Consider the following 55,500-nt stretch of genomic DNA (forward strand, 5'->3'; position numbering starts at 1 on the left):
CCAAGGGGTTTCTGAGCGGCAAGTACCGCAGCGAGGCCGACCTCGGCAAAAGCCCGCGCGGTGGCGGTGTGAAAGGCTATCTCAACACCCGCGGCATGCGCATTCTCTCAGCGCTCGATGCCGTTTCAGCCAGACATTCGGCCAAGCCAGCGGAAGTGGCGCTTGCCTGGGTCATGGCGCGGCCCGGCGTCACCGCCCCGATCGCCAGCGCGACGACGCTCGACCAGCTCGACAGCCTGGTGCGTGCCGCGTCGTTGCAGCTCAGCCCGGACGATATCGCCGAGCTCGACAAGGCCAGCGCATAGCCGCGCACGATCGTTCAAGACCGGCGCCGCTGCCTTGCCCTACCGTCCCTGCATCGTCGCAGGATGCAGGGACGCCGCATGACCGGACAGGGTCTTCTCGATCAGCAGCTATGGCAGCAATTGCTGGCGCTTGTGCTGGCATCGGCCATCGTTATGGGCAGCCCGGGGCCGGCGACGATAAGCGTCACCGCGATCGGCGCCGCGTTCGGCCTGCGCGATTCGCTCCGTTATGCCTCGGGAATCGTTGTCGGGACGGTCCTCGTGCTTTTGGTGGTGGCGACGGGCATCATGGCCGTTCTCACCGCGCTGCCGAAGCTCGCCGCGCTGTTGGCGGTCGCGTCAGCAGCCTACATCCTCTATCTGGCGTTCAAGATAGCGACGGCGCCGCCGCTGGCGGCACGCATTGGTGGGGCGGCGCTTCCCACTTTCCTGGGTGGGTTCCTTCTGGCCGTTGCCAATCCGAAAGCCTATGTGGCGATTGCCGCCGTGTTTGCCGGCGCGTCTTCCGGCGCCGGCGGTCTTGCTATTTCAGCCAAGCTGGCGGTCCTCGCCTTGATGATTGTTGCCATTCATCTCTTGTGGCTTCTCGCCGGCACGGCCTTTGCACGTTTGTTGCGCAAACCGCTGGCGTCGCGGATCATCAATCTGGTGTTTGCCGTGACGCTGGTTGCAACAGCTGCCTTGGCTGCCTTGCCGTGAGCCTTTCTGGCATCCGCGGCGGGTGTCTCAGCCTTTCAATTCAGGTTTCGCGTCCAGCTCGCCAAGCCGTTTCACCGCCGTCGGCGGCATCGGCGGCGGGTTCGGCGTCTGCGCCGCCTCGACGAGGAGCTGGTCGCAGGCGGCCTCCGTCTCGCCGATCAGCCGTTGCATGAATTCGTCCTTGCCGAGACCGGGCGGGATCGGTGGCAGGAAGCGCGCCTTGATCGTGCCGGGATAGCGCAGGAATTTGCGGCGCGGCCAATAGAGACCGGCGACGTGAGCGACCGGCACCACCGGAATGCCAAGTTGCGCGTAGAGTTCGACGATGCCGTATTTGTAGACCGGTTCGTCGCCCGGCGCGCGGCGGGTGCCCTCGGGATAGATGATCAGCTGGCGGGGATTGCGCGCCAATTCCTGTTTGGTCGCGGCGATCACCATTTTCAATGCCTTCGAGCGGCTGCCGCGGTCGACCGGAATCATCCGCATCTTCAAGATGTACCAGCCGAAGAACGGGATCCAGGTCAACTCCCGCTTCAATATGTAAACGGGATCGTCGAGATAAGGCAGGAAAGCGATCGTGTCCCAGAAGGACTGGTGCTTCGGCGCCAGGATGAAGGAGCCTTCAGGCAGGTTCTCCTGGCCGGTGATCTCGCTTCTGGTGCCGGCGATCTTGTCGTAGAGCCACATGCTGGTGCGCGACCAGAATTTCGGCACGAACCAGGCGCGATGGCGTGGCGACAGGAAATAATACGGGGTCCAGAGGATCATCTGGACGATCAAATTGAGGTAGAAGGCGAGATTGAACGCCAGCGAGCGGAAATACAGCATACAGCAAGTGCCCGGTGAGGAGGTGTGCGTTGGTTACACCAAGCGCCGGCAAAAAGGAAACGCTGCGAGGCGGGCGATCGGCCCGGCCTTGCGATGGGCCGTCTTCGTCACGTTTGCCACGCCGCCTGCAGCAGGCGCTGTCTCAGGCGCGGGGCGGCGAAGTCGAGGAACGCGCGCAGCTTCACCGGCAGCAGCCCCTGGCCGGCATGGACGAGGCTCACCGGCCATGGGTCTGGCTCGAACTCTTGCAGCACCGGGCGCAGCGTACCCGACCGAACCGCGGCGGCGATCTGGTAGGAAAGCAGCCTCGTCACGCCGACGCCGGCAATCGCCGCATCGATTGCTGCCTCAGCGGTGTTGACCCGTAGCCTGGAGCGGACCGGCACGGCGAATTCGGCCTTGCCGGTGGCGAAGGTCCAACTGGCAGCGGTGAGCCCTTCAAAGGTGATGGCACTGTGCGCCGCAAGCTCTTGCGGCGTTTTCGGCGTGCCGTGCTCGGCGAGATAGGCCGGGCTCGCGCAAACGACGCGGCGGATTGAACCCAGGCGGGTGGCGATCAGGCTCGAATCGGCAAGCTCGCCGATGCGGATGGCGAGGTCGATGTGCTCTTCGACCAACTGGGTTATCCGGTCGGCGAGTGTCAGCCGCACACCTACCTCAGGATAGACGGAGAGGAAGCTGGTGACGACCGGCAGCACATGCAGGCGGCCGAAGACGATCGGCGCAGTGATGATCAGTTCGCCGGTCGGGGCATTGTATTCGCCGGCGGCTATTCGCTCGGCCTCGCCGACCTCATCGAGAATGCGACGACAGGCGGCGAGATAGGCGTGGCCTGCATCGGTCAGCGACAGCTGCCGCGCCGAGCGGTTCAACAGCCGTGTCTTCAGGTGCTTTTCCAGGTCCGAAACCTTGCGGCTGACCGTCGTCAGCGGAATGCCGAAGCGGCGCCCGGCAGCCGAGAGGCTGCCTGTCTCTGCCGCGGCAACGAAAAGCGACATGGACTGGAGGCGATCCATAGCTCTCCCGAAAAGTTGCCCTCCCGAAAAACGGAAGGATAGATTGCAGATATGGCATCTGCATCTCGAAGATGGAAGGACCTATTTCCTGACTAGCAATGCAGCGCAGCTCGGCGCTTGAGGAGGCTTCCATGAACGCTCACACCAGCGATGTTGCTTTCACCCCGACGGTGAAGGCGATTCAGGCGCGCAAGGGCTCGCGCCAGGCCTATGCCCGTGTCGAGGAGCGTGGCGGCTGGCAGGCGGCAATCACGCCCGATCTCGCCGCCTTCATCGAGGCGCAGACCAGCGTCTTTCTGTCGACCGCCAATGCGGACGGGCAGCCTTACATCCAGCATCGCGGCGGGCCTGCCGGTTTCCTCAAGGTGCTCGACGAACGGACGATCGGCTTTGCCGATTTTTCCGGCAACAGGCAGTTCATCACCCAGGGCAACCTCAGCGACAACCCACAGGCTTTCCTATTCCTGATCGATTATGCGCACCGGCAGCGCATCAAGATCTGGGGCAAAGCGCAAGTCGTCGAGGGCGATGCCGAGCTGACGGCAAAGCTGATGCCGCAAGACTATAAGGCGCGACCCGAGCAGGTCATCCTGTTTACGGTTTCGGCTTGGGATTCAAATTGCTCGCAGCACATCCCGCAGCGTTTCGAAGCGGCCGACGTGGCGGCGGCGCTGGGCGAACGCGACAAGCGCATCGAACGGCTCGAACAGGAGATCGCACGCTTGCGATCAGATGCAGCAGCCAGGGAATAAGAGCTAGGGAATAAAAGTGCCGGTGCCGTTCAGTTTCCGCCCGCGGCGTCGGCCAGCGTGACGCCGTTGGGCGATTGCTTCACCGGCATGATGCCGCGCGCCAGCGCCAGCAGGTATTTGTTATATTCGGTGAACAGCACGCGCAGCGCTTCTGGCTTGGTCAGCCAGCCGCCATTCTCGAGGTTGGTGTTGACCACCGGATAGGGTTCGAGCCTGGCGCCGTGCAGCAGCCGGCCCATTTCCAGCAGGCTGCGCGGCATGTGATAATTGTTGGTGACGAGAATGACCGTGCCGTAGGCATGGTCCTCGACCCATTTGGCACTTTCCTCGGCATTGCCGATCGTGTCGAGCGCGGCGCGGTCGATGTCGACGCAGCAGGAAAACAGCCTCTTGTCGCCGCCGGTCGCGGCCTGAAGCTGGCGGCGGCTGGCGGAGGGATGGACGCCGCTGATCAGCAGCCGCTCGCCCTTGCCTAACGCAAGCAGGCCCATCGCAGCGTCGAGGCGCGACTGGCCGCCGGTCAGCACGATGATAGCGTCGGCCCTTGCCGGATTGGCGGGCGTAGTCAGGCGGCTGACGGTATTGGCGAACCAGCCGAAGCCGGCGACAAACAGCGCCATAAAGGCGAGCAGAAGGAGAGCCGAGATGCGCAAGGAGCGGGCTGCCAGCAGCCGCCCATGTTTGGCGAACTGATCCGGCTTGGCAAATTCATCAGGCTCGGCGAATACAGGCGGGCGCGCAACCAGCACTGGCATGCATCCAGCGGTATCGGTCGAGTCCCGAACGTCCATCATGAAATGGTTAATCCCGAAATACGGCCTTTGGTAGGAAAAAAATGCAATTTTCGTGACGATGCGTTTTCATCCGTGATCGATCTTTCCTTTAGCCGGCGTCCGGCTGGCGAATGTCGATGTCGCTGAGATAGGTAACCACGGTGAAATGGGAGGTTGCCGCCGTCAGCGCGCCGATCACCAGCACCATGACAGCGACCCCGAGATAACCCGCCGAGCCGATGGCGAAATTGCCGAACAGGGCGGTCGCCTGGTCGGCCTGCGGCGTTGCCATGTTGCGTGACGACCACCAGGAGAAGACGATGAAGACCAGGATCGCCGCGGCGCCGCCTGCCGCGGCGCCCTTCATGCCGGTGACCAGAAAATGCCGGCGGAATTCGCGCGCGATGAAGCGCGCCTCGGCGCCGACAAAATGCAGCACCTCGATGATGTGACCATTGCCGGCCATGGCGCCGCGCGTCGCGAATACCACGGTCAGCACCGTCGCCGACAGCATCAGCGCCAGCACTGCAATACCGATCGTTACCGTGGTGCGGGCCATGGCAACCAGCCGGTCGACCCAGGTGCGATGATCGTCGAGCGAGGCACTCGGCAGCTTCGGCGTGATCGCCGCGCGCAGTGCGGTGAAATCGGGCGGGCTGTTCTCGTCGATGGTGATGATGATCAGGCGCGGCACCGGCAGCTCATCGATGTTCAGGCCCGAGCCCAGCCAAGGCTCGAGCAGCCGGGCCGTCGCTTCGCGGTCGACGATCCGGGCGCTTTTCACGCCAGGGAATTCGCCGGCGATCTGCGAGGCCAGCGCAAGTGCGGCCTCCATGTCGAGGCCGTCGACCGGCTTGATCTGGATTGTCGCTTCGCGCGAGATCTGGTTCTCCCAGACGGAGGCGGTGTCACGCACCAGCGTGACTGCGCCAAACGTCAGGCAGGACAGAAACGTCATGATGGCGATGACCAGCACCAGCGCCCGGCCGGCGATGTTCTGCGCCGGCACGATCGGCGCCATTTTGCGCTGGACGCGGGGCTTTGCCGCCGCGGCGTCCTGACCCTCGAAATATTCGACGGAGAGCTCAGTCATAGATGTCCAGCCTTCCGCCGGCCAGGATCATTCGCCGTGCGTCGACCTGTTCCATCAGGCCGAGGTCGTGTGTGGCGATCACCACGGCGGTGCCCAGCCGGTTGAGCTCGATGAACAACCGCAGCAAGCGTCGTGCCAGCGGCGGGTCGACATTGCCGGTCGGCTCGTCGGCGAGCAGGATCTCGGGCTGCTCGATCAACGCCCGGGCGATGGCGGCGCGCTGCTTCTCGCCGCCAGACAGCACCGGCGGCAGCACATGCATGCGCTCGCCGAGGCCGACCCATTTCAGCAGCTCGGTGACGTCGGTGCGATAGGTCGCCTCCTCGCGGCCGCGCACGCGCAGCGGCAACGCCACGTTCTCGTAGGTGGTCATATGGTCGAGCAGGCGAAAATCCTGGAACACCACGCCGATGCGACGTCTCAGATGCGGCAATTCGGTACGCGAGATGCGCGAGCGATCCTTGCCGAAAATGGTGATCAGGCCGCGCGTCGGCTTCAGCGACATGAACAAAAGCCGCAGCAACGTCGTCTTGCCGGCGCCTGAAGGTCCGCTCAGGAACTGAAAGGAGCGCTCCGGAATGTGCAAGGAGATGTCGCGGAGAATCTCCGGACCCATGCCATAGCGGAGGCCGACATTTTCGAAGCGGATCACTTTCGACGACCTGAAATTCTCGGCGGCAAGATGCCAGCCCTTTCTGTGGAAAGACCATCGGCCGGCATGGTTAACCGACGGTTAATTTGGGGGCTTTTCGAGCGAGTCACAGGGGTTCCGGTGGGGAAGCGTTAACCATTTCCGTTTACCCAAAAGAAACGAACAGCGAACAGGTGCGGTAGTGTTGGGCCATGATGGCTGAGGATCGAACCGCGCGCCCGGTTTCCGGCGAAATCATGACCGATCCGGCCGCCGAGCCGGAACGCATCATGCGCGACGTGACCGCCGAGGTCATCGATGCCGATTATGAGGTGCTGCCCCGCCATTTTACACGTCCAGACTTTGCGCCGCCGCCTGCGCGCATGATGTCCATGCCTTCGATCGAAGGCATGGACATGTTGCGCAAGCCCGAAGCCGCCGTCGAACGCCCATTGTGGGTGCATGGTGGGCCGATCTTCTGGATTGTTGGCGTCGGTGCCGCCTTTGCCGCCTTCTGGATTTCGGGCGGCCATGCGCTGGTTCGTTAGAGCGGCGCCAGAAAATCAACAGGTCACCAGATAAACGATCAGCGACGCGCTGCGGACACCCGACCGTTCGCGGGCGTCCTGCCAAAGATTTGCCCTTGCCAGCCGGCTCGACATGCCTAGAAACAGGTTGAAGACCGTTTTCGGTCGGCTTCGCCTACAAGGCGATCATTTCTGGAAGGGCAGCCAATGCCAGTTGTGCGCGGCAAGGACATCGAAGTCCTGTTTTCGGCGTCCGCCATCGCGCGGCGGAACCTGGAACTTGCCAAGGAGATCGCCGGGCACGACTACCACGACCTTCTGGTAATCTCGGTGCTGAAGGGATCGTTCATCTTCGCCGCCGATCTTATCCGTGCCATGCACGATGTCGGCCTGTCGCCGGAGGTCGAGTTCATCTTCATCTCCAGCTATGGCGCCGGCACGACCAGCGGTGAGGTGAGGGTGCTGCGCGACATCGACAACGAGGTCGCCGGTCGCGATGTGCTTTTGATCGATGACATTCTGGAATCCGGCAAGACGCTGAGTTTCACCCGCGACCTCATGCTGTCGCGCGGCGCGAGGAGCTGTGCCATCGCCGTGCTGCTCGACAAGCGCATGCGCCGCCAGACCACGCTCAACGCCGACTATGTCGGCTTCGACTGCCCCGATTATTTCGTCGTCGGTTATGGCATGGACGTCGCCCACGCGTTTCGCGAATTGCCCTTCGTCGGCGTCGTCAAGGGCGACGCTTGAGGCCTTTTGATAATTCTACTCCGGCGGCCACCTGACGCAGTTTTCTGCGCTTCCGGTGCTCTCGGACTCGAACGTCCGCTCCGCTCCGGTTCTCGAAAACCACGCTATCTGACTTGGCGGAGCGAATTCTGAAAAGGCCTCATCGACCCTTGGCGCCTTCAGGAAACATCAACTTTTCCCCGCCAAATATCCTGCCCATGGCAAAGCTCCTGATCGTCGAGGACGATGAATCCGTCCGCACTCTCGCCGCTCGCGCGCTCGAACGCGCCGGGCATAATGTCACTGTTGCCGCCGACGGCGCACATGGCCTTTCTCTGATCCGGGCGGCGCAAGGGAGCTATGACCTTGTGCTGTCCGACATCCGCATGCCGGAAATAGACGGCATCGAGATGGCCAAGGCGGCAGCAGCGCTGTTCCCGGCGATGAAGATCATGCTGATGACCGGCTATGCCGACCAGCGCGAGCGCGCCGAGGAATTGGACGGCATTATTCTCGACGTCGTGCAAAAGCCGTTCACGCTGGCTGAAATCCGCGCCCGCGTCGAACAGGCGCTCGCCTGCTTCGCCTAAAGCCCAAGGCCGACCGCCTTCAGGCAGGGTCGCAGGTCGCCGTAATGGCTGGCGCGCCGCTCAGGCGCCGGCTGGCATTGAGCGCAAACAGGCCGGCGCCGATGATGAGGGCTGCGCCCGCCGCCGTCGCTGGTCGCGGCACTTCGGCAAAGAACAGAAAACCCCATAGCGGCGACCAGATGATACCGGTGTATTCGAAGGTGGCGACGCTGTTGGCGGGCGCCAGCCGGTAGGCCTGCGACAACAGGATCATGCCGGCCGAGGCAACGAAGCCGCATGCCCCCATCTTGAGGAGATCCGGCGTCGCCGGCCAGACCCATGGCCGGACGAGGAATTCGAGACTCGGATGCACGGCGTGGTCAATGCCTGCCAGCCAAAACAATGCCGCCGCCAAGGCGGCGCCGACCAGATAGGCGCCGTTCTGATAGAAAGCCATGACAGTCGAGGATTCGGTGTCGCCGATCTTGCGTGCCATCAGCTGCGAGAAACCGTAGAGCAGAGCCGAACCTAGCGACAGCAGCGCTGCCCAGTCGAACAAGCCGGCGCCCGGGCGCACCATCACCAGCACGCCGAGCATGCCGACCAGGACGGTGGCGAGCGCCTGCCAGGACACGCGTTCGCCGAGATAGGGGCCGGCCAACGCCATGATGAACAGCGGCGCCATGAAATAGAGCGCCACCGCGTCAGCCAGCGGCAGGGCGGCGATTGCCAGGTAGTAGGCCGTATAGGAGGTGAACTGGATGAAGGCACGCATCGTCAGCATGCCGAACCGCTTCGACAGGATCGCCTGCAACCCGACATCGGCGTGGACAAGGAAAACCAGGATCGGCAGGGCGACGATCGAGCGGATCGCCATCACCTCGGTGACGGGATAGTGGCTCGACACCGCCTTGACCAGCGGGTCCTGCAGCGAAAAGACCAGCACGCCGAGACAGAGGCTGAGGATGCCGAGCACAAGCCGATTTTGCATAGGCGCTCCTGTCTCCCGCGTGCGCGGCCGAAAGCAGGCCTGCATCCGGGTAAAAAGAACCCGCCACCGTTTCGGGCAGCGGGTACGAGTGAGGACTTTTGATTGGTCCGCAGCCGATTTCGCGGCCGCATATCCAATGGGTAAGGCGACTATCGTCCGCCGTTTGACATGTTGCAAACGAATTGGAATGATGCCAGCAATCAGATTTTCTTATGGTGGGCACATGCGACCCAATCTCGACAGCGACCTGTTGCGCACCTTCGTGGCGGTCGCCGACACCGGCAATTTCACCAAAGCGGCGGAGCGGGCCGGCCGCACCCAGTCGGCGGTCTCGATGCAGATGAAGAGGCTCGAAGGGATGATCGGCGACAGCCTGTTCGAGCGCGGGTCGCGCGGTGTAGCGTTGACGCAGCGCGGCGGCGAACTCATCGCCAACGCCAGGCGCATCGTTTCACTGCTCGACGAGACGGCGGCATCGATGGTCGCGGCGCCGCTTGGCGGGCCGGTGCGCATCGGTATCCCGGAGGAATATGGCCACGCGATCCTGTCGCGGGCACTCGGCGCCTTTGCCAAGCGCCATCCTCAGGTCGACATCACCGTCCGCTACGCGCATTCCGGTGCGCAGATCGCGGCGCTCGCCGCCGGCGAGCTCGATCTGGCGGTGGTGTTCGAATGGCAGGATCTGTCAGGCGGTGAGGTGCTGATGCATGACCCGACCGTATGGGTGACGTCGGAGCTGCATCACATGCATGAGGAGCGGCCGGTGCCGATCGCGCTCTACAACCGTGCCGGTTGGTGCAAGGATTTCGCTATAAAGTCGCTGGAACAGCGCGGTCTCGCCTATCGTGTCGCCTACACCAGCGATACCAATGGCGGCCTGCGGCTCGCCGTCACCTCCGGGTTGGCGATTGCGCCGATCTCGCGCAGCAACATCCCGGCCGGCTGCCGCGAGCTTACGGCCGCCGACGGGTTCGGCGACATCGATTCCTCGAACGTGGTGCTGCGGCGCAATCCGAACGCTTCCGGCGAGGCCATCGACGGCATGGAAGAGGCGATCCGCGAGGCGTTCACCAACCGTTAAAACGTGCCGCTCAGTCCGGCGGTGGCGGCCTCCACGGACCGCACGGCGATCTTCCGAATATTGGGGGCAGCCTTACTTCAGCTCCAGCAACCGCTCCAGATAGCTGCGCTCGATATCGGGGCTGAGTGCGTTGCCGAGCCGCTTGCGGATCGCTTCGAGGATCTGGCGGGCACGCTGCACATCGATCTCGTCAGGCACTCTCACCGAACTTCCGTCATCGGGACCCTCGCTGGTGCGGGGCCGCCCGAGCGGGTCACGGTCGGCATTCTGCTGGCGTCCGCCCTGCCCGTTGCCGCCCTGGTCGCCTTGCATCGCCTGCAGTTGCTTCATCATGTCCTTGGCGCCCCTGCGCAAGGCTTCCAATGCGCGGCCCTGGTGACCGACGGCCTGATCGCCTTCGCCCTCGCCGAGCGCCTGTTCGGCATTGCCCATGGATTTGCCGGCCTCGCCAAACCCCTCATTGGGGTCGAGACCCATGCCTTCGAGGCTCTTCCTCAATTGATCGAGCTCGCCCTGCAGCTTGCCCTGGCCTTCCTGCAATTGCTTCAGCGCATCAGCAAATTCCTGCGGCGTCATCGGCTTCGGCCGGCCGAGCGGATCGCGGTCGTCACCCGGGCCGGGTTTGCCCTCTTCGCCCATCGGGCCTGGCTCACCGTTCTCGCCGAGCTGCTCGTCGCGGTTCTGCCCGCGCTGTTGCTGGCCGCGCTGCATCTGGTCCATACGGAAAGTGTCGTTCATCATCTCCTGCTGGCGCCGCATGATCTCGCCCAGCTTGTCCATCTGCTGGCGCATCTCGCTGTCTTGCTGGCCGCCTTGCTGCTGGCGGCCTGCCTGCAGATTGTTCATCATGTCCTGCAACTCGGACAGCAATTGCTGCGCCTGGTCGCGATTGCCGGATTTCGCCAGGTTCTCGATCTGGTCCATCATGCGGTCGATGTCGCTCTGGCGCAGTTCCTGACCGTTCTGCTGCATCTGTGGCGCATTCGGATTCTGCTGCGCCCGCGCCGCGAATTCCTGCAGGAACTGGTTCATCGCCTCGCGCAGTTCCTTCATCGCCTTCTCGATCTCTTGGTCGCTGGCGCCGTTCTTGATCGCATCCTGCAGCGCCTGCTGCGCCTGGCGCAGCCGCTTCTCGGCCGCCGACAGATTGCCTTCCTCGATGCCGAGCGCGATCTCCCAGAGGTAAGCGACCTCGTCGCGCAACTGGTCGTCGCTGTCGGCCATCTTCAGCCGGGTGCGGGCGCTCATGATGGCGAGGTAGTGCGCCATGTTGTCGAACGTGTCTTCCGGCCTGAGCGTGATTGCATCCATCAGGTCGAGCACGCGGTCCTTGGCATAGGCGTCGAGCGCCAGTATGCGGCGCTGCTCGACCACAGCCCGCGTCAACGGGTTGGAGAATGGCCGCTCCGGCATCACCAGCGTCTTGGTTTCGCTGGTCGCCGTGTGTCCGGCACCGTCGGTGGCGACAAGCGACAGCTTGACGTTGCCACCTGCCCAGACATGGTCGGTCAGATCCTTCGTCGTCTTAGCGGCATTGGCCTTGCTGCCGCGGCGCGGCAACGTCAGCGGCATTTCCGGCGGGCCATAGAGCGGATGCGCGTTGGGCACCTGCGGATCGGCCAATGCGAAAACCGCCTTGGCGGAGGCCGCGCCATAGTCGTCGTCGATCTGGTAGTTGAGTTCGAAGGCGCCGTTGACGGCGCGCTTCGGCTCGCCGACAAAGCGGATCTGCGGCGGCTTGTCGGGAATTATGGCGAAGGCCCAGCGGCCGAGCTCGCCGTCGCTGGACTGCAGCGTCAGCGTGCCGTCGGCCGTTAACTTGCCGCTGAACTGGCGCACGGTGGAAGGCGTTGCCGGACTTGCCTCAGTCTTGGCGGCTTGCGGCCCTGTCGGATCGATGGCGCGGGTGTTGCCGCCGGTGTCGGCGTAGCTCAGCGTTTCCTCGCCCGAACCGCCGGTGACGCGCAGCGACACATCGCTGCCCTCCGGAACCGTGAAGGTCGGCGGCGCTTGAGTGGCGTTGTTGGCCAGGACCGGGGCGTTCAGGAATACCGGCGGCCTGCCGGTATAGGCCGGCGGCGTCNGTGTCGTTGTGGGCCAGGACCGGGGCGTTCAGAAATCCCGGCGGCCTGCCGGTATAGGCCGGCGGCGTCACCCAGGCATCAATGCGCGGCGGCACGACGTCGCGGGCGGCACGGGCAACAAAACCGTCGCTCAGCCTGCCGCCCGATGGCCCGAATGAGAAGGCAAAGGCAGTGACCAACAAAAGCGCGGCAACGGCGCGCAGCGCCCACGGGTCGCGTTCCGGCACGCGTGTGCGCGGCACGTCGCCGCCAAGCTCGCCCAGCCGGTCCGCCATGCGCCGCTGATGCTCGCGCCACAGGGCTTGCGAAAAAATGCTTTCCTTGCCGCTCGGGCGATCGGTCTGGACCTGCACCGGGCTGTGCAGCAATCGGTTGGCCGCCTCGATGCGGCGGTCGACCTCGGCACTGGATGGCGTGCGGAAGAAACGCAGTGGATAGAGTGCGGCAAGCGCTGCGACGCCGAATGCCGTGATAAGACCGATCCGCGCCAGATCGGGCAAAAATGGGAACAGGCCGAGCCACGAAATGCTGAGGAACAGGCTGGCGACGATGACCAGTGGCAGCAGCAATGGCCAGCCGCGTTCGACGATTATCGAGACCTGCGTCCCCAGCCGGCTCAAGGCAAGGCGCCTGGCCAGACTGCGATCGCTGGTGAAAATGGGTCGTTGTGTCATCGGCCCTTCCTGGCCGGGCGGGATAGCCCAGGCCTTACGAGTCTATCGCATGGGCCCGAAAAGTCGATTTTCGGGAAGCACGATGCGAAGACCTAAAATCTTGGCGCGTACTTCGTGCGTCCAAGCGGATGCACATCGCCCTAAGGATACCAACAAACACGGCGAAGGCGAGGCGGTTCCCCAAAACGTGAACAATAATGCCCCGGATATTGTCAGAATTTCGCCGGATTGGCGTTTGCGCCGCAGACCAGTACGGCAACGCGCTCGCCTGCAGCCGGTGCGTAGCGGCCGGACAGGAGCGCCGCGAAGGCGGCCGCACCGCCCGGCTCGGAGATGATTCGCACGCGGTCCCACAGCGCCGCCTGGGCGGCGATAATGTCGTCGTCGCCGACCAGGATCGAGCGCTCGACGAATGCCTCGGCGATAGGAAACATCATTTCGCCGACACGCTTTGGCGCGAGCGAATCGGCGGCGATGCCCTCAGCCGGCGCGTCGACGGGTCGGCCCGCCTCGAAGGCGCGATGAAGCGTCGGCGCACCCTCCGGCTCGACCGCGATTATCCTGATGCGGCCGGAAAACCAGGCAGCGATGCCGCCGATCAGCCCGCCGCCGCCGACGGCGACCAGCAGGGTGTCGAGCTTCGGCAGGTCAGCCTCGATCTCGAGGCCGAGCGTGCCTTGCCCGACCAGCGTCTCCTCCTGGTTGAAGGCGTGGATCTGCAGCGCGCCGGATTTTTCGGCGAAGCTCTCGCTGGCGGCCAGCGCCTCGGCATAACGGGCGCCGCCGACGATCAGCTCGGCGCCGTAGCCGCGGATGCGGTCCAGCTTGGCCTGCGGGCTCACTTCGGGAACAAAGATGGTCGCCTTGTGGCCGAGTCGCATGGCGGCGTAGGCGACGGCGGCGCCGTGATTGCCGCCCGACGCGGCGACGACGCCGACCGCAGGAACCGGCCGTTCGAGGAGATTGGTGAACGCACCACGCGCCTTGAACGAGCCGGAATGCTGCAAGCACTCAAGCTTCAGGTCGACAGGCAGAGCCGGGCGGCCGAAATCGGCCATGTCGACGCGCAGCACCGGCGTGTGGCGCACGAAGGGCCGGATGCGGGGTTCTATCGCCGCAATGCGCTCGCGTGTGATCGTGTGGCCGTGCAGCATGATTTCACTCCCAGAGTTGACATTCAGAGTTGACATTACTTAGTAACTTGGCAAAGTGCCTAAATGCAAGAGGTCGATGTCTTCAAAGCAATCGCCAACGAGCGCAGGCTCCAGATCCTCGATTGGCTGAAGGACCCGCGCGCGCATTTTCCGCCGCAGACGGACGGCGATCTGGTCGAGGACGGCGTCTGCGCGCTGCTGATCGCGGAAAAGCTGGGGATCACCCAGGCAACGCTCAGCGAGCATATGCGCGTGCTCACCCAGGCAGGGCTTTTGCGCAGCAAGCGCATCAAGCAGTGGATATTCTATCGCCGGAATGAGGACAGAATCGCTGAGACCAGGGCGCTCATTCAGCACCGGCTGTAGCTGCAGAGTTCTACTCCAACCAGTCCGGCACCGAGTCCAGTCCGATCAGCTCGTCATAGGTCTGGCGCGGGCGCACAACGTGGAAGCGGTCGCCGTCGACCAGCACTTCCGGTACCAGCAGCCTGGTATTGTAGGTGCCGGCCTGAACGGCGCCATAGGCGCCGGCGGTGGAGACAGCGATCAGGTCGCCGGATTTCAGCCGGGGCAGGTCACGGTCGAGCCCGAGATAGTCGCCGGTCTCACAAACCGGGCCAACGACGTCGACCTTCATGCGTGGTGCAGCGGCCGGCTGCTGCGCCACCGGCCTGATGTCGTGGAAAGCGTCGTAAAGCGTCGGCCGGATCAGGTCGTTCATCGCGGCGTCTACGACGAGGAAGTTCTTGGCGTCGCCCTCCTTCACGAAGATCACCTGCGAGACCAGGATGCCGGCATTGCCGACGATCAGCCGGCCTGGCTCGAACATCACTTTCAGCCCAAGTTTGGCAACATGCTTCCTGACGATCTGGGCATAGGCATCGGGCAAAGGCGGCGGGTTGTTGTCGAGGCGGTAGGGAATGCCAAGGCCGCCGCCGACATCGATGTGCTCGATGGCATGACCGTCGGAGCGCAAGGCGCCGACCAACTCCACCAGCAGCGCAAAGGCGTCGTCGAAGGGCTGCAATTCGGTGATCTGGCTGCCGATATGGGTGTCTATGCCGGTGACCTTGATGCCCGGCAGCTCAGCCGCGCGCGCATAGACCTTCCGCGCATGCTGCCACGGAATGCCGAACTTGTTCTCGGCCTTCCCAGTCGAAATCTTCTTGTGCGTCCTGGCGTCGACATCCGGATTGATGCGCAGCGAGATCGGCGCGATCTTGCCCAGCGCGGTGGCGCGGGCCGACAGCAGCTCCAGCTCCGGTTCGGATTCGACGTTGAAACAGAGAATGCCGGCCGAGAGCGCAAAATCCATTTCGCGCGCGGTCTTGCCGACACCCGAAAACAGGATCTTGCTTGCCGGGATGCCGGCCGCCAAAGCGCGGCGCAATTCGCCCTCCGAGACCACGTCGGCGCCGGCGCCGAGCCCTGCCAGCACCCTCAGCACGGCCTGGTTGGAATTCGCCTTCATGGCATAGCAGACGAGAGCATCGAGCCCGGCAAAGGCCTCGGTGAAGACGCGAAAATGCCTGGTCAGCGTCGCCGTCGAATAACAGTAGAACGGCGTGCCGACGCTGGCGGCGATGTCTGATATCGCCACGTCCTCGGCATGCAGCGCGCCGTCGCGGTAGTCGAAATGGTTCACGAGATTGGTCCGAAATCAGAGCAGCGGGTCGAGGATGAATTTCTTGTCCTCGACAGGTTTTTCCGGCTCCGGCGGCAAAGGTTGCTTGGCCTTCTCGGCGTCCTTGCGGGCCTGCACGGCTGCCGCGTACGGCGTGTCGAGCGCAGCCTTCCTGCCGCAGGCCGCAACGGTGGCCATTGCCGCCAGCAGCGTCAGCGTCACCAAAATCCTGCTTCCGGTCATCGTGCCATCCGTCCAAAACTGTTGCCCGCAGCCGCTTCTAGCCGAGTTTTGCGGCCATTGCACCCCGCGTCTTACGCCTTGGCGAGCCGCTTTTTCCAGTAGCGGATCTGCTTGCGCACCTCGGACGGCGCGGTGCCGCCGAAGCTCGTGCGGCTCTTTACAGAATTCTGCACGGCAAGAACCGAAAACACGTCGGCGCTGATACCGGGGTGAATGGACTGCAGATCCTCCAGCGAAAGCCTGTCGAGCCCGATCTTCCTGTCCTCGGCCAGCGCCACCGCCCGGCCAGTGATATGGTGCGCCTCGCGGAACGGCAGCCCGAGCGTGCGCACCAGCCAGTCGGCGAGGTCGGTCGCAGTCGAATAGCCGGCGCCGGCCGCCTTTTTCATCGCGGCAGTGTTCACCGTCATGTCGCGCACCATGCCGGTCATTGCCGCCAGCATCAGGTCGAGCGTCTCGGCCGCGTCGAAGACGGATTCCTTGTCTTCCTGCATGTCCTTGCCATAGGTCAGCGGCATGCCCTTCATCACCGTCAGCAGGCCGACGAGGTGCCCGGTGACGCGGCCGGTCTTGCCGCGCACCAGTTCGGCAGCGTCCGGGTTCTTCTTCTGCGGCATGATCGACGAACCCGTCGAGAAACTATCCGACAGCCTGACGAAGCCGAATTGCGGCGTCGACCAGATGATGATCTCTTCGGCCAGCCGCGACAGATGCGTCGCGCAGATCGCCGCCAAGCCCAGGAACTCGAGCGCGAAATCGCGGTCCGAAACACTGTCGAGCGAATTGCGCATCGGCTCGCGGAAGCCAAGCGCCTTCGCCGTCTGGTGCCGGTCGATGGAAAAGCTGGTGCCGGCAAGGGCGGCGGCGCCGAGCGGGCTTTCATCCATCCGCTCGATGGCGTCGCGGACACGCGACAGGTCGCGTGCAAACATCTCGACATAAGCCATGCAGTGGTGGCCGAAGGTCACCGGCTGCGCCGCCTGCATGTGGGTGAAGCCCGGCATCACCGTTGCCGCATGCTCCTCGGCCCGATCCAGGAACGCCGTGATCAGGCCCTTCAGCGCCTCGGCGACACGAAAGCATTCGTCCTTGACCCACAGCCTGAGGTCGACCGCCACCTGGTCGTTGCGCGAGCGGGCGGTATGCAGGCGGCCGGCGGCGGGGCCGATCAAATCGGCCAGACGGGCCTCGACATTCATGTGGATGTCTTCCAGCCTGGTCGAGAACTCGAATGTGCCGGCCTCGATCTCTGCGAGGATCGTGTTCAGCCCGTGAGCGATTTTTTCTTGATCGGCCGCCGAAATAATGCCCGTTTGCGCCAGCATCTGGCTATGGGCGATCGAGCCGCGAATATCCTGCGCATAGAGTTTGCGGTCGAACGAGATCGACGCGTTGATCGCTTCCATGATTGCGGCCGGACCCGAGGCAAAACGTCCGCCCCACATCTGGTTGCTGGCCTTCTTGTCGTTCATCGCTATAACCCGTGCTCCGGAGCAGTTTTTCAAAAATGGCAGACGGCAATAGATTTTTCCCGGCTTTGCGTCTCATCCTCGCCGCTTTGGTTGCGGGCGTGCTGGCCGGCGCGGTCGCGGTATATGTCAGGGAAAGCAGTTCTGGCAACAAGGCGCCCGCGCAAGTGGCCGCCGGCGGCGGCAAGGACGACGTCGCCTGCGCCGCCAAGACCGACCGTGCCAAGAAGATCGCCGCCGCTGCCACCGGCCAGGTTGCCGCGCTTTTGCCGGCGGATCCGCCGCAATCGCTGAAAAGCCTTGCCTTCAACGGCCCCGACGGCAAGCCGACGACGATCGCCGATCATGCCGGCAAGACGGTGCTGCTCAATCTGTGGGCGACATGGTGCGCACCTTGCCGCGCCGAAATGCCGGCGCTCGATGCGCTGCAGAAGGAGATGGGCAGCGATGCGTTTCAGGTTGTTGCCGTCAACGTCGATGCCGGCGACGATGCCAAACCGAAGAAGTTCCTGGAGGACACCGGCGTCAAGTCGCTCGGCTACTATCGCGATGCCACGATGGCGCTGTTCAACGACGTCAAGACGCGCGGCCTGGCGCTCGGTCTGCCGGTCACCATGCTGATCGATGGGCAAGGCTGCCTGATCGCCCATATGAATGGCCCGGCCGAATGGTCGGGGCCGGATGCCAAGCGTCTGGTCGAGGCGGCGCTTCAGCCGGGATAGGCTCAGACCGTGCGCAGGCGCGGCTTGAGCACGGCAATGCTTGCGCCGCGTCGGCTGGCGGTGCGGATTGCCGGAGCGGCCACGCCCGTCAGTTCCCCGAATGTCTCGATCGGAGCCGGTTTGCCGAGGTAGTAGCCTTGCCCGATCTCGCAAGCCTCGGCGTCCAGGAACTGCAATTCACCCGGCGTCTCGATGCCTTCTGCCAGAACCGGTAGGCCGAGACCGCGTCCAAGCCCCAGCACGGCGCGAACGATCGCCGCGAACTGGGCGTTCTTGTCGACCGATTTGATGAACGACCCGTCGATCTTGATCTTGTCGAAGGGAAAGGCGCTGAGGTTGGACAGCGAAGAATAGCCGGTGCCAAAATCGTCCATCGCCACATGCACGCCAAGCGCCTTGACCTGCCTCAAGGTTGCCAGCGCGCGCGGCATGTCCTTCACCAGGGCCGTTTCGGTGATCTCCAGTTCGAGCCTGCCGGGGGCCAGGCCGGATCTCGTCAATGCGTCGTGCACCTTGCGGCTGAAGTTCGGATTGTGAAGTTGCACGGCGGAGACGTTGACGGCGACCATCAGCGGGTTTGTCCAGCGAACAGCATCGTTACAAGCCGTCGTCAGCACCCAGTCGCCTATCTGCGCGATAGCGCCACTGTCCTCGGCCACGGGGATGAAAACGGCCGGAGAAATGTCACCCCGCTCAGGGTGCTGCCAACGGACCAGGGCTTCGAAGCCGATCATCCTGCCGCCGCGGATCTCCTTCTGCGGCTGATAGACGAGGTGGAACTCCTTGCGGGCGATCGCCTGGCGCAATTCATGCTCCATCACGCGCTTGTCGCGGGCCGCGGTGCCCATGGCTATCTCGAAAAACCGATAAGTGTCCCTGCCTTCGGTTTTGGCGCGATGGAGTGCCGTGTCGGCATGGCTGATCAGGCCGGCCTGGTCTTCGGCATCCAGCGGAAAGAAGGCGATGCCGATGCTGGCCGAGACGAGGCCGGAGCCGACCGAAACCCTGTTTTCCTCCCGGATCGCCGCCAGCAAGTCCTCGGCTATCCGGCCTGCGGCCAGGGGGTCGGGGAGGTTCGGAGCTATGATGGCAAATTCATCGCCGCCGAGACGCGCGAGCATCTGTCCGTGGCGCGGGATGCCGGAAATGCAGTGCGCCAGCTTCTGCAGCATAGCATCGCCGGCCCCGTGGCCATAGAGGTCGTTGACTTGCTTGAACCGGTCAAGGTCAAGCAGCAGGAGCGCCAGATGTCCATCCTTGCCGCCACGATCCATCGAGGCGAATTCTGCTTCCAGCCGGGAAGAAAAGCTCCGCCGATTGGCAAGCCCGGTAAGCGGATCGAAATGCGCGAGGCGGAGGATCTCTTGTTCTGCCTTCTTGCGCTCACGGATGTCGCGAACGGCAAGCACCGTATGAGGCCTGCCGCAGTAGGTGATTTTCCTGGCGATCAGCTCGACAGGAATTCTCGCCCCGTCGCTGCCCCTTAACTTCGCTTCCTGCGCCTGTTCGCCGAAGCCGGACATATCGGCTGCGCTCTGTCCGTCGAAAAGCTCGCCGAATTGCATCGTGTTCAGGGTGGCTGTCGCTGTTCCGGTCAGCTTCGCCATACTGTCATTGGCGCTGACAATGCGGGTGCCATCGCAAACGATCAGACCTTCCACCGCCGCATTGGCGAGATCGTGCATGCGATCGGCCTCGAGCTTCTGGCGGCGAAAGCGCAGGTCGATCCACAGCGCGGCACCCGATAGCACAAGGATTATCAGGCTGGCGACCGCTGCGGCAAAGGCCTGGGAAATGGGCTCGATGGAATGTTCGGATATTTCAATCGAGGAATCCGGAATGATCGACACCGCAGCCATCGCGATGAAATGCAAGCTGCAAATCGCCAGCGTTAAAAGCGCGGCGCCGCCGAAAGTCGCGAGCGCTGACGGACGGCGCAAGACGACAAGGAGCGCCAGTGCCGCGAGGGTCACGCCGGCCAGAAGCGATATCGCGACAAGGAGCAGGTTCCATACGACCCGGCCTTCGACCTCGAAAGCTGCCATGCCGATGTAGTGCATCGTCGCGATGGCGCCGCCCAGAATGGCGCCACCGGCGAGGAAATGGTCGATGCCGCGGCGCAAGGTGGCGACCCACATCCCAAGCGCGGTCATGATAACGGCGGCGGCAAGCGAAAAGGCGGATAATCCCGGATTGTATGCGTTCGGTATTCCCGGCGTAAACGCGGTCATGGCGATGAAATGCGTCGCCCATATGCCGAACCCGGTCGAGGCTGCGGCGATCATCAGCCAGACAAGCCGGTTTCGCTCGGTCGATCGGCCGACATGCTTAAGGAGATTAACCGCTGAGAAGCAAGAAATTCCACAGACGAGTGCGGCAAGCGCAACCAGTCTCGGATCGTGCTGACTTACAATACAATTATAGACCGTCAGCATCCTGGTTCACTCGGTCTGCCAAAACTAACAGGGGAGGTGTGACTGATTAGTTCTTGGAGATTTTAACGAATGGTTAACCCGCGGGCCATGAGGCGGGTCTTTTCGGGGGAAAACCGACGCCGCTGCGCCGAAAAGACGGTGATGTGATTTCTTGCACCCGGTTCGGTAGCGAGTGCACTTTAGGAAGGAATGATGTTCATTGATCCGCAATAAAACCGTTGTCCGATTGTCATCAGCGCCACATATTGGCTTTGCGGAAGTGCCCCTTTCGCCAATGACAAACGGGAGATGAAACATGAAGTTCTTCGGCTTTGCGGCCGGTATCGCCGCCACCGTGACCCTGCTTTCCACCACCTCCGCCTTCGCCGTCACGCAGATCAGCTGGTGGCACGCCATGACCGGCGCCAACGCCGAGGTCGTCGCCAAGATCTCCAAGGATTTCAACGCCAGCCAGAGCGACTATGAGCTCGTTCCGGTGTTCAAGGGCACCTATCCGGAGACGCTGAATGCCGGCATCGCTGCCTTTCGTGCCGGGCAAGCGCCCGATATCCTCCAGGTGTTCGACGTCGGCACCGGCGTGATGATGGCGGCCGAGGGTGCGATAAAGCCGGTGGCCGATGTGATGACCGGCGCCGGGATGACTTTCGACAAGAGCCAGTATCTGCCCGGCATCGTCGGCTATTATTCGAAGCCGGACGGCACCATGCTATCGTTCCCCTACAACTCTTCCTCGCCGATCCTCTACTACAACAAGGACATCTTCCAGAAGGCAGGCCTCGACGTGAACAATCCGCCCAAGACGTGGAACGAGGTGTGGGAAGCTGCCAAGAAGATCAAGACGAGCGGCGCCGCCCCTTGCGGCTATACCTCGACCTGGCTGACCTGGATCCACCTGGAGAATTTCGCGGCGTGGAATGACGTGCCTTGGGCCACCCAGCAGAATGGCCTGGCCGGCGGTGATGTCGAACTCAAGATCAATGCGCCGATTTTCGTCGACCACTTCCAGGCGCTCGCTGACCTGGCCAAGGACGGCACATTCAAATATGGCGGGCGCACCTCCGAAGCCAAGCAGATATTCCTCGCCGGCGAATGCGGCATCTTCACCGAATCGTCGGGCGGCCTCGGCGATATCGTCAAGTCCGGCATGAACTATGGCATCGGCCAGCTTCCTTACGACAGTGACGCCAAGGGTGCCCCGCAGAACACGACGCCGGGCGGTGCCAGCCTGTGGGTGTTCGGCAACAAGTCGGACGAGGAATACAAGGGTGTCGCCGCCTTCTTTGCCTATCTGTCCAAGACCGATGTGCAGGAATATCTGCACCAGAAGTCGGGATACCTGCCTGTGACGCTCGCCGCGTATGAGGCGACGAAGAAATCAGGCTTCTATGACAAGAACCCCGGCCGCGAGACACCCATCCTGCAGATGATCGGCAAGTCGCCGACCGACAATTCGAAGGGCGTGCGCCTGCCGAATCTGCCGCAGGTGCGCGATATCCAGAACGAGGAGCTGGAGAAGATGCTGGCCGGCCAGCAAACCGCCCAGCAGGCACTCGACAATGCGGTTGCGCGCGGCAACGCGGCGATCAAGGAAGCGCTGGAGAACTGACGGGATTATCTCGGTTAGTCGGTCGGAATATCGCCCACGCGAGCCGGCGTGGGCGATACCTGGATAGCGAGGGAAATCAGCCTGTCTCCACGCGTCGTCTTTCCCAACAAGATCCTGCCCTACCTGCTGGTGGCGCCACAACTCGCCATCACCCTGGTTTTCTTCTACTGGCCGGCCGGTCAGGCGCTTTACCAGTCGATGCTCAGGCAAGACCCGTTCGGGCTGAAGAGCAGGTTCGTCTGGTTTGCCAATTTCCGGAAGGTGCTGGCCGATCCGGCCTACCTCAACTCGATCAAGGTCACCGTAGTGTTCTCTCTTGCGACCGCGATCGTTGCCATGGTTGTGGCCCTGCTGCTCGCGGTCATGGCCGAGAAGGCCGTGCGCGGCAAAGGCCTCTACCGCACACTGTTGATATGGCCTTACGCCGTGGCGCCGGCGATTGCCGGCATGCTTTGGCTTTTCCTGTTCAATCCCTCGATCGGCTCGTTGGCCTATTTGCTGAGAAGCCTCGGCATCGTATGGGACCCGCTGCTCAACGGCACCCACGCCATGATCCTGCTGGTGTCGGCTGCTGCCTGGAAGCAGATCAGCTACAACTTCCTGTTCTTCGTCGCCGGCCTGCAGGCGGTGCCGAAAACGCTGATCGAAGCGGCGGCCATGGACGGCGCCGGCGAAACCAAGCGCTTCTGGACCATCGTCTTCCCGCTGCTTGCGCCGACAACCTTTTTCCTGCTGGTCGTCAACACCGTCTATGCCCTGTTCGACACGTTCGGCATCGTTCATGCCGTCACCGGCGGCGGGCCGGGCAAGACGACCGAGACGCTGGTCTACAAGGTCTACAATGACGGCTTCGTCAATCTGATCCTGGGCGATTCGGCGGCGCAGTCGGTCATCCTGATGGCCATCGTCATTGCGCTCACAGCGATCCAGTTCCGCTATGTGGAACGCAAAGTCCATTACGGCTGAGGGCAGCGATGATCGGCCAGTCCCCGCTCCGCACCTTCATCGCCCATGCCGTGCTCATCCTCGGCATATTGATCGTGGCTTTTCCGATCTACTACACCTTCGTTGCCTCGACGCACACGCTGCAAACGATCCTCAGGCCGCCCCTGCCGCTCTTGCCCGGCGACCAGCTATGGAACAATTACAGCGAGGCGCTGTTCGGCGGCATCGGTCGTATCGGCGGGGTCAGCGTCGGCAGGCTGCTCCTCAACACCACGATCATGGCGCTCGGCGTTGCGGTGGGAAAGATCTTCATCTCGATCCTGTCGGCCTACGCGATTGTGTTCTTTCGCTTTCCGCTGCGCATGACCTTCTTCTGGCTGATCTTCATCACCTTGATGCTTCCAGTCGAGGTGCGCATCCTGCCGACCTACAAGGTGATGGTCGATCTCGGCATGATCGACACCTATGCCGGCCTGATCGTCCCGCTGATCGCCTCGGCCACCGCAACGCTGCTGTTTCGCCAGTTCTTCATGACCATACCGGGCGAATTGGTCGAGGCGGCGCGTGTCGACGGTGCCGGGCCATGGCGCTTCTTTTTCGATATTCTGGTGCCGCTGTCGCGGACAAACATCGCCGCGCTGTTCGTGATCCTCTTCATCTATGGCTGGACGCAGTATCTTTGGCCGCTGCTCGTCACCAACAGCAACGACATGAACACCATCGTCATCGCGCTGAGAAAGATGGTTTCCTTCGCCGATGCCGACACCCAATGGCACCTGGTGATGGTCACGGCAATGCTGGCCATCGTGCCGCCGATCCTGGTGGTCGTGCTGATGCAACGCTGGTTCGTGCGCGGTCTGGTCGAATCCGAAAAGTGAGAAGCCGATGGCGACCGTGGATCTGAAGGATGTCAGGAAAATCTATCCCAGCGGTGTCGAGGCCGTGAAGGGCGTTTCCATCGCCATTCCCGACAAGGAGCTTTGCGTGCTGGTCGGCCCCTCCGGCTGCGGCAAGTCTACGCTGCTGAGGATGATCGCCGGGCTGGAGACGATTTCTGCCGGTACTGTCGCCATCGACGGCAAGGTGGTCAACGCCATTGGCCCGACCGAGCGCGACATCGCCATGGTGTTCCAGAACTACGCGCTCTACCCACATATGAAGGTCTATGACAACATGGCCTATGGCCTGCGCAACCGCGGCACGCCGAATGACGAGATCGACAGCAGGGTACGCTCGACTGCCAAGGTGCTGGAGCTTTCGGCGCTGCTCGACCGGCGCCCGCGCGAGCTTTCCGGCGGTCAGCGCCAGCGCGTCGCCATGGGTCGCGCCATCGTACGCAACCCGAAGGTCTTCCTGTTCGACGAACCGCTGTCCAACCTCGATGCGAAATTGCGCGGGCAGATGCGCATCGAGATCAAGAATCTGCAGCGCTCGCTTGGCGTCACCTCGGTTTATGTCACGCACGACCAGCTTGAGGCGATGACGCTGGCCGACATCCTCGTCGTCATGAACGCCGGCCTGGTCGAGCAGACCGGCGCGCCGCTTGATGTGTACGAGAAACCGGCCTCGACCTTCGTCGCTTCGTTCATAGGCGCACCGCCGATGAATCTGCTGGCGCTCACAGGGGCCTCCCCAAGCTCGGTATTGGCGGACGGTACTGTGATTGGCTTGGCGCCTCGACAGGGCAAGGCAGTGACACTAGGCTTTCGTCCGGAGGACGCCGACATCACCTTCGCGACAGAGGCGCCGGCCGGCGCGCTCGCGCTGCCGGCAACAGTGGAAGCGGTCGAACCGGTCGGTGCCGAAAGCTTTCTCCATTGCGTGGCAGCCGGCAGCCGCATCGTGGTGCGCGTCTCAGGCCGCGCTAGCGCCAAGCCAGGCGACCAATTGCGCGTCGTGGCTAGGTCCGAAAAGCTGCATTGGTTCGATCAGGCGGGCAAACGGGTCGATTGAAGTCGGCCTTGCGCAAAACCGTTCAGGCAAACACATGCGCCTTGCCCGACACGGTCAGCCGGACGATCTCGCCGATCGCCGGCGCGTCCATGCCCGGCTTGCGCAGGATCAACGGCGTATTGCCGATGGCGGCGGCGTCGGGCGGATCGGGGCTGTTCAACAGACGCACCGCGATGGTGCACATCGAGCCGGCGAACTCCGATTCCGTCACCTCGCCGAACAGCATGTCCGGCGTGCCGGACATGCCTTCACGCGATGTGCGTTTCAGCAACACCTGCTCCGGCCGCAGCATGATGCGAGCGACGTCGCGCCGCTCCGAGCTGTCGACAGCGATGCGGCCGAGCGGCGAGATTGCGAAGCCATCGGCGATCCTTGCCGGCAGGACGATGGCGTCGCCAAGGAACTCGGCGACCATCCTGTCCTTCGGCTTGAAATAGAGCTCGCGCGGCGTGCCGACCTGCGAGAATTTGCCGTCGCGCATCACCGCGACCTGGCTGGCGAATGACAGCGCCTCGGCCTGGTCGTGGGTGACCAGGATGGTGGTGATGCCGGCGGTTTCAAGGAGCTCGGCCACGGCCTTGCGCATCGAGGCGCGCAGGCCGGTGTCGAGCGCCGAGAACGGCTCGTCGAGCAGCATCAGCCGCGGCTTCATGGCCATGGCGCGGGCGAGCGCGACGCGCTGCTGCTGGCCACCGGAGAGTTCGTGCGGACGGCGCTTCAGGATACCTTTGTCCAGCCCGACGACATAGGCGAGCTCGGCGATGCGCTCACTGCGCTTTTCCTCGTGACGCCCCATGCCGAAGCCGATATTGGCGGCGATGCTCAGATGCGGGAATAGAGCGCCGTCCTGCGCCACCAGCCCGATGCCGCGGCGATGCGCCGGCACGGCCGTGTCGCCATCGGCCAGCACCTCGCCATCAAGCACGATGCGGCCCTGGTCCGGCGCCTCGAAGCCGGCGATCAGCCGCAGCAAGGTGGTCTTGCCGCAACCGGACGGCCCGACGATTGCCGTACGGCTGCCGCTGGCCACGCTGAGGTCGACGCCGGCAAGTGCTGCGACGGGCCCGTAGTGCTTGTGGATGCCGCTCAGCTCGAGAAAGCTCATCGCCCGGCCATCCGCTTCGACTGGACGTAGAGCAACCAGGTCAAAGGCAGCGACATCGCCACCATGATCAGGGCATAAGGCGCCGCCGACGCATAGTCGATCTCGCCGCTATAGGACCAGAACGCCATGGCCAGCGTGCGGGTGCCGTTGGGCGCCAGCATCTGGGTTGCGGTCAATTCGTTCATGATACCCAGCGCGACCAACGCCATGCCGGCTGCGGCGCCCGGCGCCGACAGGCGGATGGTCGTCGACCACAGCGCCTTGAGCGGCGACCGGCCGAGGCTGGAGGCGGCGCGTTCGAGCTCGACCGGCGCCTGTGCGATCGACGCCCTGAGGCTAATCAGGGCGCGCGGCAGGAACATCAGCGCATAGGCGACCAGGATGGTGAACAGGGTCTGGTAGAGCGGCATGGCGATACGCACGGCGATGGTGACCAGCGCCAGGGCGATGACAACGCCGGGCAACGCGCCGACGATATAGTTGCAGCCCTCCAGGACGCGTTGCAGCCGCCCCGGCGCGCGGATCGAAATCCACGCCATCGGCATTGCCGCGACGGTGGCGAGCAGCGCGCCGGCAATTGCTAGGAACAGCGTTTGGCCAAGCGCCAGGCCGATCTCGTCGAGCCGCCAGACATCGGCGCCGCCGGCCATGAGCCAGCGGCCGATAGTGGCGAACGGCACGCCGAGCGCCAGCAGCGTGGTAATGGCAGGCAGCAGCAGGCAAGGAATGGTGGCGCGCCCAAGGCCCGTGCGCTGCTGCTGGCGCGCAGCACCCGAACCGACGCGGGCATAGCGCTCCTCGCCGCGCACCAGCACCTCCAGCCCGAGCAGCACAAGGCAGCAGGTCACCAGCACGCCGGCCAGCATGTTGGCGGCGGGACCGTTGAAGGTCGACTGAAACTGGTCGACGATCGCGGTGGTGAAGGTGTCGAAGCGGATGAAGACATAGAGCCCGTATTCGGCCAGGAGATGCAGGCCGACCAGCAGGGAGCCGCCGCAAATGGCGAGCCGGAGCTGCGGCAGCACGACACGCCTGAACACACGCCACGGGCCGAGACCAAGGGCTGCCGCTGCATCCTCGAGAGCGGGATCGAGCCGGCGCAATGCCGCCGCCACCGGCAGATAAAGGAAGGGGAAATAGGCGATGACCGACACAAGCACGCCGGCCCACAGGCCGTGCAGTCTGGGCACCATGGTGACCCAGGCGTAACTGTGGACGAAGGCCGGAATGGCGAGCGGCGCCACCGACAGCCAGGCCCATAGGCGGGCACCCGGCAGATCGCTGCGCTCGGTGAGCCAGGCCAGCGCCACCGACAGCACGATCGAGATCGGCACCGCCAACACCACCAGCAGGCTGGTGTTGACCAGAAGTTCGCCGACGCGCGGCCTGAACACCAGCGCCGCCACCGTTTCCCAGCCGGTCTGCACCGCCACCCAGACGATGAAGGCAAGCGGCAGCAGCGCGAAAAGCGAGACAAAGACGGCAGTCAACGCAATCCATGAGACCGACCAACGACGTGCCCGCACGGCCGTGGCGTCGGCCGGCAAGCCTGGGCGTGCGAGATCGATCGCGGATTGCATCAGATCAGACGTTGCGCCAGCTCCGCCCGGAGGCGGAAACGATCGGCGGCGGATAATCTCGCGGGTAGCTTGTGGTCATAGGCAAATGCCATCTTGAAAACAGAGCGCTCCTGTGGAAAGCGAATTCCCACAGGAGCGCAGTCGGTTGCCCTTTTAGGACGAACGCCGGCTAAAGCAAGCCGGCCGCCGTCATCAGGTCGGTCACCTTTTTCGAGTTCAGCGTCGTCGGGTCGACTTTCGGCGCCTGCAGATCGGCCAGCGGCGCCAGCTTCGGATTGGACTCGGCGCCCTTGCCGACTGCGTATTCGAACGAATCGCCTGTTTTCAGCACGTCCTGGCCACGATTGCCGGTGACCCATTTCAGGAAAGCCTGCGCTTCCTTCGGGTGCTTGCTCGAGGCCAGCACGCCGCCGCCGGAAATCGACACGAAAGCACCGGGATCCTGATGCTTGAAATAGTGCAACTCGACGTTCTTGCTGTTCTCGCCGGTCTTGGCCTGATCGCCGTAGTAGTAATAGTGATAGATCACGCCGCCTTCGACCTCGCCGGCATTGACCGCCTTCATCACCGTGCTGTTGCCCTTATAGGCGGTAAAATTCTCCTTCATCGCCTTCAGCCATTCGGCCGTCGCCGCCTCACCCTTGAGCTGCAGAAGCGCGCTGACGATCGCCTGGAAATCGGCGCCGGAGGGCGAAGCGGCCCAGCGGCCCTTCCAGCTCGGATCGGCGAGATCGAGCAGCGATTTGGGCAGCTGGTCGGCGCTCAGCTTGGTCTTGTTGTAGGCAAAGACGGTGCTGCGCGCGGCAACGCCGACCCATTTGCCGCTCGCCGGCTGGTACTCCTGCGGAACCTGGGCCAGCGTCTCGGTGTCGACCGGTGCGAACAGGCCGGCCGCCTCGACCAATGCCATGGCCGGCGAATTCTCCGTCAGGAATACATCGGCGGGCGAAGCGGTGCCTTCCGCAACGATCTGATTGGAGAAATCGCTGTCGCCGCCATTGCGGACGGTAACCTTGATGCCGGTTTCCTTGGTAAATCCCTCCGCCCAGGCCTTGGTCAGGTTTTCGTGCTGGGCGTTGTAAACGACGATGCCCTCGTCCTCTGCTATTGCCGGGCCGGCGATCAGGCTGATTGCAAGTGCTGTCGCACCGGCAAGGGCGGAAAGAACATATTTCATGGCGTCGTCCTCGATTTCGATGGTCTTTGGCTTGGCACGCTGCACCTACCAATACCTGACTGGTGCAGTCAACATTGCTGACCCACTCAATCGCTCAAAAGGAGCAAACTTTCGTGATGCTCAGCTAATTTGCCTTGGACATTATTTCGCCGGCCCCGTAACAAATCAGCGCCGAGAAGCGAATATCGGGGAGTGAACTCTTGTGAGCGGCAAGGACGAAGCCGAGCTTTCACGGCTGCTGCGGGCCGCGATCGCCGGAGACGAAAGGGCCTATGCCGACTTTCTGCACCGGATCGCCGCGCTCGTTCGTGGCTTTGCCCGGCGCAAGATCGTGCAGGGCGGGGTGGATCCCGAGGATGTCGTGCAGGAAACCTTGCTGGCCATTCATGTGAAACGACACACCTGGCGCCATGATGCGCCGGTGCTGCCTTGGGTCTATGCAATAGCCCGCTTCAAGCTGATCGATGCGTTCCGGCGGCGCGGTCGGCGGATCGAGATCGAGATCGACGAAATCGCCGAGACCTTTGCCGAGCCGGAATCGGAGACGGTGAGCGAGCGCGACGTCAACCGGGCGCTCGACAGCCTGCCGCCGGCACAGCGTTCCGTCGTCTCGGCCGTATCGGTCGAAGGCCGGTCAATCGGTGAGACCGCGGCCAAATTCGGCATCAGCGAGACGGCTGTGCGGGTGTCACTGCACCGCGGGCTTGCCGCCATTGCCAAACGGTTCAGGGCGGGGCGGGAATAACATGAGGACCGAAGATTTCATCAAGGCGCTCGACGCCGATGCCCGCAGCAAGGCGCTGCCGCTAGGCACCGCCTGGTGGCTTGCCGCCGGCGCGGCCATCGTGATCGCGGCCGCGGTTTTCTGGCTGACGATCGGCCCGCGCCCCGACATTGCGATCGCCATGCACACGATGCGGTTCCTGTCCAAATTCGTCTTCACGATTGCTCTTGCCGCCAGCGCCTTTGTCCTGGTGCGTGGGCTGTCGACGCCCGGTGCATCGACCGGCCGGGCGGTGAGCTGGATGGTCGCCGCGCCGCTGCTGGTGATTGTGGCTGTGATTCTCGAACTCTTCGCCGTGCCTGCGTCCGACTGGGGCACGCGCCTGGTCGGCACGAACATGGTCATCTGCCTGACCTTAATTCCGTTGATCGGGATCGGCCCGCTTGCCGTCTTTCTCGCGGTGCTGCGCCATGGCGCGCCGACAAGGCCGGTGCTTGCCGGTGCGGCCGCGGGCCTGCTTGCCGGCGGGCTGGCGGCGACCTTCTATGCGGCGCATTGCTTCGACGATTCGCCGCTTTTCGTCGGCACCTGGTATACGATCGCGGCCGCCATCCTTGCCGTGCTCGGGGCGCTCGGCGGACGACTTTTTGTGCGCTGGTAGCGAGGCGATCAGCGTGTCGGAACGGGATGCTCGCCGCGATAGTCGTAGAAGCCGCGCCCGGTCTTGCGGCCGAGCCAGCCGGCCTCGACATATTTGACCAGCAGCGGGCAGGGGCGGTATTTCGAATCCGACAGCCCGTCATGCAGCACCTGCATGATCGACAGGCAGGTATCGAGCCCGATGAAATCGGCAAGCTGCAGCGGCCCCATCGGATGGTTGGCGCCGAGCTTCATGGCGGTATCGATGGCGTCGACCGAGCCGACACCTTCATAGAGCGTGTAGATCGCCTCGTTGATCATCGGCAGCAGGATGCGGTTGACGATGAAGGCCGGGAAATCCTCCGAGACGGTGATCGTCTTGTCGAGCTGCTTCACATAGGTTTTTGCCGCCTCGAAGGTCTGGTCCTCGGTGGCGATGCCGCGCACCAGCTCGACCAGCTTCATCACCGGAACCGGATTCATGAAATGTATGCCGATGAAGCGTTCCGGCCGGTCGGTCTGCGAAGCCAGCCGTGTGATCGAGATCGATGACGTGTTCGTCGCCAGGATGGCCTCGGGGTTGAGCTGCGGGCAGAGCTGGGCATAGATCTTGCGCTTGACCGTCTCGTCCTCGGTCGCTGCTTCGATCACCAGATCGGCGCCCGCAAGGTCGGCCATGGCCGGTGCCGCCGAAATGCGCGCCATCGCCTCATTGCGCAGCTTTTCCTCGAGTTTGCCGGAGCCGACCTGACGGGCCATGTTGCCGCTGATCGTAGCGATGCCCTTTTCGATGCGGTCGGGCGAAATATCGTAAACCAGCACCTTATAGCCCGCCAGCGCCGACACATGGGCGATGCCGCCACCCATCTGGCCCGCGCCGATGATGCCGATCGTCTCGATCTTGCTCATTACCCGATCCCGTCGAGGCCTTTGCGGCCCGTTTTTTGTGCAGTGCAAACTAAAAGGGCGGGGCGACTTCGTCTACCCCACCCCTCAGAATTTAATACGCTTTGGCAGAAGGCGTCAAAGCGCCTTTTGCAGTTCCGGCAGAATGACGAAGAGATCGCCGACGAGACCGTAGTCGGCGACCTGGAAGATCGGCGCTTCCTCGTCCTTGTTGATGGCAACGATCACCTTCGAATCCTTCATGCCGGCAAGGTGCTGGATGGCACCGGAGATGCCGACGGCAATGTAAAGGTCGGGCGCCACCACCTTGCCGGTCTGGCCGACCTGCCAGTCGTTCGGCGCATAGCCGGCATCGACGGCGGCGCGAGATGCGCCGACAGCCGCACCGAGCTTGTCGGCGACCGGCAGGATGACCTCCTGGAACTTCTCGGAGGAGCCCAGCGCACGGCCGCCCGAGATGATGATCTTGGCCGAGGTCAGCTCTGGACGGTCGGTCTCGGAGAGCTTGTTCTCGACAAAGCTCGACAGGCCGGGATTGGCCGCCGCCTGGACCGTCTCGACCGGCGCGGAACCGCCCTCGGGTGCTGCCTGGAAGGAAGCGGTACGCACCGTGATGACCTTCTTGGCGTCACTGGACTGCACCGTCTGGATGGCGTTGCCGGCATAGATCGGCCGCTTGAAGGTGTCGGGCGACACGACTTCGATGATTTCAGATATCTGGGCGACATCGAGCAGCGCCGCCACGCGGGGCGCGACGTTCTTGCCCGACGAGGTCGCCGGCGCGATGATCGTCTCGTATGGCTCAGCAAGCGAAACGACGAGTGCCGCCAGCGGTTCGGCGAGACGCTCGGTCAGTTCGTCGGCGTCGGCGAGCAGCACCTTGGTGACGCCCTTGAGCTTGGCGGCGGCATCCGCTGCCGGCTTGGCACCTTTGCCGGCAACCAGCACATGCACGTCCGAACCGATCTGCAGCGCCGCCGAAAGCGCCTTGGCGGTCTGGTCGGAAAGCGCAGCGTTGTCGTGTTCGGCAATCAGAAGAATAGCCATGATGTTTTCCTGACTTTCGTCTTCGAGGCTCCTGAAATCCGGTCAGGCCGAGTCGAAAACGGTTGGTTTCGAGAACCGGAGCGGAGCGTACTTCAGTACGTGAGCACCGGAAGCGGAGAAACCGGCCGTTTGCAGGCCGGCCTCATCGGATTTCCTTAGAGCACGCCGGCTTCGTTCTTCAGCTTGTCTACCAGTTCGGCGACGCTCTTGACCTTGACGCCCGCCTTGCGGCCGCCCGGCTCCTCGGTCTTGATCACTTTAAGCCGCGGCTTGACGTCGGCGCCGTAATCGGCAGGGCTCTTCTCGTCGAGCGGCTTCTTCTTGGCCTTCATGATGTTGGGCAGAGACGCGTAGCGTGGCTGGTTCAGCCGCAAATCGGCCGTGACGATCGCCGGCATCTTCAGTTCCAGCGTCTGCAGGCCGCCATCGACCTCGCGCGTCACCGTGGCCTTGTCACCGTCGAGCACGATCTTGGAGGCGAAGGTGCCCTGCGCCCAGCCGAGAAGTGCGGCCAGCATCTGGCCGGTCTGGTTGGAATCGTCGTCGATCGCCTGCTTGCCGAGAATGACAAGACCGGGCTGTTCTGCCTCGACGACGCCCTTCAGCACCTTGGCGACGCCCAGCGGCTCAGTCTGCTCGTCGGTCTTGACCAGGATGGCGCGGTCGGCGCCCATGGCGAGCGCCGTGCGCAAGGTCTCCTGGGCCTGCTGCGGCCCGATCGACACGACGATGATCTCTTCGGCCTTGCCAGCTTCCTTCAGCCGGATCGCCTCTTCGACCGCGATCTCGTCGAACGGGTTCATCGCCATCTTGACGTTGGCGAGTTCCACCGCCGAACCGTCCGCCTTCACCCGGACCTTGACGTTCGCATCCACAACCCGCTTCACGGGCACAAGGATCTTCATTTGCCTGTCACCTCTTTCACGATAGTCTCTTCACGCTCGTCGGGCGCGCTATAGCAGCGTGCACCTCTTCAGAGTTGTCGAAAGCCGACATTCCGGACGGAATTCTGGTCTTCGCCACGCCAGTAGGGTGGCGCTTCCGTAGTTGCGGCGACCCCGCGCGTCAATATCCGGGGCGCACTCGGATCCTCGGCGAAGCACTCAAATCGGTTCAGTCCGGACCGGAAACGGCCCCCGGCCCCAGCGCGGCGCCGGCTGCGCAGGTTGTGGGTCGCTTGGCGCCGGCTCCACGGCTACGGGCACCGGACCGGCGACCACGGCCGGCTCCTCGTCTGCGCCGGCGAGTAGCGGTACGCCGCGGCTGCGCAAGACAAGCACCAGCACGGCTCCAGCGATGATGCCGCCGATATGGCAGGCCCAGGAAACCTGATCCTCGCCCCCCTGGGCGAACATGAAGATCTGGAACAGGATCCACAGGATCAGCGGGATGAAGGCCGGGATGCGCAACGGGATGCGCGCGAAGACCAGCACCCATACCTTCACCCGCGGATAAAGGATCAGATAGGCGGCGACCACACCGGCGATGGCGCCCGACGCGCCAATCAGCGGCACCGGCGAATCCCAGGCAACCAGACCCTGGAAGAAAGCGCCGGCGATGGCGCAAAGCAGGTAGAAGACGAGGTAGCGGACATGGCCGAGTGCATCCTCGACATTGTCGCCGAACACCCACAGGAACAGCATGTTGCCGCCGAGGTGGAAGATATCCGCGTGCAGGAAGGAATAGGTCAGATAGCTCAGGCTCTCCGGAATGACGACAAATTGCGGAGCGAGCTCGACGCTGTCATGCACAACCGACGGGATGAAACCGAGGCCCAGCACCGCGGCGTTGGCGAAATCCTCGCCGCCCAGTGTGGTGACAAAGTAGATCAGCACGTTGAGCGCGATCAGGCTGATCGTCACATATTGCAGCTTGATGTGCCGCAGCCGGTTGGTGTCGTAAAGCGGGATGAACATCGGGCCTCTCCCGCTTCCGGCGGATTCAGCGGTTCTTGCCGGGAACCCATAGCACGTCGGCATTTCCGTTGTCATTGACCGCGCGTGCGGCGACGAACAGAAAGTCCGAGACACGGTTGATGTATCTTATCGCCTCGCGGTTGACGTGCTCGTCCGGGTCTTGCGACAGCGCCACCATGATGCGCTCGGCGCGGCGGGCCACCGTGCGGGCGAGGTGAAGGGCAGCCGCTGCCGGCGTACCGCCGTTGAGCACGAAGGATTTGAGCGGCTCAAGGTCCTTGTTGAGGAGATCGATATCCTGTTCGATGCGGTCGGTCTGCGAGGCGATGATGCGCAACGGCTCGTAGTCGAGCGGCTTGCCATTATCGGGAACTGCCAGATCGGCGCCGAGGTCGAAAAGGTCGTTCTGGATGCGGCCGAGCATCGCATCGATCGCCGGATTTACTGCCGCGGTATGAATGCGGGCCATGCCGATGCAGGCATTGGCCTCGTCGACCGTGCCGTAGGCGTCGATGCGAAGGTCGGATTTCAGCCGCCGCTCGCCAGAGCCGAGGCCTGTGGTGCCATCGTCGCCAGTGCGGGTGTAGATCTTGTTGAGCTTGACCACGGGTTACCTCCCGGCTGGTGGCTGCTGCGTCACTTACGGGTGAAATACACCGCCAGCATGATCAGCACCAAGGCCACGAACTGCAAGAGCACGCGCGTCTGCATCAGCTTGTTGGAGGTCATGCTGGAGCCGCCGCGCATCATGTTGATGAGGCCGCGGATCAGTACGATCACCACGGCGACCATAACGAGAACGGCGAGGATGTTGAAGACGGTTGCCATGGTGTGTTCCAGTTGGATTGCGTTCAGGCGCGTTTGGCGAGCAGACGGTAGAGTGCCGATGACGGCAGGATGCGTTTAAGGATCGCGCCGATGCGGGCCGGCACAGTTACCACATAATGCGGGCGCGGGCGCCGCGACAGAAGCGCATGATGCAAGGCGGAATAAACCACCTCCGGCCCGGGCTTCAGCCGCGATGTGCTGCCGCCGGCCCGCAGCCGTTTGAGTTGCGCCGCATAGGCGAGGCGATGAACGGACTTCTCGTGATCGATATTTGCCAGGAACCACACAAGGCTGTTGCTGGCGATCTTCGATTTCACCGGCCCGGGCTCGATCAGCGAAACATGGATTCCGCTGCCGAGGAGTTCTTGGTAGAGGGACAGCATCAGCCCTTCGATAGCGTGCTTCGATGCCGAGTAGGCGCCGCGAAAAGGCACCGGCGCCAGGCCGAGGATCGACGAGCAATGAACGAGACGACCATGGCCTTGGCGGCGCATCACCGGTACGACACGGCGAGTGAGGTCATGCCAGCCAAAGACATTGGCCTCGAACTGCTGCCGTAAAGCCTCGACCGGCAGGTCCTCGACGGCGCCGGGCTGTCCGTAGGCGCCATTGTTGAAGAGCGCATCGAGCCGGCCGCCGGTCCGTTCCAGCACCGACGCCACCAGCGCCTCGATCGATCCGGGCTCGGTGTAGTCCAGATAAAAGGCCTCGATGCCGTCGGCCTCGAGCGCAGCGATATCTTCGGGCTTTCGGGCCGTCGCGAACACCCGCCAGCCTTCCTTCTTAAGAGCATGGGCGCAATAGGCGCCTATACCGGAAGAGGCACCTGTGACAATGATGGTGCGCAACTCTTCTCCGGGAGGAATGGTGGTTTGACCTAGGGTTGTCATTTACCGCAAACCCTTCCCATATTCGCGGCGTCGGGACAATCGAAGGGAACGCGGTTCTTGTTGCGGAAGATCGTAGCCCTCAAACGCGTCCTCTACGACGCGCTCGGCCATTTCAACACCGACGACGGCTGGGCAATGGCCAGCCATCTGGCGATCACCGCGCTGATGGCGCTTTTTCCTTTCCTGATCTTCGCCACGACGCTGGCGAGTTTTTTCGGCGCGCAGGCTTTCGCCGACACCGCCGTGCACCTTGTGTTCGACACATGGCCCGAGCAGATCGCCAAACCGATCGCGCGCGAGGTGCTCAACGTGCTTACCGTCCGGCGCAGTGACCTGTTGACCTACGGTATCGTGCTTGCCGGATATTTCGCCTCGAACGGCATCGAGGCGCTGCGCACCTCGCTCAACCGGGCCTATCGTGTCTCGGAAACGCGCGGCATCATCTATCGGCGGGTGCAGAGCATCATCTTCGTGCTGATCGCGACGGCCGGGTTTTTGGCCATCAGCGTGCTGCTGGTCTTCGCGCCATTGCTGGCACGGCTGGCCGAGTCGCATTTCGAATGGATAAAACCCTATATGGGCACGATCACGCTGTGGCGTTACGTCATCGCCTCTGTAGTCATCATCGGCGGCCTGTTCGCCGTGCATTTCTGGTTGCCGGCCGGCAAGCGCCGCCTCGTTTCGATCGTGCCTGGCATCATCTTCACGCTGGTCGGCTGGCTCATCGGGTCGACCATCTTCGCCGCCTATCTCGATCATTTCTCGTCCTATGTGACGACCTATGCCGGCCTCGCCTCGATCATGATCGCCGTCGTGTTCCTCTATATCGTCTCAGCGATCTTCATCCTCGGTGGCGAGCTCAACGCCGCGATCAGCCGCTATTTAGAGGCGCGTGCCCGCGTCGGCGGCTGAGCCGTCGCCAGCCCGACGCCGAGCGTCGCGATCGCCATGCCGGCGATCTGGAGCGGGCTCAAGTGCTCACCGAACAATGCCCAGGCGATGACCGCGGTGACAGCCGGCACGAGGTAAAACAGCGAGGCGACCTTCGACATTTCGCCGTCGCGGATCATCACCATCAACAGGAAGATGGCGCCGATCGACAGCACCAGCACGAGCCAGGCCATGGCGAAGATCAGCTCGCCGTTGACGATGACCGTTCGGGTCTCGAAGGCGAGCGAGGCCAGAGCCATCACCGATGCGCCGCCGACATATTGCCAGAACGTGGCAGCCACCAGATCGCCGCCGGAAGCAAAGCGCTTCTGCCAGATGGTGCCGGCGCTCATGCCGAGTACCGAGACCAGCGAGGCGCCCAGTGTCTCGGCCGTCACGCCGCCGCCGAGCGCACCGAGCTTCGGCCAAAGCACGATCACCACGCCGATCAACCCGAGGCCGAGACCGGCCCAGTGGCGCGGCAGGATGGCCTCGCCGAGAAGCCGGCCGGCGAGCACTGCCGTGATCAGCGGCTGCAGGCCGACGATCAGGGCTGAAAGTCCGGCGGGCATGCCCCGGTGGATTGCCCAGAACACGCCGCCGAGATAGATGCCATGCATCAGGATGCCGGCACCGGTCGCGTGCAGCGCCTCATCGCGGGTGGCGCGGCTCGAACCAAGTGCGGCCATCAAAGCGACAAGCAGGATTGCGGCCAGGACAAAGCGCGCGGCCAGGAACGTAAAGGGCTCCGCCCACGGCATGGCATAGCGCGCGCCGATGAAGCCGGTCGCCCACAGGACGACGAAAGAGGCGGGGATGAACCGCTTGAGGCTGTGCATTTCCGGAGGCCGCGATGAATTCGGGTGAGGGATCGACTGCGGCGACTGCTTAATGCCGTTCGGGCCGGCAAGCAAAACCAAACGGTTGATCCATAGAGTCATTTGAATTGAAGGAGCGCCGTTGATGGCCGCGAGCTCACCGGTCTAGTCTAGAGACCGACCAGCCGCTTGAGATCGGCGGGCGATGCGCCCGCCTTACGCTGGGCGGCAAGGCCGGTATCGCCAAGGCTCTTCGACAGTTTTCGTCCGTCCGGGCCGAGGATCAGGCGATGGTGAAAATAGGCCGGCTGCGGCAGGCCAAGCAGTTGCTGAAGCAGCCGCTGCACGCTGGTCGCGGAATAAAGGTCCTGGCCGCGCACGACATGGCTGACGCCCTGCAGCGCGTCGTCCATGGTGACGGCGAGGTGATAACTGGTCGGGATTTCGCGGCGCGCCACGACCACGTCGCCCCAATCCTGCGGATGGGCTTCGATACGACGCGTCGCGGAGAGCGTCTCGTCCGTGTGTTCGGCCCATGACAGGTCCTTGCCGGCGCGCGCTATTGCCGCATCGACGTCCAGCCGCCAGGCAAATGGCACATTTTCGGCGACGCGCCGCTTGCGTTCGCTCGCTGTCAACGCCTTGTCGGCGGCGGGATAGAGAGGCACGCCGTCCGGGTCGCGCGGCCAGTCGCGGCCACGCTTCTCGCTGTCGGCGATAAAGGCGCGGATCTCACTTCTGCTCATGAAGGCCGGGTAGACAAGTTCTTCCTTGATCAGCCGCTCGAGCATCGCCCGATATTCGGCAAAATGCTCGGACTGGCGGCGCACCGGTTCCTCCCAGCCAAGCCCCAGCCATTTCAGGTCGCGAAAAATGCCTGCCTCGAATTCCGGCGTGCAGCGTGTCGTATCGATATCCTCGATGCGCAGCAGCAGGCGTCCGCCCGCCGCCTTTGCCAATTTCTGATTGAGCAGCGCCGAATAGGCATGGCCGAGATGCAGTTCGCCGTTCGGGCTCGGCGCGAAGCGGAATGTCAGCAGTGTCATTGTCCGGCGGCAATCGGGTTGTGTGGCGCTTTCGCCAATTGCTACTTTGCGCCGGCGGCGTCGTGCGTCCAGAGGGACACGTGACGAAGCGTGCGGCACTTTTGATTTTGGAACAAGCAGACATGCAACGCATCGCCAGTCTCGACGACATTGCGCAAGGGCTGGATAGGCTATGCTTGCTCGACCCACGCCTGGAAAAAGTGCGCGGCATGGCCGGCGAGGTGCCGCTCAGGCTGTCGGAGCCGGGGTTCAGGAGCCTTGCCTCGATCGTCGTTTCACAACAAGTGTCCCGCGCGAGCGCCGATGCCATCTTCGGCCGGCTGACGAGACTGCTCGATCCGCTGACGCCGCAGGCGATACTTGCCGCCGACGAGGCGATCTTTCGCGAGGCCGGGCTGTCGCGGCCCAAGCAGCGCGGCCTGGTTGCCGTCGCCCGGGCGGTGGCCGAGGGACTCGACCTCGATCACCTGTGCCGGCTCGATGCAAGCGAGGCGATCGCGGCCATGACCAAGGTGCCGGGCATCGGCTCGTGGACGGCTGAAGTCTACCTTTTGTTTGCCGCCGGACACCCAGATATCTTTCCGGCGCGCGACGTTGCATTGCAGAGCGCGGTCGGCCATGCACTCGGCATCGACCCGCGTCCGCCGGAGAAAATGCTGATCCGGCTTGCCGAATCATGGAGCCCGTGGCGCGGCGTCGCATCGCGGCTTTTCTGGGCTTATTATCGCGAATTGAAGGGCAGGGATGCCGCGCCTCCGGCCTGAATCCGCAAAAAAGCATTGAAATCATGCGTTTTTGAGACCCGGCATGATCGACAATCCGCTTCACATCCCTGTCATGTCGGGCTTACAGTATCCGCGTCGACCGGTTCTAGGGTGAAGGAGGTCAACGACGTGACGGTTGCCGTATCTCCGGATGGGCTTCCAGCGCTGGTGCTGAATGCGGATTACCGTCCGCTCAGCTATTACCCCCTGTCGCTCTGGTCCTGGCAGGATGCCATCAAGGCGGTGTTCCTCGAGAGGGTGAACATCGTCGCCGAATACGAACACGCCGTCTCTTCACCGACCTTTTCGATGAAGCTGCCGAGCGTCGTCAGCCTGAAGGCTTACGTGAAGCCGTCGAGGCATCCGGCGTTTACCCGTTTCAACGTCTTCCTGCGTGACCGTTTCCAATGCCAATATTGCGGCACGCCGGACGATCTGACGTTCGACCATGTCATTCCTCGCCATCGCGGCGGCGCCACGACCTGGGAGAATGTCGTCGCTGCCTGCTCGCCCTGCAATCTGAGGAAGGGCGGCATGATGCCGGCCCACGCCAAGATGTGGCCGCTGCAGAAGCCCTACCAGCCGACGGTGCATGATTTGCATAATAACGGCCGGCTGTTCCCGCCCAACCATCTACACGAAAGCTGGATGGATTATCTGTACTGGGATGTCGAACTTGAGCCGTGAGATCATCCGATAATTCGGGAGGCTGGCCGTCTGAAGCGATTGTCTGCGCTTCCGATGCTCACGGACCAATGTCCGCTCCGCTTCGGTTCTCGACAATCACTCCACCCGACTCAGCCTGCCGAATTCTTGGATGATCTCATGTCGCGCTAAATCAGTCGCGGGCAAAGGCGCCGCGGAAGGCGACGACTGCCAGGACAAAGCTGGCGATGGCGTTCCAGCCGGCCAGCGACAGGCCGAGGATGCGGAGCGCCGCCTTGTCGCAGGAGGGCGGGACGAATTTGTCGAGCGCATCGAGCACGCCCTTGCCGCCGGTGTCCACCGGCCCGGCGGCTGCGGTGCAATCGGTCGGGCCTGGCCACCACGCCCATTCGACGCCGGAGTGATAAACGCCGAGATAGACGCCGTAGAGCATCAGCAGGCCGCCAACAGCCAGCAGGCCACGGCTTACCCAGGCTGGCGCGTGAAGAGCCGACGCAAGCACCGCCAGCAGCATCAAGGGCACGCCGACGTAGTAAGGCGTGCGCTGCTCGAGGCAGAGCTTGCAGGGGATATAGCCGCCGAGATACTGGAAGGCCAGCGCCGAGCCGACCGTGGCGGCCATGGCGACAGCGAGAAACAGGGCGGTGCGCAGCCGCTGGCGTCCGGTATCGGCATTCACGGTCGCTGTCATCGGACTCAGTCCATTCGGTTCGATGTCGTTCAGACGGCGTATTTGACGACGATATAGAGCAAAATCAGGGCAGCGGCGGCGGCGCCTGCAATCTGGCCAAGGCGCTTTTCGATGAAGTGGCGGATCGGCTCGCCATAGCGGCGCAAGAGCCAGGCGAGAAACAGGAAGCGAGCACCGCGCGCCACGATTGCCAGCACGATGAACAGCAGCAAAGGAACACCGATGACGCCCGACAGGATCGTCACAACCTTGATCGGCGGCAGATGGGCGAGGCCGGAGGTGACCAGCATCAGGATGATGAAGCCGACACCCGATGAGACGCGCATCGCTTCGAACTCGTCATATTTGCCATAAAATTCGAGGATCGGCCGCGCCACCGCATCATAGGCATAATGGCCGATGAACCAGCCGGCGATGCCGCCCAGCACCGAGGCGACGGTGGCGACCAGCGCGTAACGATAGGCGCGATCCGGCCGTGACAGCGCCATCGGCAGATAGAGGACGTCGGCCGGCACCAGGAACACCGAGCTCTCGACGAAGGCGATGAAGGCCAGCCACCATTCGGCGGATTTGCTCGCCGCCAGCGACAAGGTCCAGTCGTAAAGTCCGCGAAGCATCGGCACTCCTAATGCACGCCCAAACCAGAAGCGGTCTTGGGATCACGACATGTACAAACAAGACTTGGAAGCGCCCCGCATCAACCTCGTCGGACAAGGTGCGCTTCAATGACATGCGCCGCCTGTCTAGAAAGATTTTCCGCGCTGCACAATGGCAGCTGCTTCACGAAATCGAAAGGCTGAGGCTTGAGCGAGCCCAGATGTCGGGATTTGGCCAGTTGACGAGCAAGCCATGGCGTCGAACACTTGCCCGCTGAAGTGCGTCAAGGCAGTTTCCAATTACATCGTGGGTTTTCCGGTCGAACACGATCCGTGTTTAAATACCGGCGATTCCTGTCGCATCCTCTCTCCCTGCTTCGCCCTTTGCGCCGCCATGTCGTTGTCTGATTTCATTTATCGCCCCTTTGAGAAGCTCATCCGTCCGCTGGATATTCCACCCGCGCCGCTGCCTGCGAGCGGGCCGTTTGCACTGCTCCTGCATTTTGCGCGGATGTTCCGCGGCACCCTTGCGGCCATTACCGTCCTGATGATGGCGGTCGAGGGGATCAACCTTGCGACGATTTGGGGGGCCTCGTTCGTCGTCGATGGGGTGAGCGCGAAGGGCGCGGCGGTTTTCCTGCAGGAGGACTGGCCGACGCTGGTCGTGCTCGGCGTGCTGGTTTTCCCCGTGCTGCCGTTGCTCATCTTCGTGGGCAATGCGCTGAACTCGCAGACGGTGGCCGTATGCATGCCGGCGGCGATGCAGTGGCAGGGCCACAAGGCGGTGGAACGTCAGGATCTTGCCTTCTTCCACGACCTCTTCGCAGGTCAGGTGGCGTCGCGCATTTCGCAAGTCGCATCCGCCGTGCAGCAGCAGATCGTCGTGGCCTTCTACAGAATACCGCTGTTTCTGGTGCAACTCGTCGGGTCGCTCGTTCTGCTTGGCGCGTTGTCCTGGCCGCTGGCGCTTCCGGTTTTCCTCTGGATCTCCGCCAACATCGCCATTGCGGTGGTGGCGGTACCCCAATATTCCGAACGGTCGCGCCGCTCGGCGCGGGGGCGAAGCCTCGTGGTCGGCGCCATGACCGACCTCTACAGCAACATTCAGATGGTCAAGCTGTTTGCGGCGGAAGACAGCGAGGCGGGCGCGATGCGGACCGTGATGGAAAACGCCATCGAGACCCAGCAGCGCGAAAGGCGCATCTATCTGACGACCGATATGGGCGTCGTCCTGCTCAACGTTGCCCTCTTTCTCACCAACGTTGCCATAGGGCTCTGGGGATTTGTCGCCGGCTTCGTCACGGTTGGTCAGTTCGCCGCTTCGATCGCCATCGTGCAGCGGCTCAATGCCAACTCCCGTGCCTTCCTGCAGATGGGCCAGCAGATTTTCCAGGCGGTGGGCACGATCCGCGACGCAATGCCGGTCGTGACGACGCCGCCGACCATAAAAGACGCGCCTAACGCCAAGCCGCTCGACGTCACGGCCGGCGAAGTCGAGTTCAAGAACATCCAGTTCGAATACCGCGAGGGGCAACGGGTGATCGAAGACCTGTCGCTCACCGTGCGCGCCGGCGAGAAGGTCGGGCTCGTCGGCCTCTCCGGGGCCGGCAAGTCGACCCTTGTCAGCCTGCTCCTAAGGTTCTTCGAGCTGAAGGGCGGCGCGATCCTGATCGATGGGCAGGATCTCCGCAGCGTGACCCAGGCCAGCCTTCGGGAGAGCATCGGCGTCGTCACCCAGGACGTCTCACTGCTGCATCGCTCCGTCGGCGACAACATCCGTTATGGCCGGCCCGATGCCCCGCCGGAGGCGTTGGAGCGCGCCGCGATGCTGGCCGAGGCCGACGGCTTCATCGCCGATCTCAGAGATGGCGAAGGCCGCACCGGCTACGACGCTTTCGTCGGCGACCGCGGGGTGAAACTTTCCGGCGGCCAGCGTCAGCGCGTCGCGATCGCCCGGGTGTTGCTCAAGGACGCGCCAATCCTGGTTCTCGATGAGGCGACGTCCGCATTGGACATCGAGGCCGAGGCGGCGGTCCAGGACAAGCTCGCTCTTCTGATGGAAGGCAAAACTGTGATCGCCATCGCCCATCGCCTGTCGACGATTGCCAGGATGGACCGGATCGTCGTCCTCGACAAAGGCCGCATCGTCGAGGAGGGAAAACCATCGGCGCTGCTGGAGCGCGACGGGCTCTATGCCCGACTGTGGAAGCTTCAGACCGGCGGCTATATTGCCGACGCCCTCGAGGAGATGTGAGCCGCCCTCGGTGATGATGTTTTTGCTCATGGCCGGCTCGATACATTCTGCTTTCACTCCGGAAACCGGACTTGGCTGAACTCGTTTCCACCATAACGTTCGGAAGCCGATCCCAACTTCATCGATCATGAGCGAAGCCATAATCCCGAACTCCCGTGCCGCCATTCTCGAGCGGCGATCTGCCGGCGCGCTGACATGGTCCGGCCCCGCCCTGATGTTGTTCGCGCGGTCGGCTTTCGCTGTTGCCGCGCAGGGCCTGGTTGCGGCCGTGTACGCTGCGCACGGTTCGGCGACGCCCTGGCGCGACGCAGGGGCTTGGCTGCCGGTATACGGCAGCTTGATCGACGCGGGCTGCCTTGGACTCCTTTGGTGCCTTGCGCGGCGCGAGGGCATCACGTTGCTCGATTTGGTCGGTTTCGATCGCAACCGCTTGGGGCGCGATCTGTTGTTGGGCGTTGCGCTCATCCTCCCGAGCCTCGTTTTCATCTACGTTGGGATCACCGCCAGCAGCCCGTTGGTCTATGGCAACCCTGACGCACCGCAAATATACGGACCTTTGCCGCTCTTGCCTGCGCTCTACGGGGTGCTGATCTTTCCGTTGGTCTGGGGCATTACGGAGCAGACCACCTATAACGGCTATCTTCTGCCGCGTTTCCAAGTCTTGTCGGGAAGCACGGGATTTGCCGTTGCCGTCGTAGCGTTTTCCTGGTCGTTTCAGCATGCGGTGATGCCGCTGACGTTCGACCCACACTTCATGCTCTACCGGCTCTTGGCACCCATCGCGCATTCGACATTCATCACCCTCGTGTACCTGCGCGTGCGCCGCATCCTGCCGCTGGCGGCAGCGCATTGGCTCATGGATGGGGCGTCGGTATTCATCGGCATTCTGTGGCCGCTGTTGCGGTAGAAGGGTTCAAACGGGCTGAGATGCCCACTTTAGACCGAAGCCTCCGATCGACGAAATCGAAAGCCTGGGTTTGAGCTACATGGGGTCTCGGGAATTGGCCAGTTGACGAACAGGCCTCCAACCGTATAGTCCGCGCCCATCCAGGCCGCCCGGCCTGAGCCCCTATGGCGGAATTGGTAGACGCGCTCGACTCAAAATCGAGTTCCGCAAGGAGTGCTGGTTCGATCCCGGCTAGGGGCACCACTTTTTAAATTCCGACGCGACTTCTTATTAAACCTAATGGCGTGGATGGGATCGTCCAGCGACGCGCCCGACCGTGGCCGAATGATTGCACCTTGCCTGCTGCCGCGAGCTGCTCGAGCTTCCGCTGAACGGTGCGCGGACCAGCCCCAAGCGCAAATCTGGCGTTCCTCACCGCACGCGATCAGGCGTGCCGCGGTCCCGCAAAAAGACGTTGCCGCAAAGTCGATCGCTGCCCGACGGACATGTTTCCTCCCGCGAACTACCCACCAGACCCGGCCCACGGATGCAACCTCGGGAGGTGAGATATGCGGTAACATTATGGCACGATGCGAAACAGCTTCGTCTTGGATCGTGCTGCGGGCCGGAGCCGCCGCCGTGCCTAGCGCAGGGCCGCCACGACGTCGGCGAAGTCGGCCCGCTTGCCATTGCCGGCGCGACGCAATTGCACCTCGACCGGCTTGCCGTCGGATTGGTCGCAGTAGACGATGGGTCCGGGCCGCACCCATTTGTCGCCCCACTCGGTCAGCGCGATAATGACCGTTTTGAATTCCAGCCCCTTCCGGGTCAGGACGTAGTCGGCCTGCTCGCCGGCGGCACCCGTGCGACGGTCCATCAGGCCGGCCTCGACGAAATCCTCGAGGCGCTTGGCCAGAATGTTGGTGGCGATCCCCAGGCTCTTCTGGAATTGCGAAAAGCGCGTGCAGCCGCCGAATATCGCGTCGCGCAGGATCAACAGGCTCCAGCGCTCGCCGACCAGTTCCAGGGCGCGTGAGGCCGAGCAGTTTTGTTTTTCATAGAGACGACCAAGCATGGTGTGAACATACCCTATTGACTTGCATCATGCAAGTATGCATTGTACTTGCATGATGCAAGCGACAGAGGTCGAGAGAGCGTCGCTCCACTTCATCGCCCGAGATTTCGGGTGTCCATCAACCAATCAGATCTAGACAGGAGATATGTTATGAAAAAGGAAGAAGATTACACGACGTCATTCGTCGTTAAGCAAAGCCCCGAAGAGGTTTTTGCCGCGGTTGTCAATCCGCGAGCCTGGTGGTCGGAAGATATAGATGGCGATACCAACAAGCTCGGTGCGATATTCTACTATCATTTCAAGGATATCCACCGCGGCACATTCAAGGTCACGGAGCTTGTGCCTGGCAAGAAGGTCGTCTGGCACGTCGTCCAGAACTACTTCAACTTCGTCAAGGATGCGACCGAGTGGACCGGCACGGACGTGGTCTTCGAGATCGCGCCGACCGAAAAGGGGACCGAGCTGCGTTTCACCCATGTCGGGCTGACGCCGAGTGAAGAATGCTACGATGTCTGCCATGACTCGTGGCGCTTCTATGTCGCGAGTCTCCGCGACCTGATTTCGACGGGCAAGGGGCAACCCAACAAGGGCGAAGAGAACGCCAACCCAACGGTTGTGCCGCAAAACGAGGACCTCGGCGCCGTCGAGCGCAAGGCGGCAGGCGATGGCGCCGGGATGATCGTCATGACGACGGCAGCGGCGAAGCCTGGCATCGAAAGCAAGGTGCGGAATGCCCTGCGGGACGTGGCGGGGCGGCCCGCAAGCAAAGCGGGTGCATCGACTATAGCGTCTTTCGCTCGGAGGCAGAGCCCAACGTTACCATCTGCGTCGAGCGCTGGGCATCGAAGCAGGAGCGCGACGCTTTTCTACGCTCGGCGGACGCGAAGAATTTCGTTTCGGCCATAACCGGCGCCTTCCTGGAGCGGCCTTCGCCGATCTCCTACACGACGTTGGAAGTCGGGTCCTAGTTGCAAGGTTCGCCCGGCGACGGCGCCGGCTGCCCTGGAGCAATGCAATGGGGAGACGGCGTCCAAGCGTGTGAACAGAAAACCATAGCCTACTTGCATGATGCAAGAACGAATAGCTTGTATTTATGCAAGAGGAGGAGAGATCGCCGTGCCGAAATCGATGGAAGTCACAAACAAAGCCGTTCTCGTGACCGGGGCCAATCGCGGCCTCGGCAAGGCGCTGGTCGAGGAAATATTGAGGCGGGGTGCCAAGCGCGTCTATGCCGGCGCGCGCAAACCGCTCGCCCACGCGGATCGGCGCGTCACGCCGCTGATCCTGGACGTGACCGATGCGGTGCAGATTGGGGCGGCTGTCGAGCGGATCGGGTCTCTCGATATCCTCATCAACAACGCCGGCATCGGGCTCTACGACGATCTTGGCGATCGTGCTGCGCTCGAGCGACACCTCGCCGTCAACCTGCTCGGCGTGCATGGCGTAACCCACGCATTCCTGCCGCTGCTCACGCATTCGCGCGGCGCCGTGGTCAACATCCTGTCGGAAGCGGCTCTCGTTCCCTTCCCGATCATTCCGTCTTACTCACTATCGAAGGCCGCCGCGTTTTCCATGACGCAATCGCTGCGTGCTCTCGCCGGCGCTCGTGGCGTGAGCGTTCATGCAGTCCTGTCCGGTCCCATAGACACCGACATGAGCAGAGACGCCGATATACCGAAGAGCTCCGCGGAGAGCGTCGCGAAAGGCATCCTGGACGGCATGGCGCGAGGGGAAGAGGAAATCTTCCCTGATCCAAAATCGGCATCCATGGCCGAGAGCTGGCGCGGAAGCGCGTTCAAAGCGCTCGAACGCCAGATGGCGGCCTTCGTCCAAGCCATGCCCGCCAAGCCATAGGCGACCGCCGCCATCGATGCGCTGCCAGCATTTGCAATTCAGCGCCCCACAGTGGAGCGGAACGTCATGCTGTTGAACGCAACTTCCCCGGTTTTCACCAGCGGATCACGATGACTTTGTCGGTCCCGTTGGCGAGTTCGACAGCTTCGGTGCCATCCGGTTTGCGGCTTTGGATTCTGGCGCTCTCGACAGCTTCAACGCCAACAACGTTGACTGCAAAGGCTTCATCGATTTCGGCGGCACAGACCAAGGTGTCCGGCGGCAGGTCCTTTACTTGATCCAACAACTCGCGAAGCTTCATGGTCGAATCTCCTTGGCGATAGCAGGAATGAGCAGCACGCTTTCGCCGCACATTCGGAACCATGTCCCTTGAGAAAGGTTCCCGATGAGGTGGAGATGCCGCAGAATGGGACGAACACGGCGATCCGCCCGTCGCGATGATGTGAACGCGCCGTGCGAAGCATCTGTCTCAAATCCCTGTCCCTAATGCTGCCGGCGCAATTCCTTGTTGATCATGCCGCCCATCGCTAGACCGACCGCCATCACCGCAAAAGTCGCCGCGATAGATCGCTTCGGCAGCACCGTCTCCCAACCTGGCGTCAACCGCTTCGGCACGAAGCCATAATCTGTTGCCGCGGCAATGGCCGCTGCCGCCAACGCATCGCGAAATATCAGAAGCGACGGACGCGACGGCCTCGAGGCGAGCCATAGTTCGAAAAGGAATGCCCAGAAGATGGAGGAAGCGTGATGCGTGCCATAGCCGACGAGCGTGTGCGCCACGTCACCGCGCCGCACCGACGCGGCCTGTTCGCCGTAGAGCCAGTGGCTGGTCGCATTCGTGGGCTGCAGGGCGCCTTTGCCTTCCCGCCTGGCAAGCAGGGCCAATGCAGCTGTCGTGGCGAAGCTGACGATCGTACCCGAAACGGCTGCGGACAATCCTGTCCGGATCAGACTTTTCACTTGGTCCTCCGTCGTTTCGCGGTCGGCTCCTTGGAACGCCTTTGTGAATTCGCGGCAGTGTCGTGATTGCCAAAACGGCAAAACGAGTCCGAAGTTCCGGGAACGGACTTTTGGTTGGACGTTATCCCAGGAGCGTCCTCCGGGATAACGCCTTTGAAGTCCGGCTGCCTTTCCTCGCAAGCTACGGATCGTACCCTGAGCCGCTATTACATCGGCCCCGGCACCATCTTGGTCGGCTGCTCAGGCATCGGAAACGGATAGTTGTCGCATTTCACGTCCGGGTTCGTCGGGCTGAACATTCCGAGCGGGTTGTCCTTGAACAGCCAGGCGTGAAGGTCGTAGTGGTGGAACTCCTTCGGGATGAGCGGGTAATGCCCCTCCATCGGCCCCTGGAATGTCTGGCCGAAGAGCTTCGGCGGCTCCTTTGTGTCCGGCGTCAAGGGCACGAGCCATTCCGCGCCGACTAGGCGCAATTCGCCGCCGACCGGCTCATAGATCAGCACATTGGGGCGCGTCGGATCCGCCGTCGGGCCGACAGTCGTGACGTTGACGAAATGGATGCCCATCGCGCCCTTCGGGTAGTCCATCGCCCCCTCTACCTTTTCGCCGCTGTAGAAGACGCATCCTACCGTCGATAGATAAAGCTCGCGAATGGCAACCTTGTAGTCTTCATACCTGGACAGCGATTTACGCAGGGCATCGATCTCGGCTTTGTCGGGTTCGGCCGCCCGAGGAGTGGCGGCGTTCAGACACGCGCCAACGAGACCTGCCAAGGTGAGGATACCGACACGCCTGAGGTGAGTTGTTTTCATCATGCATTCCTCCCAGATTTTTTCTTCTGGCCGTGCAGGACCGAGGCGGCAGTGGTGCTGGACGCGCGGCCGTAATTGATCGCCTCATCCCGGTTGGGACTGCGTCGATGCTAATCCTTTCCGCTGATCGGGAGAATTAACCCTGACGACCTAGGCCCGAGAGAGCCGACGGTGCAGAGACGGACGGTCGGGCCCACTTTGGACCCGATACTCTACCGCCGGCGCAGCAGGCTCCTCATCCGGTTGCGCAGCAGGCGCGCCATGTTGCGGGTCTCGCGATAGAGGTGAAGCTGCGAGGCCGCCTGGCGGGCGGGGCGGTCGGCGTCCGGCGTCAGCCCGATCACCAGCGTGCCCATCGGCTTGCGTTCGCTCCACAGCCGGCTCATCACCGGATGGTCGGGCACCGCGCAGGAATCGGTCATCATGATGTTGGGGTCGTCGAGATGCTGCCTGGTCACCTCGATCATCAGCAGCGTGCCCGGCGAATAGGCAGCGAGCGTCTCGTCATAGGCGGTCTTCCAGGTGTAGGCGACGCCCGCCTCGACGAAGACGACCAGGCAGGCGATGGTGCGGCCGTCGAGCGTCAGCGAATGGATGCGGCAGAGATCCTGCTCGGCCAGCCGGTGCACCGCTTCGCGGGCGAAGGCGGCGCGGTAGCGGTCGATCGCCATGGCGGTGCGCTCGCGGCCTTTCCAGCCGGCTGCCTCCAAAGTCAGGAAATTTTCGATGGCATGGCGGATCTCGTCCGGCCCGCGCGCCACGACATGCTCCAGCCGGCCGAGGTCGGCGAGGCGGCGCTTCAGGCGGCGGAACTCGCGATAATGGTGCGCGCGCAGCGAAGCCTTCAGATACTCCTCGCCGTCGAGCTCGCTTTCGAGCACCGGGCGGTCGGCCTTGCCGGTGGTGACCAGCGTCAGGCCGCGCGTCTCGGCGACGCTGGCGAGCAGGCTCGCCACCGGGCCGTCCAGCCTTATGTCGGGCAGCACGAAGACTTTCGGCAGCTTGAGATGCGGCCTGGACAGCATCGCGAAGAAATCCTCGATGACGCCGATCGGATCGTCGCGGTCGACCAGGGGCGTGCCGATCGGGCCGAACGGGCTCGACCAGGTGCGCATGACGGGAACCCCGAGCGGCACCACCGGTCGCTCGACCGAGAACGGCACCAGCAGGCGCAGCCGGTTGCGATACTGGTCACCGTCCCGGATGACGGCCAGCCGCACCTCGCGGTCCTCGAGCCTGGGCATGGCCGGCGCCAGGAAGCGCGGATTGAAGAAGACGTTGGGCTCGATCGTGCGGGTACAGAGATAGTCGAGCTCCTCGACCAGGTCGAAGCCGGCGGAGGCCGGATAGATGGCAAGCTTGCGCTCGGGCCGGTTGTTGGCGAGGATCTCGACATGGGCGGGATCGGCTTCGCGGGCAAGCCCGGCAAGGCCGGACACCATGGCGCCGGCCGGGCCGCCGCTGGTTTCCTCGAGCAAGGGGACGGCAGCCATCAGGCAGCTCCTTTGGCGGGCACGAAAATGACCATGGCGATGCCGAGCTTGCGCCAGACCGTAAAGGACAGCGCGCCGGCCTCGAAGATCATGGCGAAGACAGTGGCCATCGCCGCGCCCCACAGACCGAAGAGCGGGATCAGCACGACGCTAAGCGCGATGTTGAAGGCCAGCGTCATGGCATAGACGGCGGCACAGATGTTCTGGTTGCCGCTCATGGTGAGCAGGCTTTCGCAAGGGCCGACGGCGGCCCGCGCGACGACGCCGAACACCAGCAGGAACAGCAGCGGATAGCCGGCGGAAAATTCCGGGCCGAACAGGGTCAGCATCGGCTCGCCCAGGGCCAGCACGAGCAGCGCCATCGCCAGCGACGGCCAGAAGGTCCACGACACGGTTTCGCGGGCGAAGGCGGCGAGCTTTTGAGGCTCGCCATGGGTGAACTGCGCATAGCGCTGGGCGACGCCGGCCTTGACCGCGAAATAGACGAAATGCACCAGCGCCAGCGTCTTGACGGTGGCGAAATAGACGGCGACGTCGTTGGGATCGAGATAGGCGCCGACCATCAGCACGTCGGCATTGGTGAGCAGGAAGAAGAAGCTCTCGACCAGGAAGATCGGCAGCGAGACGATGAACCATTGGCCGAAATGCAGCTTCATCGGCCCGGCGGGGATTCTTTTGTCGATGCGCGAGGTGACGCCGACGAGCTGACCGAGCGTGGTGGCGTAGGTGGCGGCGATCGCGGCGAAGATCGCCGTTCTGGCGTCCGGCGCGTAGCCCGCCAGCAGCATCAGCGCCATGAACGCCAGGATCAGCAGCGGCCGCACCAGGAATGTCGGCGACAGCGCAAACAGCGCCCAGGAATTGGCCCGCGCCAGCCCTTGCAGCAGGTCGGACATGGCGATCATCGGCAGGCAGATGATGCCGAGGATGAACGGCACGACATAATAGTTCTCGATAAAGGGCGACAGTAGCCAGACGCCGAGCGCGCCGAGGCCGGCGATCACCGTCGAGGCAATCAGCACGAACAGCCGGCTGGCCCGCACGATGCCGCGCAATTCGGCCATCATGCCGCGCTCGCGATATTCGGGAATGAAGCGGATGATCGAGGTGTGGAAGCCGAGGCAGGCGAGATTGCCGACGATGACCATCGTCACCCACACGAGCACGAAAATGCCGTATTCGAACGACCCCATCCAGCGCGCCATCAAAACCTGACTGACGAAGGCGATGACGGCGCTGACGATGCGGACCGAAAAGGCGATCAGCGACATGCGGCCGGCCTCGCCGCGCGCGCCGGCGCTGAACAGGACGGCATCGATCAGGCCAAGCAGCGGCGTGATGCGCAGCGCAAGGCGCTGCGGCAGGAACCGCCCGGCTGTCGTCGCCGCGGAAAAGCGCACCCCGATCACACTCCGTTTTCCGCCAATTTACAGGGGCTTGGTGTAGCGGAGACACATTAAGAAACGGTTGGGTGGGAGTGGAGGCGGGGCGATGGAACGCCGGCCATCGACCTTATCGACGGCGAGACCTGCTGAAGGAGCAGAAGATCGGCGTGCGGGTGAAGATGGTCGAGGAAGTGAGCGTAGATGACGTGGCGTTTGCGGAATTTTAGCTGGTCACGCCGGCGGGACAGCGCCCCCCTCTGGCCTGCCGGCCATCTCCCCCTCAGGTGGGGAGATTGGCTAGTCGCCAAAGACCGGCGCTGCCCTCATCCGGCCCCTCGGGCCACCTTCTCCCCGTAGAACGGAGAGAAGCAAGGCGCATTATTCGGCGCGTCGAACCCGGACCGATCCTCGCCTACATACCCTTCATCGCATCGCAGGACACGTTCGGGTTCATGTCCGCGAACGCGCCGGTCGGGTTGCCCTTCCAGGCCCAGACATGCAGCTCGTAGAACGGGCCGAGGCCATAGCGGTTGGGCGCGCTGTTGAAGTTGAACAGATGTCCATCGAGCGAGGCCGGGCCTTTCGACGTGATGTATTCGACCGCGATCAGTTTTAGCGTGCCGTCGGCCATCGGCTCGTACATNGCGGTCGCCGCCGCCACATTCTCGAAGCGGCTGTTGGCCGCGCGTACCATGTCGGCCAGCGGATTGCCGTCCTTTGCCTGGGCCGCGGTGGCGGCGATCGACAGGATGGCCAGGGCGGCAAGGCGCCCGGTGCAAAGATTGATGTTCATGTTCTCTCCGGTTGTTTGAGGACGCGCACCGATCGGGTCTGCTCAACGCTGCGGCGTCCGTTGGAATTTTGCGAAACAGGTCGCTCGTCCTGTTTTCATGTCGGCCGCAATGATGCGGCCGGTTGCACGCCTTGTTTCAGCCCGTCCAAACGGCGCGGCGTACTAATGGTCCCACCAATAATATTCCCAGTATTCGCGCCGCTGCTCGCGGTCGGGCAGTCCCATGTCCTGCCTCAGATAATCGTCTTGCGGGGGCAGCCGGCGCCGCCTGCCCAGCAGACGCGAAGGCAGCGCCGCCGCGATCCGCCATAGACGGCCAAGCAGGGAACCGCCGGGGTTTCCCACGACAGGCGCCGGTTCGCCGACCGGCATGCCATCAGGCATGTCGCAATTGCCGCGAAGGGCAGTTTGATGCTCATCCTTTTGTCCGCCACTTGGGGTTTGCCTGCCATCAACGGTAAAAGTAGGGGTCAAGAACCCGCACCTCCGTGATCTTGTCGACAGGCAGCGAATTCTTCTGGGCGGTGCTGCGGATCGCCTCGGGCGAGGGCGCGTCGTAGATGCAGAAGCTGCGCTTCTTGTCCGGCGACACGTAGGACTGCAGCCAGGTAACGCCCTTTTCGGCATTGCGCATGACGACACCGCCCAGCGCGTCGGCGCCGGCTTCGTTCATCGGCACGTTGAGGCCGTCCGGGAATGTGCGTTCAATCAGATAGCGAGGCATCGAAGCCTTCCTTTCTCCAGTGGGTCATGCCCGGTTTGAGCGCGGCTCGACATTGATCACGCCCGGCCAGAGCGCACATCGGAACCTTTCCCCATTTTTGGCGGGACGATTCCCTATGTTGGCAGCGTTATGGACGGGAGATATGTTGGCGGGTCCATCGCGGGTCCGCCTTTTCGGCGAACTCGATCTCCGTGAGCGAATGATGCTTCTGGAACGGCAGACACAGCTGGAGCGACTCGACGGGCTGCTGGCCGATGCCGGGCGCGGCCGTGGCTGCGTCGCGGTGCTTGCTGGCGAGGCCGGGGCCGGCAAGACCGCGCTTGTCGAGCCTTCATCGACCGGACTGTGCAAGCCACGCGCATATTCCGCAGTGCCTGCGAGGATCTGTCGATACCCTATCCGCTCGGGCCGCTCTACGATCTGGCGCGGGACGCGCAATGGGCGCTGCCGCAGGCGATCGATCATCGGCAAGGACAGAGGCTGCCGCTGTTTTCGGATGCACTCGAAATCTTCGAGACGAAGGCGCAGCCGACCCTGTTGGTGATCGAGGACTTGCACTGGGCCGATGATGCGACGCTCGATTTCGTCCGCTTTCTCGGCCGGCGCATCGCCAGCAGGCATCTCTTGCTGCTGCTGACGGCGCGCACCGATCGCAGCGAGGGACAGATGCGGGTGCGCCGCGCGCTCGGCGAGATACCGGCAGGCAGCGTCGCGCGCATCGACGTGCCGCTGCTCAGCGAGTCGGCGGTGCTGTCGCTGGCCGAGGCGGCGGGGCGTGATGGCGATGCCATCTACCGGGCGACGGCGGGCAACGCCTTTTTCGTCACCGAACTGTTGTGCAGCGGATGCGAGGAAAAAACGGCGCTGCCGGCAAGCGTGCGCGNAACGCCTTTTTCGTCACCGAACTGTTGTGCAGCGGATGCGAGGAAAAAACGGCGCTGCCGGCAAGCGTGCGCGACGCGGTTCTGGCGCGCGCCGAGCGCCTGTCGGCCGGCGCCCGCTCGATGCTCGACGCGGTGTCGGTGTTCCCACGCCGGGCCGACGCCTGGGCGTTGCAAGGCCTGTGCGGCGTCGCCAGTGCCGGCCAGCTTGCCGAATGCGTCGCCAACGGCTTGCTGGAGGATCTGGGCGATGGCTATGCGTTCCGCCACGAGATCGCCCGCCGCGCCATCGAGGCGATGTTGACGACGAGCCACAGGCGGCAGTTCAACCAGCGCGCGCTGGCTGCCCTGCTCGAAAACAGTGAGGTCTCCACCGGCCGCCTCGTGCATCACGCGGTGGAGGCGCACAATCTGCAGGCAGTGCGCGAACTGGCCCCGGTTGCGGCGCGCGAGGCCTCCCGCGTCGGCGCCCATCGCGATGCGGCCGGCTTCTATGAAGCCGTGTTGCGGCAGGCCGACAGCCTGCCGGTGGAGGAGCGCACGGCGCTCTATGAGAAATATGCCTTCGAGTGCCACCTCATCGGCAAGATCGACGAGGCCATCGCCGCGCAGGACCAGGCGCGCCGGCTGCATCAGGCCCAGGGGAATACGGCGAAGGAAGGGGATTGCCTCAGATGGCTGTCGCGCTTTGCCTACCTGCTTGGCGACCGCATGGCTGCCGATGCCCTTGGCGAGCAGGCGGTTCAGCTGCTGGAGACCGCGCCGGCCGGGCCGGAACTCGCCATGGCCTATTCCAACCTCTCGCAACTGGCGATGCTGGCCGAAAGGCTCGACGACACGCTGCGGCTCGGCAACAAGGCGATTGCGCTCGCCGAACAACTGAACCGGCCCGACATCGTCTGCCACGCGCTCAACAATGTCGGCAGCGCCGAGCAGTGGCTGGATCTGGCAAATGGACGGCTGCACCTTGCCCGCAGCCTGGAGATCGCGCTGGAGCAGAATTTTCAGGAACATGCGGCGCGCGCCTTCACCAACAGCGCCTGCAGCGAGATGAACCAGCTCGGCTTCGCTGACGCGCGGTCGTTCCTCGATCGCGGCATCAACTATTGCGTCGAAAACGACCTCGTCACCTGGCGCGACTATATGCGCGGCGTGCT

At 63.2% G+C, this 55,500-nt stretch carries 57 protein-coding genes, 1 tRNA gene and 1 pseudogene (1 of these 59 cut by a window edge); 24 read left to right on the top strand and 35 right to left on the bottom strand.

Features of this window, described 5'->3' with window-relative positions; genetic code table 11:
• Together X773_RS59880 and X773_RS59885 are read left to right on the top strand one after the other, a co-directional pair.
• A protein-coding gene (locus X773_RS59880; RefSeq protein ID WP_023677916.1) for an aldo/keto reductase crosses the window boundary here: on the top strand, window positions 1-305 show its end. 643 nt of this gene lie to the left of the window's left edge; 305 of the gene's 948 nt are visible here — the last part of the coding sequence; its start codon lies beyond the left edge, outside the window; it ends in the stop codon at window positions 303-305.
• Between the two features lie 78 nt (window positions 306-383).
• Entirely contained in the window at window positions 384-1,004 is a 621-nt protein-coding gene (locus X773_RS59885) for a LysE family transporter (protein ID WP_023677917.1), read from the top strand.
• Between the two features lie 27 nt (window positions 1,005-1,031).
• On the opposite strand, the gene X773_RS59890 is transcribed toward X773_RS59885, so the two are convergent.
• Both X773_RS59890 and X773_RS59895 read right to left on the bottom strand, forming a co-directional pair.
• Window positions 1,032-1,832: a 1-acyl-sn-glycerol-3-phosphate acyltransferase gene (locus tag X773_RS59890; RefSeq protein WP_023677918.1), complete on the bottom strand. Its 801-nt coding sequence runs from the start codon at window positions 1,830-1,832 to the stop codon at window positions 1,032-1,034.
• Window positions 1,833-1,939: 107 nt separating this feature from the next.
• Complete coding sequence (locus X773_RS59895; RefSeq protein ID WP_023677919.1) at window positions 1,940-2,848, bottom strand: LysR family transcriptional regulator; 909 nt, start codon at window positions 2,846-2,848, stop codon at window positions 1,940-1,942.
• Window positions 2,849-2,979: 131 nt separating this feature from the next.
• Here X773_RS59895 and X773_RS59900 point away from each other — a divergent pair, with 131 nt between their 5' ends.
• Window positions 2,980-3,600, top strand: a complete 621-nt coding sequence (locus tag X773_RS59900; protein ID WP_023677920.1) for a pyridoxamine 5'-phosphate oxidase family protein — start codon at window positions 2,980-2,982, stop codon at window positions 3,598-3,600.
• A 29-nt stretch (window positions 3,601-3,629) separates the two neighbouring features.
• Here X773_RS59900 and X773_RS59905 read toward each other — a convergent pair whose 3' ends face one another.
• The 3 genes from X773_RS59905 to ftsE all read right to left on the bottom strand — a co-directional run bounded on the left by X773_RS59905 (window position 3,630) and on the right by ftsE (window position 6,118).
• Window positions 3,630-4,394, bottom strand: coding sequence for a YdcF family protein (locus tag X773_RS59905; protein ID WP_031212035.1), 765 nt, complete (start codon window positions 4,392-4,394; stop codon window positions 3,630-3,632).
• 88 nt (window positions 4,395-4,482) lie between these two features.
• Complete coding sequence (locus tag X773_RS59910) at window positions 4,483-5,466, bottom strand: ABC transporter permease (protein ID WP_023677922.1); 984 nt, start codon at window positions 5,464-5,466, stop codon at window positions 4,483-4,485.
• Window positions 5,459-6,118: a cell division ATP-binding protein FtsE gene (ftsE, locus tag X773_RS59915; protein WP_023677923.1), complete on the bottom strand. Its 660-nt coding sequence runs from the start codon at window positions 6,116-6,118 to the stop codon at window positions 5,459-5,461. The genes X773_RS59910 and ftsE overlap by 8 nt, the downstream gene beginning before the upstream one ends.
• 236 nt (window positions 6,119-6,354) lie before the next feature.
• Between ftsE and X773_RS0138255 the strand changes: the two genes are divergently transcribed.
• The 3 genes from X773_RS0138255 to X773_RS59925 all read left to right on the top strand — a co-directional run bounded on the left by X773_RS0138255 (window position 6,355) and on the right by X773_RS59925 (window position 7,943).
• A complete protein-coding gene (locus X773_RS0138255; RefSeq protein ID WP_198023576.1) occupies window positions 6,355-6,645 on the top strand; it encodes a hypothetical protein in 291 nt (96 codons plus the stop codon).
• A 186-nt stretch (window positions 6,646-6,831) separates the two neighbouring features.
• Entirely contained in the window at window positions 6,832-7,374 is a 543-nt protein-coding gene (gene hpt, locus X773_RS59920) for a hypoxanthine phosphoribosyltransferase (protein WP_023677924.1), read from the top strand.
• Between the two features lie 197 nt (window positions 7,375-7,571).
• Window positions 7,572-7,943: a response regulator gene (locus tag X773_RS59925; RefSeq protein ID WP_023677925.1), complete on the top strand. Its 372-nt coding sequence runs from the start codon at window positions 7,572-7,574 to the stop codon at window positions 7,941-7,943.
• 19 nt (window positions 7,944-7,962) lie between these two features.
• Here X773_RS59925 and X773_RS59930 read toward each other — a convergent pair whose 3' ends face one another.
• Complete coding sequence (locus X773_RS59930; protein ID WP_023677926.1) at window positions 7,963-8,913, bottom strand: DMT family transporter; 951 nt, start codon at window positions 8,911-8,913, stop codon at window positions 7,963-7,965.
• Window positions 8,914-9,136: 223 nt separating this feature from the next.
• Here X773_RS59930 and X773_RS59935 point away from each other — a divergent pair, with 223 nt between their 5' ends.
• A complete protein-coding gene (locus tag X773_RS59935) occupies window positions 9,137-9,994 on the top strand; it encodes a LysR substrate-binding domain-containing protein (RefSeq protein WP_023677927.1) in 858 nt (285 codons plus the stop codon).
• A gap of 72 nt (window positions 9,995-10,066) precedes the next feature.
• Here the strand turns inward: X773_RS59935 and X773_RS59940 are convergent.
• A pseudogene (locus X773_RS59940) lies at window positions 10,067-12,752 on the bottom strand (TIGR02302 family protein).
• A gap of 212 nt (window positions 12,753-12,964) precedes the next feature.
• Window positions 12,965-13,906, bottom strand: a complete 942-nt coding sequence (locus X773_RS59945) for a threonine/serine dehydratase (protein WP_023677928.1) — start codon at window positions 13,904-13,906, stop codon at window positions 12,965-12,967.
• A gap of 63 nt (window positions 13,907-13,969) precedes the next feature.
• Here X773_RS59945 and X773_RS59950 point away from each other — a divergent pair, with 63 nt between their 5' ends.
• Window positions 13,970-14,272: a metalloregulator ArsR/SmtB family transcription factor gene (locus X773_RS59950; RefSeq protein ID WP_023677929.1), complete on the top strand. Its 303-nt coding sequence runs from the start codon at window positions 13,970-13,972 to the stop codon at window positions 14,270-14,272.
• 10 nt (window positions 14,273-14,282) lie between these two features.
• On the opposite strand, the gene lysA is transcribed toward X773_RS59950, so the two are convergent.
• From lysA to argH, 3 genes are all read right to left on the bottom strand, one after another.
• A complete protein-coding gene (gene lysA / locus X773_RS59955) occupies window positions 14,283-15,551 on the bottom strand; it encodes a diaminopimelate decarboxylase (RefSeq protein ID WP_023677930.1) in 1,269 nt (422 codons plus the stop codon).
• A gap of 15 nt (window positions 15,552-15,566) precedes the next feature.
• The gene (locus X773_RS59960; protein ID WP_023677931.1) at window positions 15,567-15,773 is read right to left on the bottom strand and encodes a hypothetical protein; all 207 of its coding nucleotides are present in this window, start codon (window positions 15,771-15,773) and stop codon (window positions 15,567-15,569) included.
• A 71-nt stretch (window positions 15,774-15,844) separates the two neighbouring features.
• Entirely contained in the window at window positions 15,845-17,245 is a 1,401-nt protein-coding gene (gene argH, locus X773_RS59965; protein ID WP_023677932.1) for an argininosuccinate lyase, read from the bottom strand.
• 35 nt (window positions 17,246-17,280) lie between these two features.
• Here argH and X773_RS59970 point away from each other — a divergent pair, with 35 nt between their 5' ends.
• On the top strand, window positions 17,281-17,964 hold the full coding sequence (locus tag X773_RS59970) for a TlpA disulfide reductase family protein (protein WP_023677933.1): 684 nt from the start codon (window positions 17,281-17,283) through the stop codon (window positions 17,962-17,964).
• A 2-nt stretch (window positions 17,965-17,966) separates the two neighbouring features.
• Here the strand turns inward: X773_RS59970 and X773_RS59975 are convergent, their stop codons facing one another.
• Window positions 17,967-20,399, bottom strand: a complete 2,433-nt coding sequence (locus X773_RS59975; protein WP_023677934.1) for an EAL domain-containing protein — start codon at window positions 20,397-20,399, stop codon at window positions 17,967-17,969.
• A gap of 295 nt (window positions 20,400-20,694) precedes the next feature.
• Here X773_RS59975 and ugpB point away from each other — a divergent pair, with 295 nt between their 5' ends.
• The 4 genes from ugpB to ugpC all read left to right on the top strand — a co-directional run bounded on the left by ugpB (window position 20,695) and on the right by ugpC (window position 24,903).
• A complete protein-coding gene (gene ugpB / locus X773_RS59980; RefSeq protein ID WP_023677935.1) occupies window positions 20,695-22,005 on the top strand; it encodes a sn-glycerol-3-phosphate ABC transporter substrate-binding protein UgpB in 1,311 nt (436 codons plus the stop codon).
• Between the two features lie 81 nt (window positions 22,006-22,086).
• Window positions 22,087-22,971: a sn-glycerol-3-phosphate ABC transporter permease UgpA gene (ugpA, locus tag X773_RS59985; protein WP_023677936.1), complete on the top strand. Its 885-nt coding sequence runs from the start codon at window positions 22,087-22,089 to the stop codon at window positions 22,969-22,971.
• A gap of 8 nt (window positions 22,972-22,979) precedes the next feature.
• A complete protein-coding gene (ugpE, locus tag X773_RS59990; RefSeq protein ID WP_023677937.1) occupies window positions 22,980-23,828 on the top strand; it encodes a sn-glycerol-3-phosphate ABC transporter permease UgpE in 849 nt (282 codons plus the stop codon).
• A gap of 7 nt (window positions 23,829-23,835) precedes the next feature.
• Window positions 23,836-24,903 (top strand): sn-glycerol-3-phosphate ABC transporter ATP-binding protein UgpC, encoded by a 1,068-nt coding sequence (ugpC, locus tag X773_RS59995; protein WP_023677938.1) that lies wholly within the window; start codon window positions 23,836-23,838, stop codon window positions 24,901-24,903.
• Window positions 24,904-24,925: 22 nt separating this feature from the next.
• Here ugpC and X773_RS60000 read toward each other — a convergent pair whose 3' ends face one another.
• The 3 genes from X773_RS60000 to X773_RS60010 form a co-directional block, all read right to left on the bottom strand.
• Entirely contained in the window at window positions 24,926-26,008 is a 1,083-nt protein-coding gene (locus tag X773_RS60000; protein WP_023677939.1) for an ABC transporter ATP-binding protein, read from the bottom strand.
• The gene (locus X773_RS60005) at window positions 26,005-27,588 is read right to left on the bottom strand and encodes an iron ABC transporter permease (RefSeq protein ID WP_023677940.1); all 1,584 of its coding nucleotides are present in this window, start codon (window positions 27,586-27,588) and stop codon (window positions 26,005-26,007) included. The genes X773_RS60000 and X773_RS60005 overlap by 4 nt, the downstream gene beginning before the upstream one ends.
• Window positions 27,589-27,757: 169 nt before the next feature.
• Window positions 27,758-28,765 carry an iron ABC transporter substrate-binding protein gene (locus tag X773_RS60010; protein WP_023677942.1) on the bottom strand — a complete coding sequence of 336 codons (1,008 nt, stop codon included), beginning with the start codon at window positions 28,763-28,765 and terminating at the stop codon, window positions 27,758-27,760.
• A 202-nt stretch (window positions 28,766-28,967) separates the two neighbouring features.
• Here X773_RS60010 and X773_RS60015 point away from each other — a divergent pair, with 202 nt between their 5' ends.
• Complete coding sequence (locus tag X773_RS60015; protein WP_023677943.1) at window positions 28,968-29,510, top strand: sigma-70 family RNA polymerase sigma factor; 543 nt, start codon at window positions 28,968-28,970, stop codon at window positions 29,508-29,510.
• 1 nt (window position 29,511) lies between these two features.
• Entirely contained in the window at window positions 29,512-30,150 is a 639-nt protein-coding gene (locus X773_RS60020; RefSeq protein WP_023677944.1) for an NrsF family protein, read from the top strand.
• An 8-nt stretch (window positions 30,151-30,158) separates the two neighbouring features.
• Here the strand turns inward: X773_RS60020 and X773_RS60025 are convergent, their stop codons facing one another.
• The 7 genes from X773_RS60025 to X773_RS60055 form a co-directional block, all read right to left on the bottom strand.
• A complete protein-coding gene (locus X773_RS60025; protein ID WP_023677945.1) occupies window positions 30,159-31,037 on the bottom strand; it encodes a 3-hydroxybutyryl-CoA dehydrogenase in 879 nt (292 codons plus the stop codon).
• A 114-nt stretch (window positions 31,038-31,151) separates the two neighbouring features.
• Window positions 31,152-32,081 carry an electron transfer flavoprotein subunit alpha/FixB family protein gene (locus tag X773_RS60030; protein WP_023677946.1) on the bottom strand — a complete coding sequence of 310 codons (930 nt, stop codon included), beginning with the start codon at window positions 32,079-32,081 and terminating at the stop codon, window positions 31,152-31,154.
• 155 nt (window positions 32,082-32,236) lie between these two features.
• Window positions 32,237-32,986 (bottom strand): electron transfer flavoprotein subunit beta/FixA family protein, encoded by a 750-nt coding sequence (locus tag X773_RS60035; RefSeq protein ID WP_023677947.1) that lies wholly within the window; start codon window positions 32,984-32,986, stop codon window positions 32,237-32,239.
• 198 nt (window positions 32,987-33,184) lie between these two features.
• Window positions 33,185-33,997, bottom strand: a complete 813-nt coding sequence (locus X773_RS60040) for a rhomboid family intramembrane serine protease (protein WP_023677948.1) — start codon at window positions 33,995-33,997, stop codon at window positions 33,185-33,187.
• Between the two features lie 25 nt (window positions 33,998-34,022).
• On the bottom strand, window positions 34,023-34,604 hold the full coding sequence (locus tag X773_RS60045; RefSeq protein WP_023677949.1) for a cob(I)yrinic acid a,c-diamide adenosyltransferase: 582 nt from the start codon (window positions 34,602-34,604) through the stop codon (window positions 34,023-34,025).
• A 29-nt stretch (window positions 34,605-34,633) separates the two neighbouring features.
• A complete protein-coding gene (locus X773_RS60050; protein ID WP_023677950.1) occupies window positions 34,634-34,825 on the bottom strand; it encodes a twin transmembrane helix small protein in 192 nt (63 codons plus the stop codon).
• A gap of 23 nt (window positions 34,826-34,848) precedes the next feature.
• Window positions 34,849-35,715, bottom strand: coding sequence for an SDR family oxidoreductase (locus tag X773_RS60055; RefSeq protein WP_084641268.1), 867 nt, complete (start codon window positions 35,713-35,715; stop codon window positions 34,849-34,851).
• A gap of 57 nt (window positions 35,716-35,772) precedes the next feature.
• Here X773_RS60055 and X773_RS60060 point away from each other — a divergent pair, with 57 nt between their 5' ends.
• A complete protein-coding gene (locus tag X773_RS60060; RefSeq protein WP_031212039.1) occupies window positions 35,773-36,627 on the top strand; it encodes a YihY/virulence factor BrkB family protein in 855 nt (284 codons plus the stop codon).
• Here X773_RS60060 and X773_RS60065 read toward each other — a convergent pair.
• Both X773_RS60065 and gluQRS read right to left on the bottom strand, forming a co-directional pair.
• Window positions 36,594-37,484 (bottom strand): EamA family transporter, encoded by an 891-nt coding sequence (locus X773_RS60065; protein ID WP_023677953.1) that lies wholly within the window; start codon window positions 37,482-37,484, stop codon window positions 36,594-36,596. The genes X773_RS60060 and X773_RS60065 overlap by 34 nt on opposite strands.
• 149 nt (window positions 37,485-37,633) lie before the next feature.
• Window positions 37,634-38,509: a tRNA glutamyl-Q(34) synthetase GluQRS gene (gene gluQRS, locus X773_RS60070; protein WP_023677954.1), complete on the bottom strand. Its 876-nt coding sequence runs from the start codon at window positions 38,507-38,509 to the stop codon at window positions 37,634-37,636.
• A gap of 122 nt (window positions 38,510-38,631) precedes the next feature.
• Here gluQRS and X773_RS60075 point away from each other — a divergent pair, with 122 nt between their 5' ends.
• Together X773_RS60075 and X773_RS60080 are read left to right on the top strand one after the other, a co-directional pair.
• The gene (locus tag X773_RS60075) at window positions 38,632-39,273 is read left to right on the top strand and encodes a DNA-3-methyladenine glycosylase (RefSeq protein ID WP_023677955.1); all 642 of its coding nucleotides are present in this window, start codon (window positions 38,632-38,634) and stop codon (window positions 39,271-39,273) included.
• A gap of 129 nt (window positions 39,274-39,402) precedes the next feature.
• Window positions 39,403-39,960: an HNH endonuclease gene (locus X773_RS60080; RefSeq protein WP_023677956.1), complete on the top strand. Its 558-nt coding sequence runs from the start codon at window positions 39,403-39,405 to the stop codon at window positions 39,958-39,960.
• A gap of 151 nt (window positions 39,961-40,111) precedes the next feature.
• Here X773_RS60080 and X773_RS60085 read toward each other — a convergent pair whose 3' ends face one another.
• A complete protein-coding gene (locus X773_RS60085; RefSeq protein WP_023677957.1) occupies window positions 40,112-40,630 on the bottom strand; it encodes a disulfide bond formation protein B in 519 nt (172 codons plus the stop codon).
• 29 nt (window positions 40,631-40,659) lie between these two features.
• Window positions 40,660-41,247, bottom strand: coding sequence for a YqaA family protein (locus X773_RS60090; RefSeq protein ID WP_023677958.1), 588 nt, complete (start codon window positions 41,245-41,247; stop codon window positions 40,660-40,662).
• 373 nt (window positions 41,248-41,620) lie between these two features.
• Between X773_RS60090 and X773_RS60095 the strand changes: the two genes are divergently transcribed.
• From X773_RS60095 to X773_RS60105, 3 genes are all read left to right on the top strand, one after another.
• Complete coding sequence (locus tag X773_RS60095) at window positions 41,621-43,480, top strand: ABC transporter ATP-binding protein (RefSeq protein ID WP_023677959.1); 1,860 nt, start codon at window positions 41,621-41,623, stop codon at window positions 43,478-43,480.
• Window positions 43,481-43,607: 127 nt separating this feature from the next.
• Window positions 43,608-44,387, top strand: coding sequence for a CPBP family glutamic-type intramembrane protease (locus X773_RS60100; RefSeq protein ID WP_023677960.1), 780 nt, complete (start codon window positions 43,608-43,610; stop codon window positions 44,385-44,387).
• Window positions 44,388-44,545: 158 nt separating this feature from the next.
• A tRNA-Leu gene (locus X773_RS60105) sits at window positions 44,546-44,630 on the top strand.
• 379 nt (window positions 44,631-45,009) lie between these two features.
• On the opposite strand, the gene X773_RS60110 is transcribed toward X773_RS60105, so the two are convergent.
• Window positions 45,010-45,441 carry a helix-turn-helix domain-containing protein gene (locus X773_RS60110; protein ID WP_023677961.1) on the bottom strand — a complete coding sequence of 144 codons (432 nt, stop codon included), beginning with the start codon at window positions 45,439-45,441 and terminating at the stop codon, window positions 45,010-45,012.
• 150 nt (window positions 45,442-45,591) lie between these two features.
• Here X773_RS60110 and X773_RS77410 point away from each other — a divergent pair, with 150 nt between their 5' ends.
• Both X773_RS77410 and X773_RS60115 read left to right on the top strand, forming a co-directional pair.
• On the top strand, window positions 45,592-46,347 hold the full coding sequence (locus tag X773_RS77410) for an SRPBCC domain-containing protein (RefSeq protein WP_023677962.1): 756 nt from the start codon (window positions 45,592-45,594) through the stop codon (window positions 46,345-46,347).
• Window positions 46,348-46,557: 210 nt separating this feature from the next.
• On the top strand, window positions 46,558-47,295 hold the full coding sequence (locus tag X773_RS60115; protein ID WP_245274743.1) for an SDR family NAD(P)-dependent oxidoreductase: 738 nt from the start codon (window positions 46,558-46,560) through the stop codon (window positions 47,293-47,295).
• 94 nt (window positions 47,296-47,389) lie between these two features.
• Here the strand turns inward: X773_RS60115 and X773_RS60120 are convergent, their stop codons facing one another.
• The 8 genes from X773_RS60120 to X773_RS60155 all read right to left on the bottom strand — a co-directional run bounded on the left by X773_RS60120 (window position 47,390) and on the right by X773_RS60155 (window position 53,462).
• On the bottom strand, window positions 47,390-47,596 hold the full coding sequence (locus tag X773_RS60120) for a hypothetical protein (RefSeq protein ID WP_023677964.1): 207 nt from the start codon (window positions 47,594-47,596) through the stop codon (window positions 47,390-47,392).
• 182 nt (window positions 47,597-47,778) lie between these two features.
• Entirely contained in the window at window positions 47,779-48,255 is a 477-nt protein-coding gene (locus X773_RS60125) for a hypothetical protein (RefSeq protein WP_023677965.1), read from the bottom strand.
• A gap of 206 nt (window positions 48,256-48,461) precedes the next feature.
• Window positions 48,462-49,070, bottom strand: a complete 609-nt coding sequence (locus X773_RS60130; RefSeq protein ID WP_023677966.1) for a hypothetical protein — start codon at window positions 49,068-49,070, stop codon at window positions 48,462-48,464.
• Window positions 49,071-49,279: 209 nt separating this feature from the next.
• Entirely contained in the window at window positions 49,280-50,560 is a 1,281-nt protein-coding gene (locus X773_RS60135) for a GNAT family N-acetyltransferase (protein ID WP_023677967.1), read from the bottom strand.
• Window positions 50,560-51,960 carry a lipopolysaccharide biosynthesis protein gene (locus tag X773_RS60140; protein ID WP_023677968.1) on the bottom strand — a complete coding sequence of 467 codons (1,401 nt, stop codon included), beginning with the start codon at window positions 51,958-51,960 and terminating at the stop codon, window positions 50,560-50,562. Before X773_RS60140 ends, X773_RS60135 begins: the two co-directional genes overlap by 1 nt.
• Window positions 51,961-52,357: 397 nt before the next feature.
• The gene (locus X773_RS60145; RefSeq protein ID WP_023677969.1) at window positions 52,358-52,738 is read right to left on the bottom strand and encodes a hypothetical protein; all 381 of its coding nucleotides are present in this window, start codon (window positions 52,736-52,738) and stop codon (window positions 52,358-52,360) included.
• A 162-nt stretch (window positions 52,739-52,900) separates the two neighbouring features.
• Window positions 52,901-53,122: a hypothetical protein gene (locus X773_RS60150; RefSeq protein ID WP_051406161.1), complete on the bottom strand. Its 222-nt coding sequence runs from the start codon at window positions 53,120-53,122 to the stop codon at window positions 52,901-52,903.
• 67 nt (window positions 53,123-53,189) lie between these two features.
• The gene (locus X773_RS60155; RefSeq protein WP_023677971.1) at window positions 53,190-53,462 is read right to left on the bottom strand and encodes a DUF4242 domain-containing protein; all 273 of its coding nucleotides are present in this window, start codon (window positions 53,460-53,462) and stop codon (window positions 53,190-53,192) included.
• Window positions 53,463-53,807: 345 nt separating this feature from the next.
• Here X773_RS60155 and X773_RS79315 point away from each other — a divergent pair, with 345 nt between their 5' ends.
• Window positions 53,808-54,647 (top strand): hypothetical protein, encoded by an 840-nt coding sequence (locus X773_RS79315; RefSeq protein WP_348625933.1) that lies wholly within the window; start codon window positions 53,808-53,810, stop codon window positions 54,645-54,647.
• Window positions 54,648-55,500: the final 853 nt, after the last annotated feature.

It is taken from the genome of Mesorhizobium sp. LSJC280B00 (genome assembly GCF_000502835.1).
Classification (GTDB): domain Bacteria; phylum Pseudomonadota; class Alphaproteobacteria; order Rhizobiales; family Rhizobiaceae; genus Mesorhizobium.

Bases quoted from the DNA above. Each gene is read 5' to 3' on its own strand.
- X773_RS59885 (WP_023677917.1), top strand. From the start codon at position 384: ATGACCGGACAGGGTCTTCTCGATCAGCAGCTATGGCAGCAATTGCTG.
- X773_RS59890 (WP_023677918.1), bottom strand. From the start codon at position 1,832: ATGCTGTATTTCCGCTCGCTGGCGTTCAATCTCGCCTTCTACCTCAAT.
- X773_RS59895 (WP_023677919.1), bottom strand. From the start codon at position 2,848: ATGGATCGCCTCCAGTCCATGTCGCTTTTCGTTGCCGCGGCAGAGACA.
- X773_RS59900 (WP_023677920.1), top strand. From the start codon at position 2,980: ATGAACGCTCACACCAGCGATGTTGCTTTCACCCCGACGGTGAAGGCG.
- X773_RS59905 (WP_031212035.1), bottom strand. From the start codon at position 4,394: ATGATGGACGTTCGGGACTCGACCGATACCGCTGGATGCATGCCAGTG.
- X773_RS59910 (WP_023677922.1), bottom strand. From the start codon at position 5,466: ATGACTGAGCTCTCCGTCGAATATTTCGAGGGTCAGGACGCCGCGGCG.
- X773_RS0138255 (WP_198023576.1), top strand. From the start codon at position 6,355: ATGACCGATCCGGCCGCCGAGCCGGAACGCATCATGCGCGACGTGACC.
- hpt (WP_023677924.1), top strand. From the start codon at position 6,832: ATGCCAGTTGTGCGCGGCAAGGACATCGAAGTCCTGTTTTCGGCGTCC.
- X773_RS59925 (WP_023677925.1), top strand. From the start codon at position 7,572: ATGGCAAAGCTCCTGATCGTCGAGGACGATGAATCCGTCCGCACTCTC.
- X773_RS59930 (WP_023677926.1), bottom strand. From the start codon at position 8,913: ATGCAAAATCGGCTTGTGCTCGGCATCCTCAGCCTCTGTCTCGGCGTG.
- X773_RS59935 (WP_023677927.1), top strand. From the start codon at position 9,137: ATGCGACCCAATCTCGACAGCGACCTGTTGCGCACCTTCGTGGCGGTC.
- X773_RS59945 (WP_023677928.1), bottom strand. From the start codon at position 13,906: ATGCTGCACGGCCACACGATCACACGCGAGCGCATTGCGGCGATAGAA.
- X773_RS59950 (WP_023677929.1), top strand. From the start codon at position 13,970: ATGCAAGAGGTCGATGTCTTCAAAGCAATCGCCAACGAGCGCAGGCTC.
- X773_RS59960 (WP_023677931.1), bottom strand. From the start codon at position 15,773: ATGACCGGAAGCAGGATTTTGGTGACGCTGACGCTGCTGGCGGCAATG.
- argH (WP_023677932.1), bottom strand. From the start codon at position 17,245: ATGAACGACAAGAAGGCCAGCAACCAGATGTGGGGCGGACGTTTTGCC.
- X773_RS59970 (WP_023677933.1), top strand. From the start codon at position 17,281: ATGGCAGACGGCAATAGATTTTTCCCGGCTTTGCGTCTCATCCTCGCC.
- X773_RS59975 (WP_023677934.1), bottom strand. From the start codon at position 20,399: ATGCTGACGGTCTATAATTGTATTGTAAGTCAGCACGATCCGAGACTG.
- ugpB (WP_023677935.1), top strand. From the start codon at position 20,695: ATGAAGTTCTTCGGCTTTGCGGCCGGTATCGCCGCCACCGTGACCCTG.
- ugpE (WP_023677937.1), top strand. From the start codon at position 22,980: ATGATCGGCCAGTCCCCGCTCCGCACCTTCATCGCCCATGCCGTGCTC.
- ugpC (WP_023677938.1), top strand. From the start codon at position 23,836: ATGGCGACCGTGGATCTGAAGGATGTCAGGAAAATCTATCCCAGCGGT.
- X773_RS60000 (WP_023677939.1), bottom strand. From the start codon at position 26,008: ATGAGCTTTCTCGAGCTGAGCGGCATCCACAAGCACTACGGGCCCGTC.
- X773_RS60005 (WP_023677940.1), bottom strand. From the start codon at position 27,588: ATGCAATCCGCGATCGATCTCGCACGCCCAGGCTTGCCGGCCGACGCC.
- X773_RS60010 (WP_023677942.1), bottom strand. From the start codon at position 28,765: ATGAAATATGTTCTTTCCGCCCTTGCCGGTGCGACAGCACTTGCAATC.
- X773_RS60020 (WP_023677944.1), top strand. From the start codon at position 29,512: ATGAGGACCGAAGATTTCATCAAGGCGCTCGACGCCGATGCCCGCAGC.
- X773_RS60025 (WP_023677945.1), bottom strand. From the start codon at position 31,037: ATGAGCAAGATCGAGACGATCGGCATCATCGGCGCGGGCCAGATGGGT.
- X773_RS60030 (WP_023677946.1), bottom strand. From the start codon at position 32,081: ATGGCTATTCTTCTGATTGCCGAACACGACAACGCTGCGCTTTCCGAC.
- X773_RS60035 (WP_023677947.1), bottom strand. From the start codon at position 32,986: ATGAAGATCCTTGTGCCCGTGAAGCGGGTTGTGGATGCGAACGTCAAG.
- X773_RS60040 (WP_023677948.1), bottom strand. From the start codon at position 33,997: ATGTTCATCCCGCTTTACGACACCAACCGGCTGCGGCACATCAAGCTG.
- X773_RS60050 (WP_023677950.1), bottom strand. From the start codon at position 34,825: ATGGCAACCGTCTTCAACATCCTCGCCGTTCTCGTTATGGTCGCCGTG.
- X773_RS60055 (WP_084641268.1), bottom strand. From the start codon at position 35,715: ATGACAACCCTAGGTCAAACCACCATTCCTCCCGGAGAAGAGTTGCGC.
- X773_RS60065 (WP_023677953.1), bottom strand. From the start codon at position 37,484: ATGCACAGCCTCAAGCGGTTCATCCCCGCCTCTTTCGTCGTCCTGTGG.
- gluQRS (WP_023677954.1), bottom strand. From the start codon at position 38,509: ATGACACTGCTGACATTCCGCTTCGCGCCGAGCCCGAACGGCGAACTG.
- X773_RS60075 (WP_023677955.1), top strand. From the start codon at position 38,632: ATGCAACGCATCGCCAGTCTCGACGACATTGCGCAAGGGCTGGATAGG.
- X773_RS60085 (WP_023677957.1), bottom strand. From the start codon at position 40,630: ATGACAGCGACCGTGAATGCCGATACCGGACGCCAGCGGCTGCGCACC.
- X773_RS60090 (WP_023677958.1), bottom strand. From the start codon at position 41,247: ATGCTTCGCGGACTTTACGACTGGACCTTGTCGCTGGCGGCGAGCAAA.
- X773_RS60095 (WP_023677959.1), top strand. From the start codon at position 41,621: ATGTCGTTGTCTGATTTCATTTATCGCCCCTTTGAGAAGCTCATCCGT.
- X773_RS60100 (WP_023677960.1), top strand. From the start codon at position 43,608: ATGAGCGAAGCCATAATCCCGAACTCCCGTGCCGCCATTCTCGAGCGG.
- X773_RS60110 (WP_023677961.1), bottom strand. From the start codon at position 45,441: ATGCTTGGTCGTCTCTATGAAAAACAAAACTGCTCGGCCTCACGCGCC.
- X773_RS77410 (WP_023677962.1), top strand. From the start codon at position 45,592: ATGAAAAAGGAAGAAGATTACACGACGTCATTCGTCGTTAAGCAAAGC.
- X773_RS60120 (WP_023677964.1), bottom strand. From the start codon at position 47,596: ATGAAGCTTCGCGAGTTGTTGGATCAAGTAAAGGACCTGCCGCCGGAC.
- X773_RS60130 (WP_023677966.1), bottom strand. From the start codon at position 49,070: ATGATGAAAACAACTCACCTCAGGCGTGTCGGTATCCTCACCTTGGCA.
- X773_RS60135 (WP_023677967.1), bottom strand. From the start codon at position 50,560: ATGGCTGCCGTCCCCTTGCTCGAGGAAACCAGCGGCGGCCCGGCCGGC.
- X773_RS60150 (WP_051406161.1), bottom strand. From the start codon at position 53,122: ATGCCTGATGGCATGCCGGTCGGCGAACCGGCGCCTGTCGTGGGAAAC.
- X773_RS60155 (WP_023677971.1), bottom strand. From the start codon at position 53,462: ATGCCTCGCTATCTGATTGAACGCACATTCCCGGACGGCCTCAACGTG.